Genomic DNA, 57,197 nt, shown 5'->3' with positions numbered 1-57,197 from the left:
GTTTGATGGTTTCCGCGCTAAAAACATATAATTTCCACCTGTTATGACATTCGCCAAAAAGGCAACGCCTGCTGCTAGATTGAGAAATGCAAATGCCGACCATAACCCTTTTCCTGTAATCCGAAATCCTTTTACAATAGCATAAAACAACGCCACCCAAATAATAAGCATATGGGTAATGAAAAATTGAAGGAATCGAAAGTGAGGAAATCCTACAAAAAGATCTGGGGTAAGTAAAGCTTGGATAGCACCTGCTATTCCTAGGAAGTAGACAATTTGAAAAAGAAGTTTCGAATCTGTTGCTAGCAGGCCTAGACAAAGTAGAAGACTTATCGAACATAGCTGCAGTGGCAATGTAAAAGAAATTTCCCATGCCTTTCCACTATACAGCCAAATATGATAAAACAATTCCAATATAAATAAACCGCTGAACATGATTACCTTCATTGGCTTCTCCAATGATTTCAGAGGTTTTCGAAATACATATAATAATACACTTCCAGCAACAAATAAGATGAGCATGACCAGATGCGTAACTGAAAATAATTGAAATGGATAAAGTTCATATTGATGACCGAAAAATTGGGACAAACTTCCACCCCTTCCGCACAAAAAGGTATTTTCATTATAATGGAAATCCCTTCTAATTTAAACAATATTTTAATTCTTCGAAAATGACATAAAAAGAGTACACCCTTACGATAAGAATGTACTCCTTTTCATCAACCGTTCAATAGGTGAAATTCAGTTGTGCTTCCGACTTGCGTTGCTGTAACGATGAGTCTCGCATCAATTCGTTCTCTTAGTTCTGGAACGTGTGAAATGATTCCGACAAGACGGCCACTACTTTGAATATCAATTAGTGCTTCAATGGCTTGATCCAATGATTCTGGATCGAGTGTTCCAAATCCCTCATCAATGAACATCGTTTCGAGCGATACGCCACCTGCATAATTTTGCACGACATCGGCAAGTCCTAACGCAAGAGATAAAGCAGCCTTAAAGCTTTCTCCACCAGACAATGTTTTAACATGTCTCTCTTGGCCCGTATATTGGTCAAAAACGAGCAGCTCAAGACCACTTTGTGCATTCCCTTTTGCCCGATCCTTTTTCCGGTGCATACTGTATCTTCCACTCGTCATCTTCAATAAGCGATCGTTCGCTTCGAGCAGGATATCGTCTAAAAATGCCGCTAGCACATAGCGTTCAAATGTAATCTTCGACGCATTTTGTCCTCGCGCAATATCATACAACTCCCCGACTAGCTTATAACGCTCTTCAAGATTTTTCATCTCATCGTTAATTCGCAAAATCGAATCGCGGATTTCATCATTGTCTCTTTTCTTAATTAAGAGATTTGTATACGTATTGTTCAGCGTCGTGATTTGTTCCTGAACTTTTTGTAAAGCGAGCTTTAGCCCTTCCATATCTGGAACTTGTACATCCTTTAGAGCTGCACTTAATTCTTGATAACGGTCTGATACTGAGCGGAGCTCCTCGCCATAAGCACGAATTTCATTTTCTAACTGCTGAATCTCACCTGCTGATTTTTTCGCTGCATCAAATTGCTTATAATCACTAAAACCTTGTTCCTTCATTTGCGTAACAAAAGCTTCTCTTTCCACATTAAGCTCTTTCTCTTTATCTTCAGCATGCTTTCGTACGGTTAGAAGTCCTGACTCTTCAGAAGCAAAGCGTTCCTTTGTCACTTGGAATTCTCGATTTGCTAGTTCGAATTGCTGCTGAAGCAAATCTTGCTTTCTAACTGCAGCCATTAATTTATCTTCAAACTGGCGGTAATCACGTAATTCTTCTGGAATACGGACTTTTAAGCCTTCAAGCTTGGTTTTATTTTCAGTGAAGGTAATCGATGCTTCGTTCACAGTTTCAGTTAACTTCACAACCATATTTATGATACTTTCTTTTTGTTTCTCAACGTCCTCAAGCTCTTGTGTGATTTTTTCCAGTTTCTGCTTGTTTTCACTCAATCGCACTTGTTCTTGCTTTGTAGTCATTCGTTTATCTAGCAACTGATTCTTGAGAGGTTCGACCATTTCCTTAGAAAAATCATTGCGGACCTTAACGATATCCGAAAGTAATTCCTCGATAGCATCCTGCAAAGCGTTTGTCCGTGACTGGCTATCTAGGAAGGCTGTCTCTGCTGTCGTCTTTTCTCGTTCTAAGGAAACAACCTGCGCCTTTGCTGCCTTTAAATCATCCTCATTTGGAAGTTCAGCTCCACTTCCTGTTGCAGGGTTCGGATGAGCAATAGACCCACAAACCGGACAAGATTCTCCATCATGAAGCTGACTCGCTAAATTTGCCGCTTGTCCATGGAGCCATCTATTTTCTAATTCGGTCACTAATAGCTTGGCATCCTCTAAGCGCGCTTGGGCCTGTCCAAAAATCCCTTTTTTCGTCTCAAGTAAGGATGAATTCTCTTTGTAACGCTCTAGCTGTTGCTCGTACTTCATCAACAACGTCAATTCAGTTTCAAGCTTTTCTAACTTCCGTTCATTTTCTATCAACAGAAGCTCTGTTTTTTCTAATGAACTCTTCTCCTCCTGCAAAATCTTTAGCTTTGCATCAAGTAGTTTCACACGTTCTTCTTCAGAACTCTGCTGTTGTTTCAATTGTTTTAGCTCATTTTCAAGCTTCAAAACTTCCTGCTCAAGAAGCGCGAATGATTTCACTTCCTCCTTTATTTGATTAAGAGAGTGAATGGTTTCCTGCGCTGCTTTTCTTTCCCCTTCTCTATCCTTTTCCTTTAACCACGCCTCTTCTCGTTGCTGCAATAGAACTTTTAACTCAGCGATTCGTGCTTCTCTATTTTCTGCGTCCTTCAATAAGGCTTTCTTTTCATTGTTCAATCGATGGCATAACTCATCCTGCTTCGCGAGTATTGCTGCTTTATTCGCTAACTCAATGACTCTTTCTTTCATTGCAACCTGATCTTTTTGTCCTTCAAGCTCGATTTTCCGGGCAGCAAGCTCATCCCTCGATTGCATCTGCTTTAAAATCGTTTCTGCATCGTAAAGCTTTTGCGATAGTAATTCTTTATCTTTCGTTTTATCATTTACTTCTTTACTGACAACTTCAAGCTGTTCCTTCATTTGATCAATTTCATCTTCTAAAAGTGGAAAAATAAGAACGTCATTTTCGCTACCATTCGCTAAATATTCTTGAAGCTCCTCGTTGTATAGGGCAGTTATTTTACGTATAAGGAGATTTCTGTCCTCCATTTGCTTCTCCACTGATTTCTTTAGAGCAGTTGCTTCTTCCTTTAATTTATCTTCAACCCGCTTATAAATCTCTGTGTGGAACAAACGCTGTAGAATGGCTTCTTTTTCTTTACTATCAGAAGTTAATAGCTTGCGAAATTCACCTTGCGGAATCATAAGGATTTGGCGAAATTGGTTGCTATCAATCAGCATGATTTCTTTAATCTTCTCTTCCACATCTCTTACATTCGCAGCAAGTAGTTGCTGCTCACCATGCTCATCATATTGATATAGCTCAGCAGTTGCCCCAACTATACGGTATCCATCCCCGCGCTCTTTTTTCCGTTCCTGTTGAGGAGAACGTTTTATGAAGTAGCTTTTTCCACGAAGGCTAAATTGGAGAGAGACCTCTGTGTTAAGATCGTCACTGGCAAACTGGCTTCTTAATTCCGGTCCATTTCGATCCTCACCACTTGCTTTTCCGTATATGGCATAGCTTATACCGTCAAAAATCGTTGTCTTCCCTGCACCTGTCTTACCCGAAATGACAAACATTGTTCGATTTCCGAGGGAAGAGAAATCAATTACCTCTGTTCCAGCATAAGGTCCAAATGCTTGCATCTTTAGTTTAATCGGTCTCATTTCTGCCCCTCCTCAACTAAAACCTTCTCAATGACGTCAGCCACAACTGCTTTTTTCTCCTCCGTGAACTCAGCTGTTGTCATCTCTTGATAAAACTGCTCAAACAAATCGATTTCCGATTTCTTTTCCTCTCTCTGAACGGAATAGTTCTGCTTTTTCTCCATATCTGTTAAGAAAATTTTTCGCTCCAGATGGAGAACATTCGGATATACCTGGCGCAACTTATTAATCGGGTCGATGAGAGCCCCTTCATCATGCAATGTAATTTTTAAGTAATCGTCGACCTTCTCTTTTTCATAAAAGCTTGGATCTAATAGCTCTTCTAAATGTCCTCCAAGCTCACGCATATCTTGCTTTGGGGTCAGTGAATGATAGCGAACCTGGAACGTCCCATCATCATTCATTTCAACGATCGAAACAGATTTACGTTGCTTTGCTTCGGAGAAAGAGTATTTTAATAGAGAACCTGAATAAAAGATTTTGTCATGCTTGATCGCATCAGGACTATGAAGATGCCCAAGAGCTGTATAGGAAAATGGTGCAAAAAGGTCGTGGCTTACACAACCAGAACCACCTACTGAAAGAGTTCTTTCTGAATCTGAAGTATTTCCTCCTAATACAAAGGCATGTCCCACAAACACATTTGGTTCATTTGGATTAAGATTCTCCTCAATTTTCCCGATGACTGCTTTCATCGCTTCCTGATGAGAATGAATCGAGTCATCCTTTAAAAGCTGCCGCACCATTCCAGGCTCTGCGTAAGGTACTAAATAGAAATTGACACCATTTAATCGAACTGGCTGAAAATCATTTTGTATCTTTCCAGTTAAATAGAAATGACTGTTGCGATACCAGGAGCTCCCAAAGGAAAGTCTTTCGGCACTATCGTGATTACCTGCTATTGCGACAATCGGCGTTTTTAGTTCAACGTTAATTTTATATAGAATTTCATCTAAAAGTTCAACAGCATCTGTCGGCGGGACAGAACGGTCATATAAATCACCGGCAATGACAACAGCATCCGGTTTTTCTTCTTCTACTAATTTCACAAACTGATTTAGGACCTCTCGTTGGTCCTCTGTCATATAAATCCCATGAACGAGCTTTCCTAAATGCCAATCGGCAGTATGAATAAATTTCATTGCCTTCACCTCAATATTTCATTTCATTCTATTATTATAGCAGTTTGGGATTTCAAAATGGGTTACAAAAATAGGAAACTGATAGATCAAAAAACAGCCCAAACCTTTGGTTTGAGCTGTTCCGTCAATTCGCTATTATAGTTTTACTACGTTAGCCGCTTGTGGCCCACGAGCTCCTTCAACAACTTCGAAGGAAACTTCTTGACCTTCTTCTAATGTTTTGAATCCTTCTGATTGGATTGCTGAGTAATGTACGAATACATCATTTCCATCTTCTGATTCAATAAATCCGAATCCTTTTTCTGCGTTAAACCATTTTACTTTACCGTTTTTCATTAAAACAAATCCTCCTATTTGGCACTAGTGCCTTTGCAAAATTCACCATTGACAACGCATTGCATGTTCTTACATTACCCGAGTCATTTCATAACTGTTTTATAAAAATGACCCTTTCCAAACATTTCGAACAAGTGTCTTGCAGAATTCTAACACGGTTGAACGGCTGATATTAATATAACATTATCAGTCTATTCTGTCAATCAGAAAACTTCCGACAAACGCCTATATATCAATGTTTAAAGCTGTCGAAACATGACATAATCGCTCGAAAAAAGTTATTCTAAGGTGGGTTTTATTCAAATACTTATTCAAGGTAAGCGGAGTTTGTTTACCCTTTTAGTCTTTCAGGTAGACCTTGGATGGATTGTACGACTACGTCTAGTTTTGCTTCGATTCGGTGCAGCAAGTAGAGCGTGACAACAATTGGGAAGCCGACCTCACTGATAAAAGGAATTAGTTGTTCCACTTTTATTCCCTCCCTTCTTAATTATAGAAAAAGGGGCCAGATTCAATTACTTCCGGCCCCTTCCCTCATTAAATCTCGTATTCTGTTACATTTCGATCAATTAATCTCGCACCCTTTACAGCTACAAGCTTTCCTTTTGCACTGTAGAAAGCTTCGGATGCAACGACTTCATCCATAGCAGCTTTAACTGCTACCGGATCAATGGGTTCTTTCGGTGCCTCTAGAGTTATAGTAGTTTGACCAATTTCGGTTACAAACTGCATTTCTAATTGCTTTGCCATACTTTTTCACCTCCTATGCCATTAAATTTTCATTTTGTTAACCAACAATTTCAAAGTTGTCTGCACGCTCTACTCCTACAAGAGGATATTCACATAATCCTCCTAGAGCTCTTGCAGCTTGTGAAAGCTGATCTGCTGTTGAATCCTTGCGAATGTTACTGTACGTCTTAGTCTTGTAAACGGGTTCTCCTTTTTCGTTTAAACCAGTTTCAAATAATAGACGTAGTTTTGAATCCATAATCATCGCTTCTGCCATCTTACTCACCTCCCTTCACCTTTTATATATAAAGATTCAGGGAAAATGGACATGCCGATAAAAACTTTTTTAGTTCGTAGCATACAAGCAGGAGCGCACCTATTAACATAAGATAAACTATCAATCGCAAAGGAGGGATTTAGATGGAGTTGATCAATTTCTTAAATGAAAATTATTATGTGCTAGTCCCTGTACTCTGGGTGATTGGCTATGCATTAAAGCAAACGCCAAAAATCCCCGATTGGACCATTATTTGGTTTCTACTTGGCATTTCACTCGTCATCGGGACAATCGCTTTCGGTTTTTCGATAGATGGCATTTTCAACGGAATTATTGCTGCTGGTGTAGCGGTACTAGGTCATCAAATGTTCAAACAAACTATAGGGGCGCGGAGCAATACAAAGAATGAAGAAAAAACAAAGAAATCAAAGTAGTGACTTTGGTTTAATTTAGGATAAATGTGGGTATTGCTAGTTTTAAGCGATATTATGGATCATCTCCCTCTCCCTGCCGAATTCCCCATTGGCAGGGATTTTTTATGTAGATTCATTTATAATAGTGGAAAAAGGATGTGATTATATGTGCGGAAGATTTACATTAACTGATGAAATTGTGCAATTACAAGCCTATTTTGACTTTGATTATTATGAAGAGACAACACCTAGATACAACATCGCACCTGGGCAAAACATCCTTGCCGTTGTTTCTGATGGTAGGAAGCGAATTGGCCAAGATATGAAATGGGGACTGGTCCCCTATTGGGCAGATGATGAAAAAATCGGCTACAAAATGATTAATGCTAGAGGCGAAACGATTGAATCGAAGCCAAGCTTTAAGCATGGCTTTAAACGAAGAAGATGTCTGATTCTAGCTGATGGTTTTTATGAATGGAAAAAGACCGAGGATGGGAAGAAGCCTTTCCGTTTTGTGATGAAGGACCGGAAACCTTTTGCTTTTGCGGGAATATGGGAAACATGGTCCAAGGGTGAGAAGCCACTTACCACTTGCACAATCATTACGACAGGTCCCAATGAAGTAACGAAAGATGTGCATGATCGTATGCCGGTCATTTTGCCACCTCATACATATGAAACTTGGTTAGATCCTAGGCAACAAAACATCGAAGCACTTAAGGAATTGATTACTCCCTATCCAGCTGATGAAATGGAAAAATACCCTGTTTCAACATTAGTCAACTCTGCTAAAAATGAAACATCCGATCTAATTGCACCGATGAATAGCCTATGAAAAAAAGAAGGGATCACTCCCCTTCTTTTTTTGCTATATAAGTCTTCGGTTCGTCCCCATCTACCATACTTCCTAAAACTTCACGATTTGTGTTGCTCCCCTCTTTCCCTGTGCTAGGGACTATATTCGATTTCGGTAGCTGATCAAACTCTTTTCCGCGTGGCATACTTACACCTCCCGTAGAAAAATTTCCGATAATAATTGTTAGGTTTCTCAGATTTTGTCCATCCTATGAATAGTTATTTTTCTTAAAAGGAGAGTTCTTATGGATATGTTTGAAAATGAATTTTCAACTTTAGAAAAAGCATTAGAACATGCAGGCAAAAATGAGGAAAAAGCGGTAATTACACACGACCATAAGATGTATTATGTCGTCGATTGTAAGTCGGTAAAGGATTATGTTCGTTTAGGCTATGAGCATATTTAGATTGCATAAAATCATTCTATGCAACGAATACTAGACATGAGGGACTTGTAGCTCAACGGCAGAGCAACCAGCAGTAGTGTCATTATAGGCACTTGCTCTGAGTATTTAGCAGGTTCAATTCCTGCCAAGTCCCTCCCTCTTTTTTTCCTCCAACTATATTTCCTCCCTTTAACTTTTCTAATAGTAAATGGTATATTTATAGATAATAGTTCTACTTCGCGAAATTCATCATGAGAATAAAAGAATGATAGATAAGGGGAATTTTATGAAGATAAGAAAATGGATATGGGGAATCGGAATCGTTATAGCTTTAGGGCTTATGGTTGGTTTAGATGGCTATAAAGCGCATAAAGAAGAGCACCCCCCAATTCCGCACGTCACAGTTGGTAGTACTGAAGTGAATGTAACGCTTGGCGAATTCAAATGGAATGGTGAATTGATGAATGATCAAGAACAAACCGAGATAGTAGCAGATGCCAAAGCTACAACGGTCAACCCACTGGAAGATTTTAAAATAGAATTTAACGGGGAACAGCCTACATACGTTCGAGTAATGATGTTAGATCCTCTTTCGAAAGAAGAATTCCCCTTTTTTGAAGGGGCTACAACAAACGATCAAATCATTTATTTACCTAATGAGCCTGGATTTCAAGCTTATAAAATTAAGGCCAACTTTCAAGAGGGAAGAAAAGGAACATATTATGTTGCCTTGGAAAAAGAAAAGGTCGTTTCTTACCAAGAACTATTAAGCGAGGATTCTTTCAGTTACTCTATTCTTTATGTTTCTGAAAATGAATATGCCGATCCTTTTTCAAACTTACCTCTCGGATATGGGGGCGTCCCTATTTCAGGAATGAGAACGTCAGACATTAATTCTGCACAGCAACAATATCCAGACTTGAATATAACTAAATCGCCAAGTTTCTATATATTTGATGATAAAGAGGTTATTTTTCAGTCAAACAATTCTGAAGAGATAATCGAGTACTTCGTCTCAAAATTTGAGCCTTTTGAAATCGAGAACTATGGTCCAGTTATGAAAATTGATCGATTGAATAAGATTATAAATGTTGGTGGGTATGAGTTTTATACAGAAGATATTGAAAATCTTAAGCTAGGTCAAGAAGTCCATATGAAAGTCAAATTTAATCATATGACTGATCCAACACAAACAGAAGTTCAAACATTAACAGTCGAATTAGAGCCACCTGAGGAACTACTAGATGAGCAATGGAGATCGACAAGTCCTGATAAATATTCGGTTCTTGGAATTGGGGATGGGGCTTTCTTAGATCCTTTATCAAATCCCAAATTTACGGACCAATTTCCTGACGTTGAGGTTAAATTTCACACTGGTGATTTATACCCTCTTGGCTATACCTTTGTTGTTTTCACCCAAAAAGAGGCGATCTATGCAACTTATAATTATGATGATTTGGTCAAATATCTCGAGGAACATCCACTAAAATAAGAATAGAAAAGGAGACAGCCTTATTAAACTGTCTCCTTACATTTTTAAAACTTTTTATCAACTTCTGATGTATCAACGTTTGCTCCAAACCAGTCTGTAAGCTTCGCTTTTGCTTTTTGCTTAACCTCATCATCGATATGCATCGCTACTTGAATAAGAGCAACTCCAAGAGCGCCAAGATCATCTGTAAATCCAATACCCACAGCTAAATCAGGAATTAAATCAACTGGAAGAATAAAATAGCCGAGTGCAGCTAGAATTGTTACTCTTGCCTTCTTCGGTAGGTCCGGTTTTTGTAATGTATAGAACAGTAAGAGAGCTGTGTACACCACAGAGTGCCCTGCTTTGACTGCGAACTTCTTCAATTTTGTCCAGAATTTATCCTCAGAATAATGCTTTTCCATGCTATCCATCTATAGACTCCCCTTTCACTATATCTTTATTATATCGCACAGGAGCTAAATTTACTGATGTGCAAAATTCTTAATCGGAAAATACTTTCAATGCTTCATACTTTTTTCCTCGATATTGGTAGTTCTGTTTCTTGTACATTTCTCTCGGTGTATCTTCTCCATCTGCTACTAAGATGACTGTTTTATCGGGAAATTCATTCATAACAAATTGCTGAAGCTGGGTTCCGATCCCCTTTTTCTGATAGGAATCTAGAACAACCAACCCATCGATCTCTGCCGTATTCTTCCCAATTATTATGTCAACAGTTCCAGCTGGCATGTTGTCATAATAAGCAATAAGCTGAAGGAATCGCTCATCAGCCAAATTCCGCTTGTGCATGTCTCTTTTCCCTAGTGCGAATGCTTCACCAAACTTAGAATCCACTTCAAAGTTCAACTGTGCAAAATCCTGCCAATTTTCTTCTGTTACCTTTTGCACATTTATCCTTGAATTAACAGGAGCTACTGGAAATTTGCTCGGCTCAATCCCATACAATTCCAGAAATCCAATATCAAATCCTGAGCTCTTCATCGTATGTAATAATTCTTCGGGAGTCTCTTCATTTTCTGGAAAAAGGAACTTCACATGATTCTGTCCATTTTTCACATGGAATTCTCTTAAATACTCAAATGCTCGAAGCCATTCGTCTATCCGAGGCATTCTCTTAAACTGCAGAAAATTCCCAGAATAGTAAACTAGCAATTCTTCAGTATGATAGTGTCTGATTAACTCATCCTCAAATACTATTCGTCCACGATAGAATATATTCTTAAATGTAATTGTATCCATAATCTAGTTCTCCTTATCTTCGATGTTTTCCAATTATACCATTTATTTAGAATTGTTTATATAAATAACCACTTTTCTGGAAAAAACGGGAATGTTTTTAGCAGGTAAAAGTAAAACATGTCCCCCATTGTTCATGAAGGACACGTTTTCTACAATTCATCTTTCTTTATATCCGATTTTTGTTCAAGCTTAGCTGAAATTTCATTTAATATTTCATTTCGCTCTCTCTGTGCTTTGATTAGACTTAAAGCAAACCAAATCGAAAATCCAATTGCCGCTAGATAAAAAAGCATCATTAACATTGGGAAAAATGAAAATGCCATCATGATTGGTTACTCCTTTCTTTCAAAGAATAAATGTATATGTATGGTATCTCTACCTAATAATACTATTTGTATCTTCAAATTGAACAGTAAAACTTTACGTTGACATGAAACCAATTGGTGTTATATGATGCAAATATAAAACCAAATGGTTTCATTTTAAAAAAGAAAGAAGGAATACAATTGGCAACGGTACAAGATATTAATCAAACAATCCTCATTGAGGCTCCTATCGAAAAAGTATGGGCAAAGGTTTCAACAGCAGACGGAATTGGTACATGGTTCATGCCAAGTGATTTTAGATTAGAGGAAGGTCATGAATTTCATATTCAGTCCCCTTTTGGACCATCTCCTTGTAAGGTTCTAGAGGTAGACGAGCCCCATCTTATTAAATTCGCTTGGGACACAGATGGCTGGGTTGTGTCATTTATTTTAAAAGAAGTAGGTGAACATACTGAATTTACGGTGATACATGGCGGTTGGAAAACGCCAGATGCAGTCGTTCCAAAAGCTGGTGAAGACGCTTCGGTTATTCGCGATCGCATGAATGGTGGTTGGGTTGGAATTGTCAATAAGCTTAAAACGGTTGTGGAAAGCTAAGTGAACGCTGCGAAACATGATGTCTTTCAAGCGATTGCTGACCCAACACGGCGCGATGTTCTGAAATTACTCGCCCATAAGGAATTACCGATTTCTGAAATCAGTTCCCATTTTCCAATTAGTCGTACTGCGGTAGCCAAGCATCTTCATATACTTTCAGAAGCAAAATTGGTGAGTGGTCGAAAGGTTGGAAGAGAAAAAATATATCAACTCCATCCTGAACCACTCAAGGAATTAAAAGATTGGCTAGCATATTACGAGCAGTTCTGGAGCAATAAGCTTTCCATTCTGAAGCATGTGGTGGAGAATGAGGATAATTAAAAACATCGCTTGGGCGTCCAAGCAATGTTTTTTCATTATTTCTTCGCCCAATCAATAAAACGTTCGAAAACGCCATCGATAAAGTTTAATGTTGACTCGTCAATGAGTAATCCATCCTTAAACTTACTTGGTCCAAAATTAACAAGAACTTCATTGCCGGCTGCAGGTAATACATTTGCAGAAAGTCCAGGACTTGCTAGGATTTGCCGTAGATGCAATTGAGCCCTCAATGTTCCAACCTGTCCAGCAGAAACCCCAACAATCATAACTGGTTTCCCTACTAATACTTTATCTACTCGTGAGATCCAATCTAATGCATTTTTCAACACACCTGGAATCGTCCAGTTATATTCAGGAGTTGCAATCAGAACTCCATCGCTATTCGCAATTTCTTCTTTAAACTTCGTTACTACTTCACCTGGATTGTTTTCATCATCTTGATTGTAAAAAGGAAGCTCTGCAATATTTGCTATCGAAATCTTCACTTTTTCTCCATATCGTACTTGTAGAGTATTCACCAAGCTTAAATTCAACGAATCTTTTCTTGTACTACCTACTAGTGCAACGATTTTCATTTGTTCGTACCACCTTTACTAGACTGATAAAATCTCTTCTATTTGTAGAAGTGTATCTTTACTGAGCTTAACACCTGATGCTTTGACATTCTCTTCAAGTTGCTCTGGACGACTTGCTCCGACTAATGCACTCGCTACATTTGCTTGCCTTAAGATCCATGCAATTGCAAGCTGTGATAAAGTTAAACTTTCTTTCTCAGCTACAATCTTCAGATTTTCTACTTTATCCAAATTTTGATCATTCAATACACCAAATAGATTGCTATAGTTTTCTTGAGAAGCGCGACTACCTGCTGGAGCAGCTTCCCCTTTCTTATATTTCCCTGTTAAAACTCCTTGAGCTAAGGGAGAAAATACAACCTGACCAATACCGTGTTTTTCAGATACAGGAATAATTTCCTTTTCTATGTTTCTATGAAGCATACTGTAGTTTGGTTGGTTGACAACAATGTGATCAAGGAGCTTTTTATCTGCCAAATGAACCGCTTCTGTCATTTGCTCAGCCGTCCATTCACTGACACCTACATATAGTACTTTCCCTTGCCGAACCAAATCATCCAATGCACGTAAAGTTTCTTCTAACGGAGTTTCAATGTGATATCGGTGACAATAATAGATATCAATATAATCTGTACCTAGTCTTTTTAAACTAGCATGACATTGCTCAATAATATGCTTTCGAGACAGTCCAGCATCATTAGGACCATCACCCATTTTTCCAAAGACCTTGGTTGCCAATACATAAGAACTTCTCTCATACTGGCTAAGAGCTTTTCCAACCACCTTCTCAGCTTCTCCACGCATATACACATTCGCAGTATCGAAAAAATTAATTCCAAGCTCATATGCTTTATCAATAGAAGCTGTAGCCTTCTGCTCTTCAACATAGCCACCATAGGTTAGCCAGCTACCAAGACTGATTTCACTTACCTTTAAGCCTGTATTACCTAAACGACGATATTCCATCCACATCCAGCTCCTTAATTAGTTGAAAATATCTTATCAATTCTAGCAATCTCAGATTCTGTTAATTTGACTTCACCAGCTTTAATGTTGTTGATGATTTGCTCTGGTGTTTTCGCTCCTGGAATCACTGCATCAATCGCGTCTCTTGTTAAATACCAAGCAAGAACGATATGCCCGACCTCTGAATTCTTTTCTCGAGCAATTTCATGTAAATGATCAATTTTTTCTAAATGGCTAAAATAGACTTCTTCTTTAAATAAAGGATGTTTCTTTTGACTTGCTGTTAGCTGTGTTTCTCTTGTATATTTTCCAGTCAGAAGCCCTTTCGCTAATGGAAAGTATGGAACATAAGAAATTTGTTTTTCTGCAACATATGGGAAAATTTCTTGTTCGGCTGCCCGATTGAACAAATTGTAATGAGATTGAAGCACTTCTACATATCCATCTTGATTCGCTTCTTTTAATTGCTCTAATGAAAAATTAGAAACGCCAATCGCTCTGATTTTCCCCTGTTCCTTTAATCTCTGCAAAGCTCCAATTGCTTCATATTTCGGAGTAGCCTCATCAGGAAAATGAACGTAAAACAAATCAATATAATCAGTTTGCAATCTCTTTAAAGCTTCTTCAACGCTTTGTGTAAGAAAATCAGGATCGTTATTATGAACGACCTTGCCATCTACAAACGTATAAGATGCTTTTGAGGCAATGACAAAATCCTCCCGATTCCCATGTTCCTTCATCACTTCCCCAATTAACTCCTCTGAACGGCCAAGTCCATAGAAGTAAGCTGTATCAATAAAGTTCATCCCATGATCGACAGCAGTATGTATAATCTTTTTGGAAACTTCCTCATCAATATTTTCATAGATATTGTGTCCTCCGATGGCATTTGCACCTAATCCAATCGGATTGACATGTAAGTGCGTTTTTCCAATTCGCGTATTCGGCATAGTGTAAACAGCCTCCCTTCGTCATTTTCAATTTTAAATATAAACCTTTATTTTCAGTTTTGCTAATTAAATGATTTGATTTTTTTGATTGTTTTCTAAATTCCAATTAAAAGAAAGAAAGGAGCCCAGTTTACTGAATCAGGGCTCTCTAATATTTATGGCTCCAATGAATTGATTCGAATTCACTATGGGGATGTAGTTCTGACTTTAGTTTTTTATATTCATTCTCTAATTCGGATAAAGATAATTCATACAGTTCCTTATCCTCTTTCCGTATGACAAAATGTGGATACAGCTTACAAATTAATTCCTTTCGTCGTTTTTCAACGGCATGACGAAGAAGTTTTCCCATTTGCACCTCTCCTTTCCATTTTCAAAAACTAAACAAAAATGGCTCCTAAATGTTTACGTAATCACAACGTAATCATTAAAGGAGCCATTGGTCGACCAAAAGGCAATTTTTCCGAGTTATTTACTTGGGTTTCGGTTCATTTCCTAAAATATAATGGGTTTTCACCAAAATGTCAACCCAATTTAATATAAAGGATTTGATCGTTCTGGTACCCAGTTTTGCAGATAATCAGGGAGTTTGCCGTTATTTGTTAAGGTAGCATGACCGCCCGGAAGCTCATGATAGGTTTTATCCTCACTCGAAACTAGGTCCATAATCTTCATCGTTGTTTCTTTTGGAACAAGTCGATCATAGGTCGAAGCAATTACAAGTAAATTTGCTTCAATGTTAGACAAGTCTGCCCTTTTCCCATCCACAATCATTGTCCCTTCCACTAATTTATTGCCTCTTACGAAATCAGTCAACAATTGATTTAGTACTCCTCCAGGCATAGGGATATGTTCTTTAGTCCATCTACGGAAGGCTCGCCATTTTCCCACATATGGTTCATTATTTGCCTTATTTAACAGGGAGAGAAACGGACTCAAATACATAGGGGATGTAATGATTCGAACCCCCGCCTCCATATGCCGACTTGGAATTAAGCCTACTGTTTCAATTAAACGGTCGAAGCCTAACTCTTCCGCTCTTAACGCTTGAATCCACTCACTGAAAGTTGGCCATACTGAAAAATCAATGGGCGCTACATCTAGTATCAAATTTTTAATCGGCTCTTCTGCTATGCTTGCATACATAGCTGCTAATGTTCCTCCTAAACAAAAACCAATCACGGTTAGTTCATCTTCCCCAGAATGTCTTAACACCCTTTTTGCTCCATTTTGAATATATTTAACAATGTAGTCATCCATCGTTAAATCTTTATCTTCATAGCCTGGTATCCCGAAATCAATTAGATAGACATCAAATCCTTCATTAACTAATGCTTCAATTACACTGCTTCCAGAATATAAGTCTAGTATTGTAGCCTTATTAATTAAACTATAAATAAGATAGATTGGTGTAGCATATCTTTTGTTTACAGCTGGATAATACCAAAGAGTAGCCTTATTAAGTTTCCAAATTGCCACTCGTTCTGTCTCGGCTCCCTTCGGTGGTTCCTCTCGCCATACATTTAAAAACCTTTCCCATCTTTGTTTTTCTTCTACCAATCCCATTCATTCATCACTCCTTACGACCAAAAGGGACTTGACTACCCAACAGATCACTAATACTCAATTGTTGATTACGACTTAATAAATCATCTAAATTTTCCGGACCTAATAAGTCATTGGATGGTTGTAGCATACTTTGTAGGAGTATCCTTCTCTTTTGTTTTTCACTTGCGTCTAAAGTAGGTTTTGTTGCTCGTGACTTTGTTGATTCTTTAACAGTTTTAGCCGCAACTGTTTTTGGTGATTCTTTAACCGTAGAAACATCTTCAAAAACTTTTGGTGCTACTTTAACGGGTTGAGTTTTTTCAGAAGTGACTGGATTTACAGCTGTTACGGGTTGCACATCTTCAGAGAATTTTTCCCTCAAAAATTGATTGAGACTAGAAAGCTGTTCTTCAATCTCATTAAGCTTTTCTTCGTGTTGAATGGCGAGCTTTGCGACATTTGCTACATCATTTTTCGTCGGTAGGTTTAATGGACCGGAAATCAATTCAACAAATTCATTTAAGTCTTGTAGCAGATCTGCGTATACAAATGAAAATTGATTGAGGGATTCAACAATTTCTTTGCGATTTAAGTTATTGTGGATTTGTTCATTTAATTTAAACTCTGTTAAAAAACCAACTTTTCTTAATTTCTCATAAAAACCTTGCCAATCAAATGTGGTTGACCCTTCCATAATCCGATTCAACACCCCTCTTAGCTCTTCTGGAAGTGCAAGTTTCAAGGTTTTATCCAATACCTCTTTCAACTCATTTTGGGCACGTTGTTTGACCATAATTCCTACAAATTCTGTCAATTCCTTCGAGAGATCAAACTCTCTGAGCTTGCCCAGTAATTCAGTTGGTTCAGTCGACGCACCGGACTCCACAAGTTTCGAAAAATTATCGCTTAATACTTTTGGAAATCCTAGTTTTTTTAAAGTATCAAAAAGATCACGCAGTTCCTTTTCCATTTGTCCTATACTCCTTTCAACTTTCATTCATTCATAATGTAATGGTGGCTCTCTGTGATCTCCCTCCCAAACAATCACATGTCCCTAAAATGTATAATCCATAAAAATAAACTTCACTATATAATAGACAAGCTACACAGGAAAAGTGCAAAAAATAGTAGATTTGCCCCTGCCCGTTTATGGAGTAAGCCTTATCGAACAAGCTACGCTTGAATATAATGGAATCTTGTAAACACTATTAATTTAAAGGATGAGTAGATGAATAAAGAACAAATTCAATCAACTTTTGATAGTTGTGGTCTTGGGAAACTAGGAGAAGACCTATCCTTTAAACTATGGATTAAAGGATTAGGAGAAAATTGCGATGAGGACATGCTGGAAAACTTCTTAATTGCCTATGATTTTCGTGATGACAGTTCAATGCTCGCTGATCATTTTCTGTACCATTTTCAGGTATTTAAGACTGTACTGAAAAGTTGGAACGGAAATGTCCCGTTTGGGTTTTGGTAGGCTTTGTTGATTAAAGTCGTTAGAGTTCATGAAAAAGGACACACTTTTTGAAGTGTGCCCTTTTCTATAATTTAGTCTAAAATCGTTACTTTCACTTGTTTACGTCCAAATTGGACAGCATCTGCGTGATTTGGAACAAACACATCGATTTTGTTCCCTTTGATCGCTCCACCAGTATCAGCGGCTGTTGCATAGCCATATCCTTCAACATACACTTTAGAGCCCAATGGAATTACAGTTGGATCAACAGAGATAACTTTAGCATCCGGATTTTCCTTTAGGTTGATGCCGGTACTCGTTATACCTGAACACCCTTCACAACTTGACGTATAGGCAGTAGCCTCAACCGTGATTACTTTTCCTTCAACAGGAGCTGTGCTTGCTTGAGCATTGGTTTGTGTAGTAGCTTGCGCTGGTGCATTTTGTACTGGTGCTGGTGTCTTTGTTCCAGCGCTAGTAGACTGTGCTGTATTGGTTTTCCCTAATTCAATAGTCAAATTCAAACCAGGGTGAATTAAATCGGAAGTGAGATTATTCCATTCTTTTAATTGTTCTACAGTTACTCCGTTGTCTCTAGCAATCTGCCAAAGAGTATCTCCTTTTTTCACAACCACCTTTTTCTCTGGAGAAACGACAAGAACATCCTTCGGGTGGATTAGGTCGCTTGAAAGATTGTTCCATTTTTTAATAGAATCAACAGATACACCATACTCCTTAGAAAAGCCCCAGATTGTGTCTCCCTTATGTACTGTAACTTCTTGTGCCTGTGCAGTAGTTGCCACTGATGTAAAAATCGCTGTTGTTGCCACAAATGTTGCTAATTTTCTTTTCATATTTGCCTCCCATTGGCTTATCTTTATTGTGGACTATCTTAACAAACTTGTCTTACAGAAAAAGTACAGGGAGATATTAAATCTTTTACGAGAATAACAATTTGATAACAATATTACAAAAGATGTGTCTGAACGACTATGGTAACGCTAATAAGTGCCGATAAGATGTAGAAATAGGACGATTGTAGGTGGATACGGACAGCAATAAAAAACCTCCTTTGCAGAAATGGGAATCCCAAATTAGCAAGGAGGAATATGTTCTAATATTTATATAAAAGTATAATCTTAATCAAAAATTTTGGCGGGACCGCCTGGGAATCGAACCCAGCTAACCTGGCACGCAGGTCACAGATGGTTTTGAAGACCACGGAGGACACCAGTACCCCATTCAGCCCCGAAATGAACAATTATCATTATATCGAGAAACTATAGTTCTTACAACCAAATAGGAGAGATTTAAAAGATTTCCCCTTTCCCCTATTCACATTTTCGTAATAATTTTTACCGAATCCTACCTTAGCATATCATAAATCATCAATCCCTTGTCTAATCCTAACTCAAACGTCTATAATAGAAATGGAAAATTACAGTTTTGTAGGTGATCGGATGCTAGAAGGTTGGTTTTTGTGGTTTATCTTAGTTTGGATCGTCATATTCGCTGGATCGATGGCAATTGGCGGATTTTTCATGTTCAGAAAGTTTTTAAAGAGGATGCCGAAGGAAGATGGCAAATCGGATATGGATTGGGAAGAGTATTATGTGAGTAAGACTAAACATCTTTGGGGACAACAAGAAAAGGATTTACTTGAAGACTTAGTAAGCCCTGTACCAGATCTATTCCGAGATGTAGCAAGGCAAAAGATTGCCGGAAAAATCGGCGAGCTTGCAGTGAATGAAAAGCATAATAAAATAACTCAGGATATCGTTATCCGCGGTTACATACTAGCAACTCCGAAACGAGATCATAAATTTCTATTAAAAAAATTGAATGAGAAACAAATAGATGTCGCACCTTATCAGCATCTATTTTAAAAAGCCCGAATCAAAATGATTCAGGCTTTTTCTTTAAACTGTTTTTGTCGGTACATTTTCATATAACTGCTGCTGTAGCTTCTTAAATTTAATAAACATTGCAATCCGCCATGGAACAATCATACCAAAGGCAAGAATCCAGAACATTCCTCCGAGCTGGCCAACATCAATTGTTGAACTCAGAACAAGCTTGGCGATAATCCTAATAACAAGTAAGCCCACTAAAATATAAATAAATGCCTTTGATGGTTTTAAATAGACATCATTATCACGGATTTCAAATTTCGATGTTTTAATAAGTAATGTAGAAAATAGTAATCCAACCGCTACGGCTTCAACAACCTCGATGGGAGTCACACGGAACACTGGAAAAATAAACATGAGAGCACCGGTGCTCATAAAAATAGGTGGAAGGATTATTTTCTTTGCAGATACTGGTTTTTTTGCTGATTTCATCCGAACAACCATTGCAAATATGGCCATGAAAACAGCACCAATGGATGTAATGACGACATAGTTCATAGAAGTCATCCTCTTTTTAGTAAGATTCTCCCCTACATTATATACCATACGCTACAAAATTGAGACAAGGATTATCAGAAATTCCATGAAAACGCGAAAAAACCATTTAAGTAATCTACTTAAATGGCTTTTAAATTCAGTTTAATACTCGATTTACTGCTTCAAGAACGCGACCTTCGTCAAATGGTTTTACAATAAAATCTTTGGCACCTGCTTCAATAGATTCGACAACCATTTTTTGTTGTCCCATTGCAGAGCACATAATGATCTTTGCCTGTGGAAATTCTTTCTTAATTTCCTTCATCGCTTCTAGACCACTCATTTCTGGCATCGTAATATCCATTGTCACCAAATCCGGTGTTAATTTCCGATAAAGCGAAACTGCATCCATTCCCGTTTCAGCTTCTCCGACTATCTCATGGTTTGCCTTCAATAATATGTTAGATAATGTTAATCGCATAAATTTTGCATCGTCTACTATTAATATTCTCGCCATCGGTGCATACCCCCAGAACTACCAAAAAAATAACTAGTAAAATAGTACTATATTTATTCATTATAATGGTATTACTATTTAAATGTAAAGGAATATACTGGTGAATTCAATGAATAGAATCCGACATTTTTCTTATTTTTGTCAAAAAACGTGGCGAAAAATCGACATTTCAGATCCGAAAATTAGACTGTAATTAAAATCCTGTAAATCCTCCAAAAAGACCTGAAAAGATGATAATAATTTTCGTCATCCAATCAAAGAAGAGCACAATCCCCATCACAATCATGATATACCCACCAATTTTCATGATGAGCACATTGTTCTTGCGAATCCACTTCATTTTACCAATAAAGAAAGATAGAACTAAGAATGGAATTGCAAATCCTAAAATATAGGCAATCATATAAACGAGTCCAGAGCCTGGATTCGTTGCTGCCAACGCAATTACCGACATTAAAATTGGTCCTGTACATGGTGTCCAACCAGCTGCAAAAGCAATTCCGATTAACACTGAACCAAAATAGCCGGAAGGTCTGTTTTTAAACTCAAATTTTCGGTCCTTCATTAAAAATTCAGGACTTAAGATCCCGACGATCATCAATCCAAAGAAAACGATGAAGATTGCCCCAAGTTGTCGAATCAAATCATTATATTGCCGAAAGAACTCCCCAATAAAAGTAGTACTAAATCCTAGTGCTAAAAATATTATCGAGAATCCTAATAGGAAAAAGAGCGTATGTAAGAGACTTCTTTTTTGTAGCATTGCATTCTCATTTTTTAGTTCTCCCACCGACATCCCTGTAATATAAGATAGGAATGCAGGATAAAGAGGTAAGCAGCAAGGTGAAATAAAACTTAAGAACCCTGCACCAAGCGCGAGAAATACGTTCACATCTGCCATGTTAACAACTCCTGCTATACTTTTTTATGCATTCATTTTAACAGAGATTTCCTCGAAATGATATTGAAGTGAATGTGAACAAATTGTGTCTTCCACACCACGCTATTTAACCTACCACATCTTCTAACTTGATTGCAGAGCCATTTTGCAATAAATACATCTTGTGATATAAACCTCTTTGAGCAAGAAGTTCTTGATGCGTCCCTCGTTCAACAATCTCCCCATGGTGTAACACAAGTATTAAATTAGCGTCTTGAATCGTAGAGAGTCTGTGAGCAATGGCAATCGTCGTTCTTCCCTCTCGCATTTTTTCCAAAGCAGTCTGAATCGCCTCTTCTGTTTCCGTATCAATATTAGCCGTTGCTTCATCAAGCACTAGAATCTTAGGATTGGCAGCAATCGTTCGAGCGAAGGCCAGTAGCTGACGTTGTCCACTAGAGAAAGTCGCTCCACGCTCTACCACCTGATGCATATACCCATCTTCTAGTTTTTCAATAAACAAATGCGCTTGCACAAATTGTGCCGCTTCCTCTATTTCTTGATCACTCATATCCTTATTATGAAGGCGAATATTGTCCTTAATCGTACCAAAGAATAAGAACGGGTCCTGTAGTACAAGCCCAATTTTTTCTCTTAATTCTTGTTCGGAATACTCTTTAATCGATTTCCCATCGACTAAAATTTGACCTCGGTTAAATTCGTAAAAGCGCATCATTAAATTAATAATCGAGCTTTTACCACTCCCCGTATGACCAACAAGAGCGACCGTTTCCCCCGGACGTGCAGTAAAAGAAATATTCTTTAAGACATCTCGTTTTCCATCATATGAAAAGCTCACATTTCGAAATTCAATTTCACCGTCTTGAATTTGGCTAGCATCACCTTTTTGTTCCGGTGCAAGCTCCTCTTCATCAAGAAGTGTGAATACACGTGTCGCAGCAACAATTGCTTGTTGATATAAAGATAGTCGCTGCATGAAATTGTTCACAGGCTCAAAGAAACGATCTAGATAGTTGATAAAAGCGTAGAGCACTCCTATTTCAACCGGACTATTAAAAGAAGTGATGCCAAAAAAGCTAAGTACAAGAATTAGAGCAGCAATATAGACTAAATCAATTGCTGGTCTTAACAATAGTCCATCCACTTTAATATTTCGCATGCCTGCCTGAAAATGTTTATTGTTTATGTCTTCAAATTCTGCTCTCAATCTTTTTTCCTGACGAAAAACTTGGATGATTCCCATCCCTTGAAGTGACTCACTTAACTTCGCATTAAGCTGGCTTAAGCGTTCTCTCAAATCATGATAGAATTTCGAGCTAAGTCGGCGGTACGTACGAATAATCATATATAATAACGGTAAAATGAATAAACAAAACAGTGCAAGTTTCACATTTAATATGAACATCGCGATAAGAATACCACCCATGAGGAATCCGCTCTGAATGAATGTCACAAGGACTGTCACAAACATTTCCTTTATCGCTTCCGTATCATTTGTGACCCTTGATACGATACTCCCTGCAGGCGTTTTGTCAAAATACATTAAACCAAGTGCCTGAACTTTTGTAAAAACGTCCACTCTCATAGCTTGAATAATTTTTAATGCAATCTCTTGAAATTTCAATAGTTGAATATAGGAAACCACAACATTCATAATATGTATGCCTAAGTAAGCAGCTCCTAGTGCAAATAGTGCGTTGAAGACAAGATTTCCCGGAGTCAAATAATCATCTATGAATATTTTTACAAGGATCGGTCCTAAAATATCGCCAATTGTGGCAATTAACAACAACGAAAATGCAAAGATAATCGTTTTTAAATGTGGCTTCGTATAGTTAAGGAGGCGCATTAAAACTTTATACTGTTCATTGTTAGTACCTGAGTTCATTTTCTCCATATTCTTAACCTCCTTGCTCCACAAGCTCTTCTAACTGTTGACGTAGATACATTTCCTTATACCATCCATCCTGTCCCATCAATTGTTCATGAGTGCCTCGTTCAACAATTTTACCGTCATCCAGTACAAGAATTAAATTAGCGTGCTGAATGGCGCTCAAACGATGAGCTGTAATAATAGTTGTTTTACCGTCACGTTCTTCCTTTAATGCAGTAAGTATAGACTCTTCCGTTTTTGCATCAACAGCCGATAAGGAGTCATCAAGAATTAAAACTTCTGGGTCCATTAATAAAGCACGCGCAATCGAGATCCGTTGCTTTTGACCACCTGATAAGGATACACCTCGTTCTCCTACCACTGTTTCGTAACCATCGGTAAATTCGAGTATATCCTCATGAAGGGAGGCAATCGAAGCAGCTTGATGTACCTTTCCAACTTCAATTGTTGGCATCGCAAAAGCGATATTTTCTTTAATTGTGGCTGAAAAAAGGAAGTGGTCTTGTGGCACATAACCAATCGCTTCCCGAAGTCTTTTGATTCGGTAGTCATCAATTTTCTTCCCACCAAAGACGATCGTGCCCTTTTCCGCATAAAATTCACGAATCAACAATTTCAAAAGAGATGTCTTCCCTGCTCCTGTTTTCCCGACAATTCCTAGTGTTTCTCCTTGCTTCATTCGGAATTGAATATTCTGGAGAATCGGTTCTTTTTCCTCAGGATAGATAAATTCATCAATTTTAAATTCAATGTCTCCAGACGGGATAAAATCTACTGCATCTTCTCGGTCGATTATTTCAGTCCGTTCAGACAATAATTGTGAGACACGGTCATAGGATGCACGACCTCTTTCGACAATATTAAAGAGCCATCCGAATGCAAGCATAGGCCATATCAAAAGACCTAAGTAGGTTGTAAACGAAATTAATTCACCAATCGATATTTCCTCCATTAGAACATATCTTGCCCCAAAGGCAATCGATAGGAAAAAGGAAATCCCGACTATCAACGAAATCGTTGGGTCAAATAAGGAATCAACTTTAGCAACGGAGATATTTTTCTGTACAACATCGTCCGATAGCTCACGAAAATCCTCGATATCCTCTTTCTCCTGTCCAAATGTTTTGATAACTTTAATTCCACTAATACTTTCCTGCGTTTTATCATTTAAGGATGAAAAAGCTTCTTGAGCTTTATGAAAGCGCTGATGCAATAAAGTTCCATACCAGCTCGTTAAAATCGCCATTAGAGGCATAGGAATCAAGCAAATCAAGGTCAGCTTCCAGCTTATCGTTGCAGCCATTGCAACAATAACAAAGCCTCCTGTTGCGAGCGAGTCAACAAGTGTTAACACACCTGAACCTGCTGTTTGTTGAATAGCTGAAAGATCATTTGTTGCATGTGCCATTAAGTCCCCTATCCGTTTTCTTTGGTAAAAGGATTGGGACATATTTGTGAAATGCTCGTATAGTTGATTACGGATCTGTCTAGCTAGTTTGACGGATGAGCCAAAAATCATAATTCGCCAATAATAACGCAATACATACATAAGTAATCCTGCTCCAACCAATGCACCAATCCATTTTAATAAATCAGTAGCCTGAAAGCTGCCTCGGTTAATTTCGTCGACAACAATTCCAATAACTTTCGGTGGAACTAGCTGCAACAAAGCGACAAACAGTAAGATTAATGTTCCAGATATGTATGCTTTTCTTTCTTGCTTAAAAAACCAAGATAATTGCAAAAACACTTTCATATTGGGTCCTCCCCTTGACGTTATAACCAAAATAGTTTACCAAATATTTTCAAAATAAGAAAGGTTTTCATTCTTCTAAATATAAAATAGCATAAAAAATAACCACCCTATTTTTAAATAAGATGGTTATTGATTATGCTTTATTTACCTTGCTGCTTGTTCATAGCAGACATCATTTGATTGATTTTCTTCTGGGATGGTTTCATACCCATTTGCATCATCATCATTTTTAGCATTTGTTCATTAATTGGTGGGTTCTTCTTTAAATAGGTCATCATGTATTTACGAGCGATGAAAAACCCTAGTGCTACACCAGCTAGCAAAGCGATTACACCTACTAGAATATAAGGCCACATATAAAATTTCCTCCTTCATGTTGTCTATCATACAGTGTACTAGACCAAAGGTTATTATACAATATTTGCACCAAATTTTCCTGCCTTTTCAACGCTCTTTTCACAAATTTCATGAGAAAGAGTATTCTTTAGACAAATTTCCGCTCTTTTATCGGTTTTAACCAGCCATAATGATTGTTATTTAAGTCGATCGCAAGGATGGAACGCTCATTTTTTCTAAGCACCTCAAAGAAACTAGTTTCTGCTTCATAGCTTCCCTTTGATTCAAGTAAGAAACACCTATCAAGGATTTCCAACCTCGCCGAGCTACCTCTTCCTTGGTCAATTATGTATAATCCATGCTCCATACTAAATCCATTGTGATTTTGCAGCTGTTGTTGAATGGATTGATGGAAACGTATGATGGGAATGGATTTTGTTATGTATTGGATTTGTTTTCTTATGATAGATTGAAGTTCCCCGTAGGCTTCTTCATATTCTTTAAACAAGCGAAAAAACATGTGTTCTCTTCCGAAATAATGGGAGGCAAATTCATCATCGATAATATATAGTTGATAGGTTCGCAAACCTTATCCCTCCTTCATTCACTCCTTTCTTTCTATTATATAGGAAAATTCTGAAAATGTTTGTCTTAAATAGTTGAAAACTTTCACATATTTTGTCGAATTCACATAAATTATCTGAACAAAAGCGCAAGCGCATTACTCAGCCCCGACAAGCGCTGGAAGAACAGGTGATGAAGTTTGTTCTTCAACTTCATCACCTGTTCTGAAGCGACCAATGAAAAATTGAATTTTATTTTTCAAAAGAGGGGCTAGGCGCTGGAGCTAAACGTAGATACACTTTATAACATAGTTATCCACAACAGCGAAATCTATAATTTCTTAAACAATAAAAAAAGGCACTAGCTATAAGCTAGCACCTCATTTTTATTATTTTGCCAATAAAGCTTTCACACGTGCAACAACATTCTGCGTCGTGAAGCCATATTCTTCTAAAATCTTTGCTTCTGGTGCTGATGCTCCGAATTGGTCGATTGCAAGGACATCGCCTTCATCACCTGTATAACGGTGCCAACCTAGAGATGCACCCATTTCAATTCCTAAACGCTTCTTCACACTCTTCGGAATAACACTATCTTTGTATTCCTGTGACTGCTGCTCGAAACGGTGCCAAGAAGGCATACTTACAACAGAAGCATGAATGCCATCACTTTCAAGTGCCTTTTGTGCTTCAACCGCAAGAGGTACTTCTGAACCAGCAGCAAGTAATAATATATCTGGTGTCTCAGTATGAGCCGGTGAAACAACATATGCACCTTTAGATACGCCTTCATAAGCGTTCTTATCAGTATCTCTTAATGTCGGTAAATTTTGACGTGTTAACACTAGTGCAGTTGGACGATCAGTTGATTCTACAGCTAATTTCCAAGCTGCTGCAGTTTCATTACCATCAGCAGGACGAATTACGTCTAAATTAGGCATTGCTCTTAGACCTGCTAATTGTTCAACTGGCTCATGTGTTGGACCATCTTCACCAACCGCGATACTGTCATGTGTGAATACATATGTAACAGGAAGCTTCATTAAAGCAGCTAAACGAATCGCTGGTTTTAGGTAATCAGAGAATACGAAGAATGTACCTCCAAATACTTTCAATCCGCTATGTAGAGCCATTCCGTTCATCGCAGCTCCCATTGCAAATTCACGAACACCAAACCAGATATTTCTACCTTCAAATGTTTCAGGTGTGAAATCACCAACACCTTTGATAGTTGTTTTATTAGAGCCGGCTAAGTCAGCTGAGCCTCCAATAAAGTATGGAAGATTTTTAGCAATTCCGTTTAACACTTCACCAGATGAAGCACGGCTTGCTAAGCTCTTTCCTTCTTCATAGACAGGAATATCCTTATCCCAGCCTTCAACTAATGCACCCTTCATTGCTGCCTCTAATTGCGCACCTAATTCTGGGTATTCATTCTTATAAGCTTGGAATTGATCATTCCATTCTTTTTCCTTCTTCTCGCCATTTTCAGCAATGGTTTTCTTAAATTGCTCATACACTTCAGTTGGTACATGGAAGTCCTCTTCGAATGACCACTGATATGCTTCTTTAGTTAACTTTAATTCATCTGCTCCAAGTGGTGCACCGTGTACGTCTGACTTACCAGATTTATTCGGAGAACCGAAACCAATGACTGTTCTAACTTCAATCATTGTTGGGCGTGATTCATCACTTTTCGCTTCTTCAAGCGCTTTCGCGATTTCTTCAAGGTTATTGCCATCTTCAACACGAATATATTGCCATCCGTAAGATTTGAAACGCTCTGCAATACTTTCAGAGAAAGAACGATCTAAATCCCCATCAAGAGAAATGTCATTGGAATCGTATAATACAACTAGTTTACCTAGCTTTAAATGACCAGCTAATGAAGCTGCCTCTGCAGAAACACCTTCCATTAAATCTCCATCACCACAAATACTGTATGTAAAATGGTTAACTAAATCATACTTATCCTTATTGTATGAAGCGGCTAAATGACGTTCAGCCATTGCCATCCCTACAGCCATTGCAATACCTTGACCTAATGGTCCAGTAGTTGCATCTACTCCAGGTGTATGCCCAAACTCTGGGTGTCCAGGAGTTCTACTGCCCCACTGACGGAATTGTTTTAAATCCTCAATTGTAACGTCATAACCAGATAAATGTAACAAGCTATATAAAAGCATGGAACCATGTCCGGCAGATAAAACAAAACGATCACGATTAAACCACTCTGGATTTTTTGGGTTATGGTTCATGTGTCTTGTCCAAAGAGTGTACGCCATTGGCGCAGCTCCCATTGGCATCCCAGGGTGACCTGAATTCGCTTTCTCAATTGCATCAATTGACAAGGTTCTTATTGCATTAATAGATAATGTATCAACTTGTCCAAACATTGTATCTATCCCTCCTATGTATTCCTTTTCGTAAGTGAAACTTTCAGGCATTTAGTAAAAGAAAAAGGCGAAGTTGAATATACTGGCATAACTTTTTTCAATGCTAAAGTGACAAGAATGAAATTCACTCTACCTATTAAATATATATGCCTGTTAATTTTTTCACAACCTATAAAGTAAATATTTAAAGAAAAAATCAATTTTGTTCCTATTTTCCCACTATTTTTTGTCTCTATGTGTAATATATATATCCTTTCAAAGGAATTAAAAAAAGGAATAACGTATATATACGCATTCCTTTATAACTTTTAATTTAATTTATTTTTATTTTGGTACTGCTTCAATTTATCTGGAGTAACATCATTACCATCAGGATCCATGATGGTTACACCTTTTAATGTTGTAAGCATAGATGAGCGAAAAGTCTCCAAATATTCTTTGCGAAGTAAAGTTTGTTCTTTCGCTTCCTCATCAGTAAGACGCGTTTGCTTCGCTTTATTTGCTAGCTCATTAATTCTTGCCATTTTTTCTTTTGAAAGCATGATTAAGCTCCTTTTTCTTTACCTTGAGTAACATAAATATTACTATGAATCAGCTCTTTTTACAAGGAATGAGCTTATGCTTCCTGGCTTCCTTTTTCTTCTATGTATTCCTGATATCTTCTATGGACTGTTGCTTTTGAAACTGGATATCCAAATCCTCTTAAGGTTGCTGCAATCTCTGCAAAGGTAAGGTCATTTTGTCGGAGTCGCACAATTTCCTTAATCGGTATTTCTACCCGTTCTCTTCCACTACTTTCTCCTAGATTTTTAAGATTGTTTTGCGGCTTATATCCTTCCTTAATTGCCTTATTCATGCCTCTTTTAATTTTGATATTATGTATTTTCCGTTGATATTCCTCTACCATCCCTACTATTTGCAATACCATTGAATCAGCCTCAGATACTTGGAGCTGCCCATTATGCGCGACCGTGTATAGAGTCACATTTTCCTTCATAATACAATGCAACAAGGCAATTTTCGCATTGCCTCTTCCTAATCTTGTTTCATCTTGAATTAAAACGACTTGAATGTTCCTATCCTTAATTAAAGATATTAACTCAATAACGCCTTCTCTTTCCAAATCATAGCCACTGGCTTGTTCTTTTATGACCTTCACCACTTCAAATTGATAGTTAGCCGCTAAATCTAAAAGTTCTTCCTCCTGCCTTATTAAAGAGGATTCTTGAGTATCCTTTTTCGTACTAACTCGACAATATACAACTGCATTCATTGAACAATACTTCCTTACTATTCGTTTTCCCCGCTACTAGCTAAAAATAAATTATCAGCCTTCACAGGAATGATAAGTGAATCACCTACATTAATAGTATCATCAATTTCATTTGTCTTCTTGACCCAGTTGATAAATTGTTTAGAAGAAAGTTGATGCTCGTCCGCATAAGCTTGCGATAATTCCCATAAAGAATCACCTTCCTCAACAGTGATAGAGATGAATTCTTCATTTATAGTAGATTCAGATTTCTGTGCAAAAACAAATGCCAAAGAAAAACTCAATAAGATTAGTATAATAGCATAAGAATATCGATTCCAAATTTTTTTCATTAAAAACACCTCATTTAAGAATGTATGTTCGTTTATTTGAATTTATTATAATACGAACATTTGTTTTGTGTCAACAAAAATTCGAACTTATGTTTGTATCAATTGGTAATACATGCTATAATTGAAACAAGAAATAAGATTCGAGGTGTGAAAGTATGGTTAAGCTATCAAAAAGACAACAAGATATTCTTGAATTTATAAAAGACGAAGTTAAGCTTAAAGGATACCCACCATCCGTTAGAGAAATCGGTGAGGCTGTTGGACTTGCTTCAAGTTCTACCGTTCACGGCCACTTAGCAAGACTTGAAAGTAAAGGACTTATCCGTCGTGACCCTACCAAGCCACGCGCGATTGAGATTTTAGAAATCGACGAGGCTTCTAATATTCCAAAGAGCAAGGTCATTAATGTACCGGTTGTCGGAAAGGTAACAGCAGGCTTACCTATAACAGCCATCGAAAACGTGGAGGAATATTTCCCATTACCAGAGCGACTTGCTGCTGATGATGAGAATGTTTTCATGTTAGAGATTATGGGAGAAAGCATGATTGAAGCGGGAATTTTAGATGGTGACTATGTTATCGTTAGACAGCAACAATCAGCTAATAACGGAGATATTGTTGTAGCTATGACAGACGAAGACGAAGCAACGGTTAAGCGTTTCTTCAAAGAAAAAGATTACATCCGCCTTCAACCAGAAAACTCTACTATGGAACCTATTATTTTGAGAAATGTCTCTATTCTTGGTAAAGTAATTGGTGTTTATCGCCATATTCATTAAGTATAAGATATGACTAAAAAGCAAGCTGTCGCTTGCTTTTTTCTATTTATACATTCATGATTAATTCATATTTTGATGAAACTTACCCTTCAAAAATCCTGAAAAATTTTCTTTTACATATTGAAAACCATATAACTGTAATGCAAGGATGACGAACACTCCTAATAATTGAATCTTTTTCATACGAACCAATGAGGCGATCCCAAATTTGGTTAACCAATGATCTACTAATATAAAAGTAAAAAATGCGTCAACGATTAAGTTTATTAACATGTATTTAAAAAACTTTCCATAGGTTAGCTTTAGAATCCACATTGAACCGATAAAAAACGGTCCAACTATTAAAGGTATTGACCCCGAGAGTTCTGGATGGAGTTTTGTATACCACCACCACCATTTTCGTTTTTTCGCAATGAAGTTAACCAATCGAACCATTAAGGAAATAAATAGACCAGCCGATAAAAATCTTTTAAATGCAGCTTTCCCTAGCAAAGGAATCGATAGCCAAGGTAGAATCATCATTAGTATTAGCAATGGTTTCGTGTATTTCATAATCTTCATCAGACTAGCCTCCTACTCCACATATCTGGAATAATTTCCCCTTCAATAAGGATAAATATGCAAATAGGAATGTTGATTCAAAATTTGCGCCACACTAGATAAAAAGGACGAAAGGATTGAATCTATGGGGCATTTTTTCACACACTTCCTTACTAGTTTTATCACTTCGGCAATTACTATGAAATATAACTTAACTTGGCACCGAAAGATTATACTTATCTTTATCCCTCTCTTCGCACTCTTTACCCTAGCCCAGACAACTTACTTTATTAAGATGGTTGAACGAATTCAAGCACAAAAAACCCCTTAACCACAGGAATGGTTAAGGGGTTTTTGCATTTATTAATACATGGACATGTATTGTTCTCTTTCCCAAGGATGAACTTGAGTGCGGAACATATCCCATTCGATCTCTTTTGCTTCGATGAAGTGCTCAAGAATGTGATCTCCAAGAGCAGAAGTCATAACTTCATCAGATTTTAATTGATCAAGAGCTTGAGCTAAAGTAGCTGGTAAATCAATGATTCCCTCTTCAATGCGCTCTTCTCTTGTCATTACATAGATGTTACGATCTACTGGAGCTGGAGGAGTTAAGTTATTCTTAATTCCGTCAAGACCAGCACTTAAAAGAACAGCCATTGCTAAATATGGGTTAGCAGCTGGGTCTACGCTTCTTACTTCAACACGAGTACTTAAACCGCGAGAAGCAGGAATACGAATTAATGGCGAACGGTTTCTAGCAGACCATGCAACATAGCAAGGTGCTTCATAACCAGGAACTAGACGCTTGTAAGAGTTCACTGTTGGGTTCGTTACAGCAGTGAAGTTTGGAGCATGCTTAATGATACCAGCAATGAATTGACGAGCTGTATCGCTTAGTTCTAAGTTTCCAGTTGGATCGTAGAACGCATTTTCTCCGTTTTTGAATAATGAAACGTTGCTGTGCATTCCAGAACCGTTTACACCGAATAATGGTTTTGGCATGAATGTCGCATGAAGACCATGCTTACGAGCAATCGTTTTTACAACTAATTTAAAGGTTTGAATTTGGTCACATGCTGTAATTGCATCAGCATATTTGAAGTCAATTTCGTGCTGACCAGGAGCAACCTCATGGTGAGATGCTTCAATTTCAAAACCCATTTCTTCTAATTCTAAAACGATATCACGGCGGCAGTTTTCACCAAGGTCTGTTGGAGCAAGGTCAAAGTAACCACCAGCATCATTTAGTTCAAGAGTTGGGTCGCCTTTTTCATCAAGCTTGAATAAGAAGAATTCTGGTTCAGGTCCTAAGTTGAAATCAGTGAATCCTAACTCTTCCATCTCTTTCAAAATACGACGGAGGTTGTTACGTGGGTCACCTAAGAATGGTGTACCATCTGGATTGTAAATATCACAAATCAAGCGTGCTACTTTACCTTTTTCAGCTGTCCACGGGAAAACTACCCATGTATCTAGATCTGGATATAGGTACATATCAGATTCTTCAATACGAACGAATCCTTCGATAGAAGAACCATCAAACATCATTTTGTTGTCTAATGCTTTTTCAAGCTGACTGATAGGAATCTCCACATTCTTAATTGTTCCTAAGATGTCTGTGAATTGTAGACGGATAAACTTTACGTTCTCCTCACTTGCCAATCTTTTGATATCATCTTTTGTAAACTTCGCCATGCTTCTTCCTCCCCATTCTTACTTCTTTTTATGACTTAAAAAAGCGAGACATATCTCCTTGACGCAACGAGGAACGATTAAATCTTCCAGCCTGCGTTAATTCAGACCGAAGAATTTTCCTCAATTCATCATCAGACAATTCGCGTCTTACTTTTTTAGCTTCCTTCTGCATTTCTTCTGTCACTACTTGCTTTTCCTTAGAGGAAAAAAGTTGTTTAATTCCAGCGAGATTGACACCTTGATCAATTAAATCCTTAATTTCAAGGAGAAGGTCAATATCATTAAGAGAAAACATTCTCCGATTCCCTTCTGTTCTTGCTGGAGATATCAATTGGTGTTCCTCGTAGTAGCGGATTTGACGTGCAGTTAAATCAGTTAATTGCATCACAATTCCTATTGGAAATAGTGGCATCGTACGACGAATTTCACTTCCGCTCATGCGATTGTCTCTCCACCTTTCTATCATGTTTTTATTATATGAAATGTTAGTTTTTCTGTCAACACCATGTTAGGTTTTGTAACATAAAAAAATTAAATATTTTTTTCTAGTAATCTAAAGTTTTAATCAATCTGTAAAAGACCCTTTTCTAATAAGTGATTCAATGCGATACAAATCGCCATTTTTACATGTGAATAGGTTAATCCTCCTTGTACATAGGCAACGTATGGAGGGCGAGTCGGGCCGTCTGCAGTTAATTCGATGCTTGCTCCTTGGATGAATGTCCCTGCAGCCATAATCACATCATCCTCATAACCAGGCATATAGCTTGGATACGGAGTGACATGCGAATTAATAGGTGAAGCAAATTGAATTGCTTGGCAAAAGGCAACCATTTTCTCCTTATCATCAAATTGTACAGACTGGATTAAATCAGTACGGGATGCATTCCACTTTGGATTTGTATTCATTCCTAGCTTCTCTAATGTAGCGGCCGTTAGGATCGCACCTTTTAATGCTTGTCCAACAACATGAGGCGCTAAGAAAAATCCTTGGTACATTTCCTGCAGGCTATACAGGGATGCTCCTGCCTCGCGTCCGATACCAGGCGATGTCAAACGATAAGAACAAGCTTCAATCCATTCCTGTTTTCCAACGAGATATCCGCCAGTCTTCGCCAGCCCCCCACCTGGATTTTTAATGAGCGAACCCGCCATTAGATCAGCCCCAACATGGCATGGCTCCAAGTCTTCTACAAATTCTCCATAACAGTTGTCGACAAACACAACGGTATCTGACTTAATCTCTTTTACAAAATCAATCATTTCTTTAATTTGAGCGATGGTAAAGGAAGGTCGGTTGGCATAGCCTTTGGAACGCTGAATTCCAATCATTTTCGTATTCGGCTTCATCGCTTCTTTAATCGCTTGATAATCAATTTGACCATCTTCCGTTAAGGCAACACTATTATAAGAAATTCCGTATTCCTTTAAGGAACCGACTCCATTCCCTCGAATCCCGACAATTTCTTCTAACGTGTCATACGGCTTCCCAGTAATATAGAGAAGTTCATCCCCTGGTCGAAGTACGCCAAATAGCGCAATAGAAATCGCGTGTGTTCCAGAAATAATCTGTGGTCTCACAAGTCCCGCTTCCCCACCAAACACTTCAGCATATATTTCTTCTAGTGTGTCTCGGCCAATATCATCATAGCCATAGCCGGTTGATGGTATGAAATGTGAGTCACTCACGCGCTTGTTTTGAAAACTCGATAAAACACGAAATTGATTTCGGTCGATTCTCTCATCGATTTCTTTATGTAATGGGTCAATTTTCACCTCTACTTCCTTTATGATTTTTTCTAGCTTGACCCCATACTTTAATTGTTGAAACATGTTGCTCTCCTTCTAAACTGTATATTTTTTCAACTGTCCATAAATTTGATGGTCTGTGAGTGCATATCCTTTACAAACATAGGCTTGTTTTTCTTCATGAAAATTTAATTCTCTTAAAATCGTTTCATTCTTCAACTGGGAAAGCAGCTTCCCTTCTGAAGATGGAACTTCTACATGATAATATTCCATTGATTGAATGGCTAGCTTTTCAATCTTCTGCTTCAAACGAATTCGATCGTCCTTATCAAAAGCACTGATGCTAATCGTCGCTGTCTTTGCGGTTGGAACAAAATCTATATGCTGTAAATCCCGCTTATTGTAGACGGTTAGCTGTGGAATTTGATGAACCTCTAAATCCTCTAATAGTTTATGTACCGTTTCCTCATGCTGAAAATAATCCTCATTCGACATGTCGACTACATGAAGGATTAAGTCAGCCTCACTTACCTCTTCTAATGTAGAACGAAAAGACGCAATCAATGTTGTCGGAAGGTCTTGAATAAATCCAACCGTATCTGTTATGAGTGCACCAAAGCCACTAGGTAAGATGACTTTTCGCGTCATTGGATCAAGGGTTGCGAATAATTGATTCTCTTCAAAAGAATCCGCTTCCGTTAATCGGTTAAAAAGCGTTGATTTTCCTGCATTTGTATAACCGACAATTGCAATCTGGAATGTCTTATTTTTCTTTCTTCTTTCCCGGTAGCGGTCTCGATGCTGGACAATGACAGATAATTGATTCTTAATATCATCAATCCTTCTACGAATATGACGACGGTCAGATTCTAGCTTCGTTTCCCCAGGACCTCTAGTTCCAATCCCTGCACCAAGTCTTGAGAGTTGAGTACCTTGTCCACCAAGTCTAGGTAAAAGATAATGGAGCTGAGCAAGCTCAACTTGCAATTTTCCTTCTTTCGATCGAGCACGCGTTGCAAAGATATCCAGAATTAATTGGGTTCGATCAATAATTCTTGCATCAATGTTTGCGGAAAGATTTCTGACCTGACTCGGAGATAATTCATCATTAAAGATAATTAAATCTGCTTCAAGTTCTTCCTCAAGCGCTCTTAATTCTTCAACTTTACCTTTTCCTATGTATGTAGAGGGATGAACACGGTCACGCTTTTGAATTAATTTTGCAACGACCTTTCCTTTTGCTGTTTCTGTTAAGGACTCAAGCTCATCCATCGAATATTCATATCGAAGTTCATCCTCCGTTGTTTGACAGCCAACGATGATGACTTTTTCATAGCTAGTTTCTTGATTCACTAAATTGCCTCCTTACTACAAGTTGCCTCCCATTTGGGACAACAAATAACACTTTGCTTTCATCATATCAAATATTGTTCCACAAAACGAATTTTTCATTGGAGAATAGAGCCTTCCATGATAAAATCAAATTGTTTGTTTGCAAAAATTTACTGAAGAGCTTATTCGAATCAAATAATTTGAAAAGCTTGCATCTGAGATTTGTAGATTAGAGGAGAAAAATAGCATGACTTGGGAAGTATTAAGTATGATTGGCACAGTTGCCTTCGCCATGAGCGGTGCCATTATTGCCATGGAAGAGGATTTTGATATTTTAGGAGTATACATATTAGGAATTGTTACCGCATTTGGTGGTGGAGCAATACGAAACCTTTTAATCGGAGTGCCTGTCTCCGCATTATGGGAGCAAGGTGTATTTTTTCAAATCGCCCTACTATCTATTACAATCGTATTCTTATTTCTTAACAATCTCCTAAAGCTTTGGCAAAGATGGGGAAACTTTTTTGACGCCATTGGATTATCCGCCTTCGCCATTCAAGGGGCAATGTATGCTGTTAAAATGAATTTATCATTAAGTGCTGTCATTGTTGCTGCTGTTCTAACCGGTAGTGGCGGTGGGATGATTCGAGATTTACTCGCTGGAAGAAAACCACTTATTTTACAAGCAGAAATATACGGGGTATGGGCAATCGTGTGTGGCCTAGCCATCGGGCTTAAACTAGCTGTAAGCTCGATGGAGTTGTACATTCTTTTTGTTCTTGTCACATTATTGCGTGTACTATCTTATACATACAACTGGAGGCTTCCGAAAAGATTATCCTTCGAAAAAAAAGGTGCGTTTTATAAAATGTAAAAGGATCCAGTCCGCGCTGGATCCTTTTTCTAATAATCATCCAATATCAAGTCATTACTCCGTAACGTCATCAAATCATGTCGGTCATAATGGTTTTGTAAAAGCAATCTCATTGATTGAGAACGAATCGATTTTTCAATAATATTTCGCATATATCTTCCGTTCGAGAAACTTGTTAAACTTAAGGATGTCTTCACCCAGTATAAATGTTCACGGAGTTTCTTTTCCGCTTCATGGCTCAATGTATATTCTTTTTCCTTCAGCATTTTCCCACCAATTTCCATCAGCTGATCAATCGTATAGTCAGGAAAATCAATGACAAGCGGAAAGCGTGAATATAACCCTGGGTTTAAAGTTAAAAATTGATCCATTTCTCGCGAGTAGCCAGCTAATATGAGGATAAAATCATGTTGCTTATCCTCCATATGCTTGACCATCGTATCGATTGCTTCTTTACCAAAATCTTTTTCTCCCCCGCGCCCTAAACTATAAGCCTCATCAACAAACAAAATTCCACCCATTGCCTTTTTAATTAAGTCTCTTGTTTTCTGTGCAGTATGGCCAATATACTCTCCGACTAAATCTGCCCTTTCTGCTTCAATAAGATGCCCTTTCGATAGAACATTCATCCGATGAAACAACTTACCAATTAATCTTGCAACTGTTGTTTTTCCTGTTCCAGGATTTCCTTTAAACATCATATGAAGAGCTTGCTTTCCCGCTTTTAAACCTACTTCTTCTCGCTTTTTATTGACATATATCCAAGCATAAATTTCTTTTATTGTTTTTTTCATTTCATCCATTCCAACAAGTGCACCGAGTTCTTCTTCAATTTCCTTTAACGCGGCATGCTCTTGTTGCATTTCCTTTGGAACAACTTTTAAATCTGGAAGTTCTTTTTCTAATGTTTTTCTCTGTTGTGAATTAAGGACAATACTAATTTGTCCGTTATTTTTCATGCGAAAAGGTTGGTCCAAAGCTTTCACCTCTCATTTCTTTCAAGGCAATTTCGTCTTTTTTTAGAAAGCCTTCCTTAAAAACAATATACTCAAAGAATGCTATTGTTGTGACAAATGCCTATTTAGGACTCGCTCTTGTGATATTCAACTTCAAAAAAAGGTAACTAATCTATATGTATTCAATTCAGTCCTATTTCATTAGGATTTTTTCTCAAACTAAAAGACCCACCTCATTGTGTATGAAGTGAGCCTTAGAAATATTTATGACGTATTAGTTTTTCCTTCGAACCAATTTTCAAGCAATTTTCCTATATGAAGAAATCGCTATTAATTATGATTGTTGTGGACCTTCTAAATCAATTTGAACATTCCTTTGAGGCGCAAAGGTTGAAATCGCATGCTTGTATACAAGCTGCTGCTTACCTTCTGATTCAAACAAAACAGTAAAATTATCAAAGCCCTTGATCTGGCCTCTTAATTGGAAACCATTTAATAAAAATACTGTAACGCTGATACCGTCCTTACGCAACTGATTCAAAAACTGGTCTTGAATGTTAATGGATTGTTTCATCATGGGATCCTCCTCTTTTATCTCTATTAATATGTATTCGATTTTATTTCTAGCTTTCCTTCAATATACGAAGAAATTTCCGTAATTTTTTTATGTAAAGTTTCGATTGTCGTCACATCTGACATATCGAACCACTCCACATCCATTTTATTACGAAACCAAGTTAATTGGCGTTTCGCATACCGACGTGAATTTTGTTTCAGCTGTTCAACGGCTTCCACAATAGATATTTTACCATATAAATATTCATAAATCTCTTTGTAGCCGATCGCTTGAATGGATTGACAATCTTTCAATCCTGTTTGAAAAAGCTGCTCCACTTCCTCTAACAATCCTTGTTCCATCATGATATCTACTCGTTTGTTAATGCGCTCATATAATTTTTCTCTGTCCATCGTCAACCCAATGATCGCTGTATCATACATCAAATCTGGAGTCTGACTTTCTTGATATTGAGACATTGTCTTTCCAGTGCAGTGAACAATTTCTAGCGCTCGAACAACTCTTCGTAGATTATTCGGATGAATCGACTCCGCTCCTACTGGATCGACCTTCAGTAATTCCTGATAGATCGCTTCATTGCCTTCCACTTCCGCCCTTTTTTCAAGAGTACGTCGGAATTCTTCGTCCGATGGGGCATCCGAAAACTGATAATCATAAATGACGGATTGTATGTATAAGCCCGTACCTCCAACAATCATCGGGAGCTTTCCCCGTAGTGTAATCTCGGTTATTTTTTTGCGAACCCGCTCCTGAAATTCTGCAACGGAAAAGGATTCATTAGGCTCTTTAATGTTAATTAAATGATGGGGAATTCCTTCCATCTCTTCATCGGTAATCTTGGCGGTTCCAATATCCATCCCTTTATAAATTTGCATCGAATCGCCACTAATGATTTCTCCGTTGAAAGCTTTTGCTAACTCAATGCTTAGTTTTGTTTTCCCTACAGCTGTAGGTCCAATTAAAACCACTACTTTTTCACGTTTCACCAATACCGCCACTGCCTTTTCATTCCATTTGTGTTTTATAAAGAACTTTTGCTAATACATCGTAACACATTTAAAGGCAATTATTAAAGGATTCACCATTTTACTCAACATTTATCAATTATGCCCAATCCTTTTTACCCCTATTCAAAGTCCTAGGTTATTTCCGATTTTTTCTTGTTTCATTACAATTCCTTAACGATTAGATAACAACCCCCAATTTCGACATATCTCGTGCTAATTTATATAAAGTAAAAACAACAAGGAATTGGTGGGAACAAAATGCTTTCAGCAAATGAAATTGGAATTGATTTAGGAACAGCAAATATATTAGTTTATAGTAAAAATAAAGGAATCGTACTCAACGAACCTTCCATTGTAGCAATTGATATTAACACACAAAAGGTCATTGCTTTTGGCCGTGATGCCAAAGAAATGGTCGGAAAGACGCCTGCAAATATTCGTGTTATTCGTCCTTTAAAAAATGGAGTAATTGCAGATTATGACATTACGACTGAACTATTGAAAATTATTATGAGAAAAGCTGCTCAACTAACAGGATTAACGGTTAGAAAACCGAATGTAGTTATTTGCACCCCTTCAGCAGCAACTAGTGTTGATAAAAGAGCGATTCAAGATGCCGCGCGCAACGCTGGTGCAAAGCAAGTCATTTTAATTGATGAGCCAGTAGCGGCAGCCATCGGATCAGGTCTTCCGATCGATGAGCCTGTCGCAAACATGATTGTCGACATCGGTGGCGGTTCAACCGAAGTTGCCATTATTTCATTCGGCGGTGTCGTAGCATGTCAATCGATCACTGTTGGTGGCGACAGATTGGATGAGGAAATTATCCAGTACATTCGTAAACAGTACAATGTTCTTGTCGGTGAGAGAACGGCCGAGCAAGTAAAAATGGAGATTGGCTATGCTCTTGTTGATCATCGTGAACTTGAAATGGATGTAAGAGGTAGAGATTTAGTAACAGGATTACCAAAAACAATTACCCTATCTTCCTACGAAATTCGTGATACTTTAAAGGAATCACTTCTTCATATTCTTGAAGCAATTCGTGCTACACTCGAAGAATGCCCAGCAGAACTAAGTGGTGATATCGTTGACCGCGGTGTTATTTTAACTGGTGGAGGATCATTGCTTAACGGAATGGAAGAATGGCTTAGTAAGGAAATTTTTGTTCCAGTGCAGCTTGCAGAGAATCCTCTTGAATCAGTTGCATTAGGTACTGGCGATTCTTTACGTTTAATGAAAAGACTCCAACAATCAATCAAATGAAATGGAAGGACACCTACAATGCAGGTGTCCTTTACTATATTATCTAGAGCGTCTGTGATGCCCTCCATTATGCTGATGTCCATTGTGATTGTTGTGCCCGCCATGGTTATTTCCGCCATGATTGTGCCCATTGTGATGTCCTTGGTAGCCACCATAATGTCCTCCTTGACCTAAAAGACTCCCGCCTAATAAGCCTGCTCCTAATCCGAGTAATCCAGCGTAAATATTGCCACTCGGATATCCGTATCCATAACCACTGTATCCTGGTCCATAACCCGGGCCGTACCCATAACCGTATCCTGTTCCCGGATAACCATATCCACCTGGTCCTCCGTAGCCATAGTATCTTTTGTCATTTTGAAGCGAGTTCATTTAGTTGCCTCCCCTCTGTTCTCAGTTAGTCCATTATATGTAGACAACTTATAGTTCGGAATGGGTAGACAAGCTAAATGGGCAATTCTCCTAGTCTAAATAGATGAACAAGATTCCTTTTATCATGTTTCGATAATCTTTTTTCTCAATCTATTAAAATAGATGAAGATCGGAAGTGGAATCACAATAAAGCCTAGACTCTTAATAATTTGATTAACAGCGTTATTTTTCTGTCTCTGTTCTTCATCTTCAATGAGTTGATCATATTGGGTTCTTAACTCATCCTCACTTAAGGTATTTTTATCATCCTGAGATATTTTTTCACTTTCCTTCATCATTTTAAAATCAGAGTAGCTTTGATAATAGGCAGGTGGACTCACTAAATCAGCAGTGGCCATAAAAATGGAGATCCCTCCTCCTATCACCATCATTAATGTCGCAAAAAGAACTAAATAAGTGTATAAATGGCGAATCATCTTCTCTCCTCCTTCCTTATTTTTTACTGCAGCAATAATGATAAAAGCAATCAAAATTAACCCGATAAAAAAAGGCAAAACAGCTAATAGAACCAATTGATCACCCCTAAGAATGGCCTACTACTATATTTATGACAGACGAATCTTTTTTCTACCTTGATGATTAACTTTATTATATCTTGTTTTCCACATATTAGAAATAGACGATCCCATAAGACAAAAAATCGCCAAACTCGTTTCCTGAGCTTGGCGATTTACTTACATTACACGCTTAAACATCTTTTCCATATCATACGAGGAATAATGAATGATAATCGGTCGTCCATGAGGGCAAGTAAACGGATCCGATGACCTTCTTAGTTCATCAAGTAGTGCTTGAATTTCACTTGTCTGCAGATAATGATTTGCTTTAATGGAACCTTTGCAACTCATCATAATGGCAGCTTCTTCTCTTAATTTCTTAATATCTACTTTTTTCATCGTTAGGATCTGTTCAATCATTTCTTCGATTGTTTCTTTCTCTTCCCCTTTAGGAAACCATTGCGGATGGGAACGTACGATAAAACTATTAATCCCAAATGGCTCAAGGAAAACTCCAACTTCCTCTAGCTTATCCTTGTGCTCCATAATTTTAATCGTCTCATCAGACGAATATTCAAAAGTTAGAGGAACCAGCATCTCTTGTAACTCTTTTTCAACTTGTCCAACCTTTTCTCTGAAATATTCGTATTTGATTCGTTCCTGAGCAGCATGTTGGTCAATGATATAGAGACCCTTCTCGTTTTGCGCAAAAATATAAGTTCCATGCATCTGTCCAATTGGATATAGAGGTGGAACACGTGATTCTATCGGTGCTGGTGTTTCTTCAACTTCTTCTACCACCGTCTCTGAGAAACTCGGTACAATCGGATCTTCCTGTCTCTTTTCCACAATCCTTTCCATTTTCTGAACAAACGGAATCTGTACAGGCGGCGAATATGGTTCGATTTCTGGAAGCTCATATTCGATTGGAGGCTGTTCCTCTTTCGCAATTGGGAGATGATCTAAATCAAAAGAAGGCTGCTCAGTCCGAATCATTTCTTTTGGCTCACGTTGCATCCCCGTTGGAATGAGCTCTTTCGTATGAAATGCTTCTTTAATGGTCTGGGCCACCAACTGGTTCAATTCGGCCTCTTTACTAAAACGAACCTCCATTTTAGAAGGATGTACATTCACATCTACTAGAATTGGATCCATCTCAATGTTAATCATGACGATTGGAAAACGTCCAATGGGAAGAAGGGTATGGTACCCCTCTTGAATCGCTTTGACTAACGGATAATTTTTGATGAAACGTCCGTTTACCATCGTTGTAATGTAGTTTCGAGAAGCACGCGTAATTTCCGGATAAGCAAGCCATCCACTAATTGTAAAATCAAGTGATGATGCTTGGATTGGAATCATTTTTTTCACAATGTTCAATCCGTAAATGGATGCTAGAACTTGTCGCACGTCACCATTTCCGTTCGTGTGAAGAAGCTTTCGGTCATTGTGCACTAAGCGAAAAGACACTTCTGGATGAGATAAAGCCAGACGATTGACAATGTCGGTAATATTCCCTAACTCGGTATGAACGGTCTTCATGTACTTTAATCGAGCAGGCGTATTGTAAAATAGATCAGTAATCTGGATATCTGTTCCTTTTCTCGCAGATGCTTTTTCATGTACTTCTAAATGTCCGCCTGCAAGTACGAGCCTAGTCCCCTCTTCACCTGTAGAGGTTTTCAACTCTAAGCGCGAGACAGAGGCAATACTCGGTAGTGCCTCACCGCGGAAACCGAGAGTTCTAATGCGAAAAAGGTCCTTTTCATTTTTAATCTTGCTGGTTGCATGTCTTCTAAAAGCCATCAACACATCTGATTCTTCAATCCCGTCACCATTATCAATAATTCGAATCTTCGAAAGTCCAGCTTCCTCTACTTCAATTTCAATAATCGTGCTATTTGCGTCAATCGCATTTTCCACTAATTCCTTTACAACAGAAGCGGGCCGTTCGACTACTTCACCAGCAGCAATCTTATTGGAAAGTAAATCATCGAGCTGAATAATTTTTCCCATCTGTCACACTCCTTTTTCGAATTAGTGTTTCAACTTCTTGTGAAGCTCATAAAGTGTATTCATCGCCTGCATTGGCGTTAATTCTAATATATCAATTTCTTTTATTTGATCTAATGCACGCTTTTCTTTACTAGAAAGTGTCGCTTTTTCTTTCACAACAGGATTCTCATCGAAGAAAGATAACTGCGCGTCAGCGGATGCTTTTGTTGTTTCTGCTATTTTTACAGTTTCTACTGTTGGTGCTTGTCCACTGCTTGGTGCGTCTTGACTTTCAAAAGCATGAAGTATTTCTTTCGCACGACCAATCAGACTAGCAGGCAGGTTCGCAAGCTGGGCAACATGTATTCCATAACTCTTATCTGCTGCACCTTCCTTGATTTTATGAAGGAAAACAACCTTGCCATTTTGTTCAATGGCGCTAACATGAATGTTCTTCAGTTGCTTTAATTCTTCTTCCAGTACAGTCAGCTCATGGTAATGAGTTGAAAACAATGTCTTTGCACCAATTCGATTATGAATGTACTCAATAATCGCTTGTGCGAGCGCCATACCATCATAGGTCGAAGTTCCGCGACCAATTTCATCAAATAGAATTAAGCTATTTTCCGTTGCATTCTCAATCGCATTATTAGCCTCTAGCATTTCGACCATGAACGTACTCTGACCCGAAATTAAGTCATCCGCCGCTCCGATTCTCGTAAAGACCTGATCGAAAATTGGTAGAGTTGCCTCATTCGCTGGAACAAAACAGCCGATTTGCGCTAAAATCGCTGTTAATGCAATTTGTCTCATATACGTACTTTTACCAGACATGTTCGGTCCTGTAATCAAAAGGACTTCTCGATCTTTATCCATATAGCAATCATTTGGCACATACTCTTGTGCCTTCATGACTTTTTCTACAACTGGATGACGTCCATCCTTTAATAGGATGATTCGTTCATCAGAAAAGCTTGGTTTCACATAATGTCTTTCTTCACTAATCGAAGCAAAGCATTGTAGAACATCGATTTCACTAACGGTTTTCGCTAATTGCTGTAATCTAGGGATATATCCTTTTACAAATTCACGAATCTCTGTAAAAAGCTCATATTCTAGCTCTACACTTTTTTCCTCTGCTTGTAAAATCAGTGCCTCTTTTTCTTTCAAGTCTGGAGTGATAAAGCGTTCAGCGTTTGTTAATGTCTGTTTACGATCATATTGGCCATCCTTCAGCAAGTGAAGGTTCGCTTTCGTGACTTCAATATAGTAACCAAAAACACGGTTATAGCCGACTTTTAACGTTTTAATACCGGTTTTCTCACGCTCTTCACGCTCTAATTGGGCAATCCAAGTCTTACCGTTTCTACTTGCATCTCGGTAGCGATCAAGCGCTTCATGGTATCCATCTTGAATTATATTTCCCTCCTTAATGGATAATGGAGGATTTTCCATAATTGCTCTCTCTAAAATATCGACCACTTCTTCACAAGGATCAAGCTGCTCCGCTAAAAGTTTCGCTGCTTCATTGTTCAGGTCATGAATGATAGCCTTTAGAGCTGGAATTTGCATTAACGAACGCTTCAATTGGATTAAATCACGGGCGTTGACATTTCCAAACGCAACTCGTCCAGCTAACCGCTCTAAATCATATACTTCTGTTAATTTTTCACGAATATCCTGACGTTCGAAGTAATGACTCATGAACGTTTCTACTAAAGACTGGCGACGTAAAATTTCTACTTTTTGAATAAGAGGTCTGTCAATCCAATGTTTAAGAAGTCTTCCTCCCATTGCCGTCTTTGTTTCATCTAGTAACCATAAAAGGGAACCCTTTTTCCCTTTCGAACGAATCGTCTCGGTAAGCTCGAGATTACGTTTCGAATAATAATCGATTTTCATAAATTGCTGGATTTCATATCGTGTAACTGGCTGCAAATGATCAAGACTTCTCTTTTGCGTACGATAGAGATAGTTAAATAGTCTAGAGATCGTCTTCGTCAGTTTCGTATCCTCTAATCCATTCAACAACACAGAAAAACTCTCATTTAGGTTTTCATTATCCTCAATTGATAGAGTTGCTCCAAAGCGCTCCTTCATTTTTCCTTTTAGCGCTTCATCTAGGCTTGCCGGGATGACTACTTCCTTTGCTCCAGAGAGAGCTAATTCATTCAGGACAAGTTCAAATTCACCTTCTAGTATGGTTACTTGGTTTTCCCCAGTTGATAAATCACTATATCCAAATCCATAGCTATTTTCGTCAAAAATGCTTAGTGTGGCAATATAGTTATTTTCTTTTTCATTTAGGCCACGGCCTTCCATCATTGTTCCAGGAGTAATCAATTGTACGACTTCTCGTTTTACAATCCCCTTTACCTGTCTCGGGTCCTCTGTCTGTTCACAGATCGCCACCTTAAAGCCTTTTTCTACAAGTCTTTCAATATATTGAGGAGCCGAATGATAAGGAACACCACACATCGGGATTCGATCCTCAGTGCCTCCTTCACGACTCGTTAACGTAATTTCTAATTCTTGTGATGCTTTTATGGCATCATCAAAAAACATTTCGTAAAAATCACCTAGACGAAAAAATAAAAAGGCATCTTGGTAGTCTGCCTTCACCTGTAAATATTGTTGTATCATCGGCGTATATGTAGCAGCCATATAAATCCTCCAAAACTCTCATTTGTGTTGAGTTAATATGTTTTTAATTCATTCATTTCACATTTAATAGAAACAGCAATCTGTTTCGTAGTCTCATTCTTTTATTATAGCATAGGGCAAGAATTGGTTGTATTGTTTCAATCGTTTTCCAATTTTCGAGAAAAGAAAAAACTAGGAAGCATGACCTTCCTAGCTTTGTTTTACTCCTCTTCAGAGCCGACTAAGAAATCTGGATCTAAATCTTCGAATTCTTCGTCGTCTACATCGAAGCAATCATCATCATCGTCTTTACACTTATCAGCGTGGACTTCGACACAAATTTTTGTTTCGCCGACTACTTCTACAAGAAACTCCCTCTCAACGTGGACAATGATTTTGTTTCCGTTCGGGGAAATCACAGCCTCTATGCAGTTTGGTTGCTGTAATACTTTAGCAATTACATCGAGTTCGTCGAGACAATCTGGGTCGCGGTATTTTAGTTTAATAACGTCTGTATAGTCTACTCGTTCTGTGACGACTTCGGTTTGTGTATTATCATTAAAGGAGTACCAAACATTGATATCATAGTAGCCGCAAACTTCAACTGTTTTTCCAACCTTTTTCGCCTCATACGTATGGTTAATAATCCAGCAACCTAGAATGCTCGTTGGATAGTGCTTCGGGCTAATCGTATGATTGGATTGAGTGAATTTTCGTCCTTTCGCTACGACCGCTTTTGTGATAATCTCTCTGTATTCTCCCATTGCGAGCGAACCTCCTCATTCAGTTTCATTTCATCCTATGCGGGATATTAGACTAGTGTGCTTATCTTTTTATTGGGCTCTTTTCTCATACATTCTTGCTATTGGAACAAAAGATCAATAAATAAATCTGTGTTTTCAATAATAATTAGTCTTAAATCAATGAGAAAAGAGCTTGCAAACGTGTTACGATGCACCAACTGACTATTTCTACGTTAAAATCGGCCGCTGGCCAACGGCATTAGGATTTTAACAACCATTTTAACGAAAACAGCCTTTTATTAATGTCGAATGCCTAATACGCACCCAATTAAGCCTTGTTCTAATCCATTTTTTCGCGTTCAATTGTTAATTCGAATATAGAACATCCTATGCATATACCTAGAAATGGGTGAATCTCTGTGATGAGAATTTGTGTTCATTTATATGTTGCGAAAGGCTCCGAACAAAAAAATCCCCTATACCAAGATTTCGGTATAGAGGAATTTTTACGCTATCTTAATGGTGGTGAGAGCATTCCTTGTTCTTCATTTCTGCTCCTGTTTCTCCGCTCAATAGGTCTCCACCTGTTGAAGTGATGATTTCATCCGTCACTTTATTAGAGATAGTGGAAGCTACAAGTTGAAGAAGGTCATTGACATCACCTTGGGATTGCTTAAATTCTTGAACAACTGGAATCGCATCAAGTTCAGCTTCAATTTTAGCAATCTTATCTTCCGTTCTTTTTAAAGCTTCTGGTTTACCGTAATGATGTAAATTCACTGCTTGCTTCTGCAAACCTTTAATCTCATCAATTAGCTTACGTACTCTTTCATTCTCATGAATTTGCGCCTCAGCTTTTTTGAAAAAATCTACTTCTTCTGTTTCTGCGATCATTGCAGCCAATTCACGCGCACGTGCGACGATATCATCTTTGTTAAACTTCGCCATATTACTTCACCTCTACCCGTTCTACTTGCTCAAGCATTTCTCCGTTTAATGACCATGTTTTTGCGTCCGTTATTTTCACCTTAACTACTTTACCAATAGCTGTTTTTGGACCAACAAAGTTAACAAGCTTGTTTCTACGAGTATATCCAGCTAAAACATCTGGGTTATTCTTACTTTCACCCTCAACTAGAACCTCAACAACTTGATCCTTGTACTTTTTCATCGCTTCAGCTGAAAGTTCGTTCACAAGACTGTTTAGACGTTGAAGGCGTTCCTTTTTAACTGCCATCGGAACATTGTCTTGCATTTTAGCAGCCGGTGTACCCTCTCTAGGAGAATAAATGAATGTATAAGCATGCTCGTATCCAACTTCACGATATAGAGATAAAGTTTCTTCAAACTGTTCATCTGTTTCGTTTGGATAACCAACGATTATATCAGTAGACAATGCTACATTTGGAATCGCAGCTTTAATTTTACGAACAAGCTCAAGGTATTGTTCTCTCGTATATTTACGAGCCATGATTTTTAACACATCTGTTGATCCAGATTGTACTGGAAGGTGAATGTGCTCAACAAGGTTTCCACCTTTTGCAAGCACTTCGATTAAATGGTCATCGAAGTCGCGAGGATGGCTTGTTGTAAAACGAATGCGCGGAATATCAATCTTGCGGATTTCATCCATTAAGTCACCAAGACCATATTTCATATCCTCAAAATCTTTCCCATACGCATTTACGTTTTGACCAAGCAGCGTAATCTCTTGATATCCTTGGGCCGCAAGCTGACGAACCTCTTGAATAATTTCCTCTGGACGGCGGCTACGTTCTTTTCCGCGCGTATAAGGAACGATACAATATGTACAGAATTTATCACATCCGTACATAATGTTTACCCATGCCTTAATATTGCCACGACGAACCTTTGGAAGATTCTCGATGACATCGCCTTCTTTTGACCAAACTTCAACAACCATCTCTTTAGACATATAAGCTTCGTGAAGAATGTTTGGTAGACGGTGGATATTATGCGTACCAAATATCATATCTACTTGTGTATACGTTTTTAGAATCTTATTGACAACAGATTCTTCCTGCGACATACAGCCACATACACCGATGAGCAAATCAGGATTTTCTGTTTTTAGATGCTTTAAGTGCCCTAGTTCACCAAACACTTTATTTTCAGCATTTTCACGAATTGCGCAAGTGTTTAATAGGATGACGTTCGCATCATCTACTGTATCAGTAGGTTCATATCCTAAAGCTAGAAAAATTCCAGCCATAACTTCCGTGTCATGCTCATTCATTTGGCATCCATAAGTACGGATATAGAATTTACGACCTTGGCCAAGTCCTCTAAATTCTTCAGAAATAGCGAAGTCGTTATGGTATTTAACCTCTTCTTTACCTCTCTTTTTCGCTTCCTTTAATGAAGGTGCTACATAAACGGTTTCAAAATACTTGCTGTAATCCTTTTCGGATTTTTTGTCCGAAGAATTAGCCGCTTTCACTTGTTGACCTTCTAAACGTTGATTTTCGTTCATGAAGAATCTCCTTTCTTACTAGGATTTACTCCAAATTTCATTTGCGAATTTACTAATACACACATTATAAAAGTATAAACCCTACACGGACCGAATACAATAGCAACCTACTGTTCATGAGGTTTTCACTATCTGTATGTAAAAAACAAAAAATCTTCGAACTGTATATAGTCTCTAACTCAAAATGTTGATCTCCTCTACGGAAGACACTATTTGTAAGTTCATATAGACTAATGTCTCTATGAATCTTTCATGCGGACTCTATTTGCATAATCACTTCGATTAGTGTCTTCATGAACCTTTCATGCGGACTCTATTTACCAACTCGCTTCGATCAGTGTCTTCATGAACCTTTCATGCGGACTCTATTTGCCAACTCGCTTCGATTAGTGTCTTCATGAACCTTTCATGCGGACTCTATTTGCATAATCACTTCGATTAGTGTCTTTATGAGCCTTTCATGCGGACTCTATTTGCATAATCACTTCGATTAGTGTCTTCATGAACCTTTCATGTGGACTCTATTTACCAACTCGCTTCGATTAGTGTCTTCATTTGCCCTTCATGGGGACTCTATTTACCAAATCACTTCTATTAGTGTTTCCATGAACCATTCTTTCACAGTCCAAGCTTATTAAAATGACAAAACAACCCCAAAGGATCTTGAGGTTGTTTTAATAGGCTTATAAGAATGGGATCTTACATAAATTCCGCAACGAGCTTTTCAAAATGCGCTTCATCTAATTGTAAATCTGAAGTTGCAAGTGGTGTTTCAGAATAACCATTTAGAAGCTCTTGGTAAGAAGGACGCTCTGTATTTTGATAGATAAGCCCTGTTACTAAACCATTGTGCTTCATTAATGTTTGCATCGCTTGTTCACGGTTAGAAGAATCATAGTCTTCAATATCTGCTAGCTTCGTAAGATTTTCCTTGAACCAATCGTACGTATTCACCTTGTTGTAAGTTACACAAGGACTAAATACATTGATTAAGGAGAACCCTTTATGCTTAATACCTGCTTCAATCAACGCCGTTAAGTCTTTTAAATCTGTAGAAAAACTTTGTGCAACAAATGTTGCTCCAGCTGTTAAGGCCATTTCCATAGGTGAAATTGGCTGCTCTACAGAACCTCCCGGAGTTGATTTTGTTTTAAAACCAGTTGCTGATCTTGGTGATGTCTGACCTTTTGTTAAACCATAAATTTGGTTATCCATAACGATATAAGTGATATCCACATTACGACGAATCGCATGAATCGTATGACCCATCCCAATCGCGAATCCATCCCCATCACCACCAGAAGCGATAACAGTTAAATCACGATTAGCCATTTTTACCCCTTGTGCAATTGGAAGGGAGCGTCCGTGAATCCCATGGAAACCATATGAATTAATGTAACCAGAAATACGTCCAGAACAACCGATTCCAGAAACCACGGCTAATTGTTCTGGCTCTAAACCGACATTTGCTGCCGCTCTCTGAATTGCCGCTTGTACAGAGAAGTCTCCGCAACCTGGACACCAGTTCGGCTTTACATTATTTCTAAAGTCTTTAAAAGTTGCCATTTTTAGAACAGCTCCTTGCATTTTGTATAAATTTCATGTGGCAAGAATGGATTTCCGTCGTATTTCAATTGCTTTGTTACTTTTTCAGCATGTCCGACGTTCATCTTTAGAATATTCGCCAATTGTCCAGTAGCATTATTTTCTACTACCAGTACTTTTTTAGCTGACTTCACTAATGGAAGTAATTCATCTGTTGGGAACGGATGGATTAAACGAATATGAGCATGGTTGATTTTTAAACCATCCTTCTCAAGGCGAGTAATTGCCTCTTCTATTGCCCCACGAGTTGAGTTAAATCCTACAATCAGAATATCCGCTTCTTCATGAGGAGCATTTTTATAAACTGGTGTATTAAATTTAATATTCTCTATCTTACGGAAACGTTTATCCATTTGTGCATTACGGTTCACAGCTGATTCAGATGGCTTACCAGTTTCATCATGCTCTACCCCAGTAACATGGTGGATACCATTTTTCATACCAGGAATTACACGAGGAGAAACTCCATCTTCTGTCACTTCATAACGTTTGAAATAACCTTTATTTTCAATCTCTGGAAGTTCTTCTTGTTGAAGCTTTCCACGACGAATTTCCACTTTACTATAATCAAGAGGTTCAACAGTTTGTTTCCCTAATGATAATTGTAAGTCTGATAGAACAATGACAGGACATTGATATTCTTCAGCTAGATTAAAAGCTTCAGCAGTATCATAGAATGCTTCTTGTACAGTACTTGGTGCCATAACGATTTTTGGAATTTCACCGTGTGTACCATAAATCATCGCCATTAAGTCTGATTGTTCTTGTTTCGTTGGCAATCCTGTAGATGGACCACCACGTTGAGTATCTACGATTACAAGCGGTTGTTCTGTAATCCCAGAAAGACCGATTGCTTCCATTTTTAATGATAGACCAGGACCTGCAGATGCCGTTAAAGCACGAACCCCTGCATAGTTTGCTCCGATCGCCATTGTAGCTGCTGCAATCTCGTCTTCTGTCTGAATAACAGCACCACCAAGTGCTGGTAGCTTTTGAATTAAATACTCCATAATCTCTGAAGCAGGAGTGATTGGATAAGCAGCCATAAAGCGGCATCCCCCAGCAAGCGCACCAAGAGCGATCGCATCGTTCCCAATCATAAATAGACGTTTTTTACCGTCTGCTTTTTCTAACTGCATAACTGTGTCATCAGAAATTTGACTCTTCATATAATCAAAGCCAGCTTTTACTGCTTCCATGTTCTTGTCAACGACTTGTTGACCCTTTTTACCGAAAATCTCTTGTACTACTTCTCTGAAGCTATTAATATCTAAATCTAATACAGCACATGTAGCACCAACTGCGACCATGTTTTTCATTAGAGATGTTCCAAGTTCTGTTGCAAGATCTGTAAATGGCACCGCATATAATGCAGCATTCGTATCTTCTGGTTGCTTCGGGTCAAATTTCGCGTCTGCGATAATAACCCCTTTGTCATGAAGTTCTTTGTAGTTCAGATCTACTGTTTCTTGGTCAAACGCAACCAAAATGTCTAAATCATCGGAGATAGACCGCACCTGTGTTGTGCTTACGCGGATTTTGTTGTTCGTATGTCCGCCTTTGATTCGTGATGAAAAGTGACGGTAACCATACAAGTAGTAGCCCATACGATTCAGAGCAATTGAAAAAATTTCCCCAGTACTTTCAATACCTTCCCCTTGTTGTCCGCCAACTTTCCAAGAAAGTTGATTGATCATGTCTTACACCCCTTCGGATACATTAAGAAATATGTAAAAATGATTATTTAATCTATGCGAGTTCATTTCATAATGCATTATTAAAGTTAAAAAAACGAATATGATATTGATAAAAAATTCTATCTATTTTATAAAATTCGTATTAATAACCATAATCCAACATTTAGAAATTTCCTCATGAGTAGTACAATTCCTGATCTCAAACCTTTGAAAAAGAAGGGTACTAAACGCTTTCAATTCTAGACCTATGTAGTAAAAAATGCAAGTCTTTCCGAGCAAATATTGACGAAATTATGAATATTTTTTCATTTCAAATACATTAATAATAGTTAATTATTTTTTGTTTTTAGAAAGAAAAAACCTGCTTGCATAGCAAACAGGGTCATCACTTTTGCTGTTATCTAGGTTCGACAATAAGCTTAATTGCTGTTCGTTCCTCTCCATCAATCAGGATGTCTGTAAAGGCCGGGATGCAGATTAAATCTACGCCGCTAGGTGCCACGAATCCTCTTGCGATTGCTACTGCCTTCACGGCTTGATTCAATGCACCCGCCCCGATCGCCTGGATTTCTGCAGCACCTCTTTCGCGCAGAACTCCGGCAAGCGCACCAGCTACAGAATTAGGATTAGATTTTGCTGAAACTTTTAATATTTCCATTCCTAGCTCCTCCTCATTAACCCCTCCTGATGCCCTCGTATTGGACAGTCAGGTATATATGATTCCATTGCTACTATATTCCAAGCAGAAAAAACATATTCCAGCTTGGACGAAATAATGGAAAAAATGGGGCAAATAATTTCACAAGGAAAAGCGATTTTCACCTAGTTCTTTTACAAAATTCAACTAGGAAAAGAATGGGTGATCTTCATTTATTAAAATTCGTTCGATTTTTTTCGCTAAACCTGTTTTATCATCTAATTGAATTAAGACCGCACTTAATTGAGTACGTCCAGCTGTAGGAACTTCAAAACGAACTGGAAGATTGGTTAAGAAACGCTTTAATACAATCTCACGGTCCATTCCTAATATCCCATCATACGGTCCTGTCATGCCAACATCTGATATATAAGCTGTTCCTTGTGGCAAGACGCGGTTATCAGCAGTTTGAACATGAGTGTGAGTCCCAACCACAGCAGAAACTCTACCATCCAAATACCATCCCATAGCCTGCTTTTCACTTGTTGCTTCTCCATGAAAATCAACAAAAATGAACGGCGTTCTCTCCTTTGCTTCTGCAATGAGTTCATCAGCCTTCAAAAACGGATCGTCACTTGGAGGCAAAAACGTACGGCCTTGTAAATTGATGACTGCAACTTCAATCTGGTTCATTTTTATGTAAACAATCCCCTTACCAGGATTATTTTCAGGAAAATTAGCTGGCCTTACAAGATACTTGGCCTTATCAATAAACTCAAATATTTCACGGTTGTCCCAAGTATGATTTCCCATAGTTACTGCTTGTGCACCAACCTCTAAGAAGCTACGATAAATTTTTTCTGTGATTCCTTTTCCGCCAGCAGCATTTTCACCATTAATGATTGTAATATGTGGACGGTATTTTTCTTTTAGCTTCGGAACATATTCTGTGATCATATCACGGCCCGGAGACCCTACTACATCACCAACAAACAAAATATCCATATGTTAATCCCTTTCTACTTCTCATTCTAGTAGTCCATTATAGCACAGAATGCTTATATTTTATAAAACGTGAGATGGCTTTAAAGAAAATAGTTAACTATCCCAAAATCCGCCTATCAAAAAAATAAAACGATGCAATATGCACCGTTTTATTTTGCGTATTCAACTGCTCTTGTTTCACGTATTACTGTTACCTTAATATGACCTGGGTAGTCGAGTTCCGCTTCGATTTTCTTACGGATATCTCTTGCAAGTCGATGAGACTCTAAATCGTCAATTTGGTCTGGTTTTACGATAATTCGTACTTCACGACCAGCTTGAATAGCAAATGATTTCTCAACGCCTTCATAAGACTCAGAAATCTCTTCAAGCTTCTCTAAGCGACGAATGTAATTCTCTAGCGTCTCTCTTCTTGCACCTGGTCTAGCAGCACTCAAGGCATCAGCCGCTGCTACTAAGACAGCAATGACAGACGTTGGTTCGCTATCGCCATGATGTGAAGCAATGCTATTGATGACAACTGGGTGCTCTTTATACTTCGTTGCAAGCTCAACACCAATTTCAACATGACTTCCTTCTACTTCATGGTCAATTGCTTTACCGATATCATGAAGCAATCCTGCACGGCGTGCCAATGTCTCATCCTCACCAAGTTCTGCAGCAAGTAAGCCAGAAAGTTGAGCAACCTCAATGGAATGCTTAAGAACATTTTGACCATAGCTTGTACGGAACTTTAAGCGGCCCAAAATTTTAATTAAGTCTGGATGGAGACCATGAACCCCAACTTCAAAGGTCGTTTGTTCACCAATTTCACGAATGTGTTCATCCACTTCACGACGAGCTTTATCCACCATTTCTTCAATACGTGCTGGGTGAATACGACCATCTTGAACTAGCTTCTCTAAAGCTAACCTAGCCGTTTCTCTTCTAATTGGATCAAATCCCGAAAGAATAACAGCTTCTGGTGTATCGTCGATAATAAGGTCGATACCTGTAAGAGTTTCAAGCGTACGAATATTACGGCCCTCACGACCAATGATGCGACCTTTCATTTCATCATTTGGCAAGCTTACAACAGATACAGTGGTTTCTGCCACGTGGTCTGCTGCACATCGCTGAATCGCTAGTGACAAGATTTCTTTTGCCTTCTTGTCCGCTTCTTCTTTTGCTTTATTTTCACTCTCTTTAATCATTAGAGCGACTTCATGTGATAATTCCTTATCCATTCGCTCTAAAATGATGGATCTTGCCTCATCACGAGTTAAGCCTGAGATGCGTTCTAGCTCAGTTTGTTGCCTTTTTAAGATCTCGTCCACTTTGCTTTCCATCTCTTCAATATGCTGTTGTTTTTTGTTAAGAGAATCGTCCCTCTTTTCTAATTGCGATTCACGTTTATCCAACGATTCATCTTTTCGATCCAGGTTTTCCTCTTTTTGCATCAAACGATTTTCTTGTTTTTGCAACTCATTTCTTCGATCACGAACTTCACGTTCAGCTTCTGTTCGAAGCTTGTGAATTTCATCCTTTGCTTCTAGCAGAGCTTCTTTTTTAATAGAGTCTGCATCACGCTTCGCATCCTCTAAAATTTGCTCCGCCGCATCTTTAGCGCCTACAAGCTTTGCTTTAGCAACGGATTTACGAACAAAATAGCCAACAACTGCACCGACGAACAGGCCAAGCAAAATGGAGATGATTACAGGTACTAAATCCATCATTTCACCTCCTCTTGCTATGAACTTTTGTTTTTTACGTTTCTAAACTGTCGGCATGTACATTGTTCTTCATCAACATACAGCACAAAGGCTTTTTCACGTTTTAATCATCATTAAAAATTGTAAAATATACATATTAATTGTAAAGGTGTGAAATTTTATTGTCAAGTATCTGAATTGACGGGTTTTTCCAACTAAAAGGATACTATAAAGCTTTAAAAAACAGCAAAGCGATTTCGCTTTGCTGCCACTTAGCTTATTCCATTAATTCCAATTCTTCTTGACCATCATCTTCAGGTAATACTTGAACCCCATCAAGACCATAATGATCACGGATTTTTTGTTGAATCTCAAGGCGTAGCTCTGGATTTTCCTTCAAGAATAACTTAGCATTCTCGCGTCCTTGTCCAATACGCTCACCGTTATAAGAATACCAAGCTCCACTCTTTTGAACAATTTCTAAATCAGAACCGATATCTATAATCTCTCCTTCTTTAGAAATACCTTCACCGTACATGATATCTACTTCGGCAGTACGGAATGGAGGAGCTACTTTATTCTTCACAATTTTGATCTTAGTCTTATTACCAACCATTTCATTACCTTGCTTCAATGTCTCCGAACGACGGACTTCTACACGTACAGAGCTATAAAACTTTAATGCTCTTCCACCAGGTGTAGTCTCAGGGTTTCCGAACATAACACCAATCTTTTCACGAACTTGGTTAATAAAAATGGCAATTGTCTTTGATTTATTAATAGCACCTGAAAGCTTACGAAGAGCTTGAGACATTAAACGGGCCTGTAACCCCATGTGTGAGTCTCCCATTTCTCCTTCGATCTCGGCTTTCGGAACAAGTGCAGCTACTGAGTCAATTACTAGAATATCTACAGCACCACTACGTACTAAAGCTTCTGCGATTTCAAGCGCTTGTTCCCCAGTATCTGGCTGTGATAAAAGCAATTCATCAATATTAACACCTAATTTTGAAGCATAAACAGGATCCAAAGCATGCTCGGCATCAATAAATGCAGCCTGTCCTCCAGTTGCTTGTACCTCCGCAATCGCGTGTAAAGCTACTGTTGTTTTACCTGAACTTTCAGGTCCATAGATTTCAATAATACGT

General features: G+C 38.2%; 61 protein-coding genes and 2 tRNA genes (2 of these 63 running past the window's edge). 12 read left to right on the top strand and 51 right to left on the bottom strand.

Annotation, left to right across the window (positions count from 1 at the left end; all coding sequences use genetic code 11):
• The 7 genes from FA727_RS04300 to FA727_RS04270 all read right to left on the bottom strand — a co-directional run.
• Window positions 1-591, bottom strand: the 5' portion of a protein-coding gene (locus FA727_RS04300) for a YwaF family protein (protein WP_136829478.1). Its footprint begins 114 nt before the window's first position; 591 of the gene's 705 nt are visible here — the first part of the coding sequence; its start codon is at window positions 589-591; its stop codon lies beyond the left edge, outside the window.
• Between the two features lie 131 nt (window positions 592-722).
• A complete protein-coding gene (locus FA727_RS04295) occupies window positions 723-3,863 on the bottom strand; it encodes an AAA family ATPase (protein WP_136829477.1) in 3,141 nt (1,046 codons plus the stop codon).
• A complete protein-coding gene (locus tag FA727_RS04290; RefSeq protein WP_136829476.1) occupies window positions 3,860-5,005 on the bottom strand; it encodes an exonuclease SbcCD subunit D in 1,146 nt (381 codons plus the stop codon). Before FA727_RS04290 ends, FA727_RS04295 begins: the two co-directional genes overlap by 4 nt.
• A gap of 135 nt (window positions 5,006-5,140) precedes the next feature.
• Window positions 5,141-5,341 carry a cold-shock protein gene (locus FA727_RS04285; protein WP_019152604.1) on the bottom strand — a complete coding sequence of 67 codons (201 nt, stop codon included), beginning with the start codon at window positions 5,339-5,341 and terminating at the stop codon, window positions 5,141-5,143.
• Between the two features lie 331 nt (window positions 5,342-5,672).
• Window positions 5,673-5,810, bottom strand: coding sequence for a YvrJ family protein (locus FA727_RS04280; RefSeq protein ID WP_136829475.1), 138 nt, complete (start codon window positions 5,808-5,810; stop codon window positions 5,673-5,675).
• Between the two features lie 68 nt (window positions 5,811-5,878).
• Window positions 5,879-6,091, bottom strand: coding sequence for a DUF2922 domain-containing protein (locus FA727_RS04275; RefSeq protein ID WP_136829474.1), 213 nt, complete (start codon window positions 6,089-6,091; stop codon window positions 5,879-5,881).
• Window positions 6,092-6,128: 37 nt separating this feature from the next.
• Window positions 6,129-6,347, bottom strand: a complete 219-nt coding sequence (locus tag FA727_RS04270) for a DUF1659 domain-containing protein (protein WP_136829473.1) — start codon at window positions 6,345-6,347, stop codon at window positions 6,129-6,131.
• 143 nt (window positions 6,348-6,490) lie between these two features.
• Here FA727_RS04270 and FA727_RS04265 point away from each other — a divergent pair, with 143 nt between their 5' ends.
• Both FA727_RS04265 and FA727_RS04260 read left to right on the top strand, forming a co-directional pair.
• Window positions 6,491-6,781 (top strand): phage holin family protein, encoded by a 291-nt coding sequence (locus FA727_RS04265; RefSeq protein WP_136829472.1) that lies wholly within the window; start codon window positions 6,491-6,493, stop codon window positions 6,779-6,781.
• A gap of 145 nt (window positions 6,782-6,926) precedes the next feature.
• Window positions 6,927-7,595, top strand: a complete 669-nt coding sequence (locus FA727_RS04260) for an SOS response-associated peptidase (protein ID WP_136829471.1) — start codon at window positions 6,927-6,929, stop codon at window positions 7,593-7,595.
• Window positions 7,596-7,608: 13 nt separating this feature from the next.
• Here the strand turns inward: FA727_RS04260 and FA727_RS24330 are convergent, their stop codons facing one another.
• Window positions 7,609-7,761: a hypothetical protein gene (locus FA727_RS24330; RefSeq protein ID WP_170209234.1), complete on the bottom strand. Its 153-nt coding sequence runs from the start codon at window positions 7,759-7,761 to the stop codon at window positions 7,609-7,611.
• A gap of 99 nt (window positions 7,762-7,860) precedes the next feature.
• On the opposite strand from FA727_RS24330, the gene FA727_RS23960 reads away from it, so the two are divergent.
• From FA727_RS23960 to FA727_RS04255, 3 genes are all read left to right on the top strand, one after another.
• Window positions 7,861-8,022: a hypothetical protein gene (locus FA727_RS23960; RefSeq protein WP_158318783.1), complete on the top strand. Its 162-nt coding sequence runs from the start codon at window positions 7,861-7,863 to the stop codon at window positions 8,020-8,022.
• Window positions 8,023-8,063: 41 nt separating this feature from the next.
• A tRNA-OTHER gene (locus FA727_RS23955) sits at window positions 8,064-8,155 on the top strand.
• 132 nt (window positions 8,156-8,287) lie between these two features.
• Window positions 8,288-9,493: a hypothetical protein gene (locus FA727_RS04255; RefSeq protein WP_136829470.1), complete on the top strand. Its 1,206-nt coding sequence runs from the start codon at window positions 8,288-8,290 to the stop codon at window positions 9,491-9,493.
• Window positions 9,494-9,537: 44 nt separating this feature from the next.
• On the opposite strand, the gene FA727_RS04250 is transcribed toward FA727_RS04255, so the two are convergent.
• The 3 genes from FA727_RS04250 to FA727_RS04240 all read right to left on the bottom strand — a co-directional run bounded on the left by FA727_RS04250 (window position 9,538) and on the right by FA727_RS04240 (window position 11,061).
• Window positions 9,538-9,906: a YkvA family protein gene (locus tag FA727_RS04250; protein WP_246041681.1), complete on the bottom strand. Its 369-nt coding sequence runs from the start codon at window positions 9,904-9,906 to the stop codon at window positions 9,538-9,540.
• Window positions 9,907-9,976: 70 nt separating this feature from the next.
• Window positions 9,977-10,735: a GNAT family N-acetyltransferase gene (locus tag FA727_RS04245; RefSeq protein ID WP_136829469.1), complete on the bottom strand. Its 759-nt coding sequence runs from the start codon at window positions 10,733-10,735 to the stop codon at window positions 9,977-9,979.
• Between the two features lie 149 nt (window positions 10,736-10,884).
• Window positions 10,885-11,061, bottom strand: coding sequence for a hypothetical protein (locus tag FA727_RS04240; RefSeq protein ID WP_246041680.1), 177 nt, complete (start codon window positions 11,059-11,061; stop codon window positions 10,885-10,887).
• A 174-nt stretch (window positions 11,062-11,235) separates the two neighbouring features.
• On the opposite strand from FA727_RS04240, the gene FA727_RS04235 reads away from it, so the two are divergent.
• Together FA727_RS04235 and FA727_RS04230 are read left to right on the top strand one after the other, a co-directional pair.
• Window positions 11,236-11,658 carry an SRPBCC family protein gene (locus FA727_RS04235; RefSeq protein WP_438646621.1) on the top strand — a complete coding sequence of 141 codons (423 nt, stop codon included), beginning with the start codon at window positions 11,236-11,238 and terminating at the stop codon, window positions 11,656-11,658.
• Window positions 11,659-11,979 (top strand): ArsR/SmtB family transcription factor, encoded by a 321-nt coding sequence (locus tag FA727_RS04230; protein WP_136829466.1) that lies wholly within the window; start codon window positions 11,659-11,661, stop codon window positions 11,977-11,979.
• A gap of 35 nt (window positions 11,980-12,014) precedes the next feature.
• Here the strand turns inward: FA727_RS04230 and FA727_RS04225 are convergent, their stop codons facing one another.
• From FA727_RS04225 to FA727_RS04200, 6 genes are all read right to left on the bottom strand, one after another.
• Window positions 12,015-12,554: an NADPH-dependent FMN reductase gene (locus tag FA727_RS04225; RefSeq protein WP_136829465.1), complete on the bottom strand. Its 540-nt coding sequence runs from the start codon at window positions 12,552-12,554 to the stop codon at window positions 12,015-12,017.
• An 18-nt stretch (window positions 12,555-12,572) separates the two neighbouring features.
• Window positions 12,573-13,520, bottom strand: coding sequence for an aldo/keto reductase family protein (locus FA727_RS04220; RefSeq protein WP_136829464.1), 948 nt, complete (start codon window positions 13,518-13,520; stop codon window positions 12,573-12,575).
• Window positions 13,521-13,534: 14 nt separating this feature from the next.
• Window positions 13,535-14,470, bottom strand: a complete 936-nt coding sequence (locus FA727_RS04215; protein WP_136829463.1) for an aldo/keto reductase — start codon at window positions 14,468-14,470, stop codon at window positions 13,535-13,537.
• A gap of 148 nt (window positions 14,471-14,618) precedes the next feature.
• The gene (gene fbpA, locus FA727_RS04210) at window positions 14,619-14,822 is read right to left on the bottom strand and encodes a Fur-regulated basic protein FbpA (RefSeq protein ID WP_136829462.1); all 204 of its coding nucleotides are present in this window, start codon (window positions 14,820-14,822) and stop codon (window positions 14,619-14,621) included.
• A gap of 182 nt (window positions 14,823-15,004) precedes the next feature.
• Window positions 15,005-16,036 carry an alpha/beta fold hydrolase gene (locus FA727_RS04205; protein WP_136829461.1) on the bottom strand — a complete coding sequence of 344 codons (1,032 nt, stop codon included), beginning with the start codon at window positions 16,034-16,036 and terminating at the stop codon, window positions 15,005-15,007.
• A 7-nt stretch (window positions 16,037-16,043) separates the two neighbouring features.
• Entirely contained in the window at window positions 16,044-16,988 is a 945-nt protein-coding gene (locus FA727_RS04200) for a hypothetical protein (protein WP_136829460.1), read from the bottom strand.
• A 258-nt stretch (window positions 16,989-17,246) separates the two neighbouring features.
• On the opposite strand from FA727_RS04200, the gene FA727_RS04195 reads away from it, so the two are divergent.
• Window positions 17,247-17,498: a hypothetical protein gene (locus FA727_RS04195; protein WP_136829459.1), complete on the top strand. Its 252-nt coding sequence runs from the start codon at window positions 17,247-17,249 to the stop codon at window positions 17,496-17,498.
• A 71-nt stretch (window positions 17,499-17,569) separates the two neighbouring features.
• Here the strand turns inward: FA727_RS04195 and FA727_RS04190 are convergent, their stop codons facing one another.
• Together FA727_RS04190 and FA727_RS23950 are read right to left on the bottom strand one after the other, a co-directional pair.
• On the bottom strand, window positions 17,570-18,331 hold the full coding sequence (locus FA727_RS04190) for a LysM peptidoglycan-binding and 3D domain-containing protein (RefSeq protein WP_136829458.1): 762 nt from the start codon (window positions 18,329-18,331) through the stop codon (window positions 17,570-17,572).
• Between the two features lie 299 nt (window positions 18,332-18,630).
• A tRNA-Sec gene (locus FA727_RS23950) sits at window positions 18,631-18,727 on the bottom strand.
• Between the two features lie 210 nt (window positions 18,728-18,937).
• Here FA727_RS23950 and FA727_RS04185 point away from each other — a divergent pair.
• Window positions 18,938-19,363 (top strand): DUF2621 domain-containing protein, encoded by a 426-nt coding sequence (locus FA727_RS04185; RefSeq protein WP_136829457.1) that lies wholly within the window; start codon window positions 18,938-18,940, stop codon window positions 19,361-19,363.
• Between the two features lie 33 nt (window positions 19,364-19,396).
• Here FA727_RS04185 and FA727_RS04180 read toward each other — a convergent pair whose 3' ends face one another.
• The 11 genes from FA727_RS04180 to yneA form a co-directional block, all read right to left on the bottom strand.
• Window positions 19,397-19,885 (bottom strand): CcdC family protein, encoded by a 489-nt coding sequence (locus FA727_RS04180; RefSeq protein ID WP_136829456.1) that lies wholly within the window; start codon window positions 19,883-19,885, stop codon window positions 19,397-19,399.
• 136 nt (window positions 19,886-20,021) lie between these two features.
• Window positions 20,022-20,381: a response regulator gene (locus FA727_RS04175; protein ID WP_136829455.1), complete on the bottom strand. Its 360-nt coding sequence runs from the start codon at window positions 20,379-20,381 to the stop codon at window positions 20,022-20,024.
• Between the two features lie 193 nt (window positions 20,382-20,574).
• Complete coding sequence (locus tag FA727_RS04170) at window positions 20,575-21,282, bottom strand: cytochrome c biogenesis CcdA family protein (protein ID WP_136829454.1); 708 nt, start codon at window positions 21,280-21,282, stop codon at window positions 20,575-20,577.
• Between the two features lie 106 nt (window positions 21,283-21,388).
• The gene (locus FA727_RS04165; protein WP_136829453.1) at window positions 21,389-23,179 is read right to left on the bottom strand and encodes an ABC transporter ATP-binding protein; all 1,791 of its coding nucleotides are present in this window, start codon (window positions 23,177-23,179) and stop codon (window positions 21,389-21,391) included.
• A 4-nt stretch (window positions 23,180-23,183) separates the two neighbouring features.
• Entirely contained in the window at window positions 23,184-24,932 is a 1,749-nt protein-coding gene (locus FA727_RS04160; RefSeq protein WP_136829452.1) for an ABC transporter transmembrane domain-containing protein, read from the bottom strand.
• A gap of 140 nt (window positions 24,933-25,072) precedes the next feature.
• Entirely contained in the window at window positions 25,073-25,288 is a 216-nt protein-coding gene (locus tag FA727_RS04155) for a YneF family protein (RefSeq protein ID WP_136829451.1), read from the bottom strand.
• Between the two features lie 128 nt (window positions 25,289-25,416).
• Window positions 25,417-25,854, bottom strand: a complete 438-nt coding sequence (gene sirA / locus FA727_RS04150; RefSeq protein ID WP_136829450.1) for a sporulation inhibitor of replication protein SirA — start codon at window positions 25,852-25,854, stop codon at window positions 25,417-25,419.
• Window positions 25,855-26,220: 366 nt separating this feature from the next.
• Entirely contained in the window at window positions 26,221-28,227 is a 2,007-nt protein-coding gene (gene tkt / locus FA727_RS04145) for a transketolase (protein ID WP_306461649.1), read from the bottom strand.
• Between the two features lie 308 nt (window positions 28,228-28,535).
• Window positions 28,536-28,769: a DUF896 domain-containing protein gene (locus FA727_RS04140; protein WP_136829448.1), complete on the bottom strand. Its 234-nt coding sequence runs from the start codon at window positions 28,767-28,769 to the stop codon at window positions 28,536-28,538.
• Window positions 28,770-28,843: 74 nt separating this feature from the next.
• Window positions 28,844-29,500 carry a YneB family resolvase-like protein gene (locus FA727_RS04135; RefSeq protein WP_136829447.1) on the bottom strand — a complete coding sequence of 219 codons (657 nt, stop codon included), beginning with the start codon at window positions 29,498-29,500 and terminating at the stop codon, window positions 28,844-28,846.
• A 17-nt stretch (window positions 29,501-29,517) separates the two neighbouring features.
• Window positions 29,518-29,832 carry a cell division suppressor protein YneA gene (yneA, locus tag FA727_RS04130; protein WP_136829446.1) on the bottom strand — a complete coding sequence of 105 codons (315 nt, stop codon included), beginning with the start codon at window positions 29,830-29,832 and terminating at the stop codon, window positions 29,518-29,520.
• A gap of 155 nt (window positions 29,833-29,987) precedes the next feature.
• On the opposite strand from yneA, the gene lexA reads away from it, so the two are divergent.
• A complete protein-coding gene (lexA, locus tag FA727_RS04125) occupies window positions 29,988-30,611 on the top strand; it encodes a transcriptional repressor LexA (protein WP_126406182.1) in 624 nt (207 codons plus the stop codon).
• A 60-nt stretch (window positions 30,612-30,671) separates the two neighbouring features.
• Here lexA and FA727_RS04120 read toward each other — a convergent pair whose 3' ends face one another.
• The 5 genes from FA727_RS04120 to hflX form a co-directional block, all read right to left on the bottom strand.
• Complete coding sequence (locus tag FA727_RS04120; protein ID WP_136829445.1) at window positions 30,672-31,172, bottom strand: hypothetical protein; 501 nt, start codon at window positions 31,170-31,172, stop codon at window positions 30,672-30,674.
• Window positions 31,173-31,514: 342 nt separating this feature from the next.
• A complete protein-coding gene (glnA, locus tag FA727_RS04115) occupies window positions 31,515-32,849 on the bottom strand; it encodes a type I glutamate--ammonia ligase (RefSeq protein WP_136829444.1) in 1,335 nt (444 codons plus the stop codon).
• Between the two features lie 28 nt (window positions 32,850-32,877).
• Window positions 32,878-33,288, bottom strand: a complete 411-nt coding sequence (locus FA727_RS04110) for a MerR family transcriptional regulator (RefSeq protein WP_136829443.1) — start codon at window positions 33,286-33,288, stop codon at window positions 32,878-32,880.
• 122 nt (window positions 33,289-33,410) lie between these two features.
• The gene (locus tag FA727_RS04105) at window positions 33,411-34,682 is read right to left on the bottom strand and encodes a methionine gamma-lyase family protein (protein WP_136829442.1); all 1,272 of its coding nucleotides are present in this window, start codon (window positions 34,680-34,682) and stop codon (window positions 33,411-33,413) included.
• A 12-nt stretch (window positions 34,683-34,694) separates the two neighbouring features.
• Complete coding sequence (gene hflX / locus FA727_RS04100; protein ID WP_136829441.1) at window positions 34,695-35,951, bottom strand: GTPase HflX; 1,257 nt, start codon at window positions 35,949-35,951, stop codon at window positions 34,695-34,697.
• 226 nt (window positions 35,952-36,177) lie between these two features.
• On the opposite strand from hflX, the gene FA727_RS04095 reads away from it, so the two are divergent.
• Entirely contained in the window at window positions 36,178-36,804 is a 627-nt protein-coding gene (locus tag FA727_RS04095) for a trimeric intracellular cation channel family protein (RefSeq protein WP_136829440.1), read from the top strand.
• Between the two features lie 29 nt (window positions 36,805-36,833).
• On the opposite strand, the gene spoVK is transcribed toward FA727_RS04095, so the two are convergent.
• The 3 genes from spoVK to miaA all read right to left on the bottom strand — a co-directional run bounded on the left by spoVK (window position 36,834) and on the right by miaA (window position 39,326).
• Complete coding sequence (gene spoVK, locus FA727_RS04090) at window positions 36,834-37,781, bottom strand: stage V sporulation protein K (RefSeq protein WP_136829439.1); 948 nt, start codon at window positions 37,779-37,781, stop codon at window positions 36,834-36,836.
• A gap of 313 nt (window positions 37,782-38,094) precedes the next feature.
• Window positions 38,095-38,334, bottom strand: a complete 240-nt coding sequence (gene hfq, locus FA727_RS04085) for an RNA chaperone Hfq (RefSeq protein WP_136829438.1) — start codon at window positions 38,332-38,334, stop codon at window positions 38,095-38,097.
• A 26-nt stretch (window positions 38,335-38,360) separates the two neighbouring features.
• Window positions 38,361-39,326 carry a tRNA (adenosine(37)-N6)-dimethylallyltransferase MiaA gene (miaA, locus tag FA727_RS04080; RefSeq protein ID WP_136831009.1) on the bottom strand — a complete coding sequence of 322 codons (966 nt, stop codon included), beginning with the start codon at window positions 39,324-39,326 and terminating at the stop codon, window positions 38,361-38,363.
• Between the two features lie 276 nt (window positions 39,327-39,602).
• Between miaA and mreBH the strand changes: the two genes are divergently transcribed.
• Entirely contained in the window at window positions 39,603-40,610 is a 1,008-nt protein-coding gene (gene mreBH, locus FA727_RS04075) for a rod-share determining protein MreBH (protein ID WP_136829437.1), read from the top strand.
• A gap of 39 nt (window positions 40,611-40,649) precedes the next feature.
• Here mreBH and FA727_RS04070 read toward each other — a convergent pair whose 3' ends face one another.
• The 13 genes from FA727_RS04070 to recA all read right to left on the bottom strand — a co-directional run.
• Entirely contained in the window at window positions 40,650-40,982 is a 333-nt protein-coding gene (locus FA727_RS04070; protein ID WP_136829436.1) for a spore coat protein, read from the bottom strand.
• 122 nt (window positions 40,983-41,104) lie between these two features.
• Window positions 41,105-41,554 carry a hypothetical protein gene (locus tag FA727_RS04065; protein ID WP_136829435.1) on the bottom strand — a complete coding sequence of 150 codons (450 nt, stop codon included), beginning with the start codon at window positions 41,552-41,554 and terminating at the stop codon, window positions 41,105-41,107.
• A gap of 162 nt (window positions 41,555-41,716) precedes the next feature.
• The gene (gene mutL / locus FA727_RS04060; RefSeq protein WP_136829434.1) at window positions 41,717-43,555 is read right to left on the bottom strand and encodes a DNA mismatch repair endonuclease MutL; all 1,839 of its coding nucleotides are present in this window, start codon (window positions 43,553-43,555) and stop codon (window positions 41,717-41,719) included.
• A gap of 21 nt (window positions 43,556-43,576) precedes the next feature.
• The gene (gene mutS, locus FA727_RS04055; RefSeq protein WP_136829433.1) at window positions 43,577-46,198 is read right to left on the bottom strand and encodes a DNA mismatch repair protein MutS; all 2,622 of its coding nucleotides are present in this window, start codon (window positions 46,196-46,198) and stop codon (window positions 43,577-43,579) included.
• 200 nt (window positions 46,199-46,398) lie between these two features.
• Window positions 46,399-46,941, bottom strand: a complete 543-nt coding sequence (locus FA727_RS04050) for an outer spore coat protein CotE (RefSeq protein WP_136829432.1) — start codon at window positions 46,939-46,941, stop codon at window positions 46,399-46,401.
• 495 nt (window positions 46,942-47,436) lie between these two features.
• A complete protein-coding gene (locus FA727_RS04045; protein ID WP_136829431.1) occupies window positions 47,437-47,868 on the bottom strand; it encodes a YlbF/YmcA family competence regulator in 432 nt (143 codons plus the stop codon).
• Between the two features lies 1 nt (window position 47,869).
• A complete protein-coding gene (gene miaB, locus FA727_RS04040; protein WP_136829430.1) occupies window positions 47,870-49,414 on the bottom strand; it encodes a tRNA (N6-isopentenyl adenosine(37)-C2)-methylthiotransferase MiaB in 1,545 nt (514 codons plus the stop codon).
• Between the two features lie 699 nt (window positions 49,415-50,113).
• Entirely contained in the window at window positions 50,114-50,980 is an 867-nt protein-coding gene (locus tag FA727_RS04035; RefSeq protein ID WP_136829429.1) for a 2-oxoacid:ferredoxin oxidoreductase subunit beta, read from the bottom strand.
• Between the two features lie 2 nt (window positions 50,981-50,982).
• Window positions 50,983-52,716 (bottom strand): 2-oxoacid:acceptor oxidoreductase subunit alpha, encoded by a 1,734-nt coding sequence (locus tag FA727_RS04030; protein WP_136829428.1) that lies wholly within the window; start codon window positions 52,714-52,716, stop codon window positions 50,983-50,985.
• A gap of 397 nt (window positions 52,717-53,113) precedes the next feature.
• On the bottom strand, window positions 53,114-53,374 hold the full coding sequence (gene spoVS, locus FA727_RS04025) for a stage V sporulation protein SpoVS (protein WP_003211281.1): 261 nt from the start codon (window positions 53,372-53,374) through the stop codon (window positions 53,114-53,116).
• Window positions 53,375-53,560: 186 nt separating this feature from the next.
• On the bottom strand, window positions 53,561-54,358 hold the full coding sequence (gene ymdB / locus FA727_RS04020; RefSeq protein ID WP_136829427.1) for a 2',3'-cyclic-nucleotide 2'-phosphodiesterase: 798 nt from the start codon (window positions 54,356-54,358) through the stop codon (window positions 53,561-53,563).
• 149 nt (window positions 54,359-54,507) lie between these two features.
• Window positions 54,508-56,070, bottom strand: coding sequence for a ribonuclease Y (gene rny, locus FA727_RS04015; protein ID WP_136829426.1), 1,563 nt, complete (start codon window positions 56,068-56,070; stop codon window positions 54,508-54,510).
• 256 nt (window positions 56,071-56,326) lie between these two features.
• Window positions 56,327-57,197, bottom strand: the 3' portion of a protein-coding gene (gene recA, locus FA727_RS04010) for a recombinase RecA (protein WP_136829425.1). It continues 170 nt past the right edge of the window; the window shows 871 of its 1,041 coding nt (coding positions 171-1,041); the start codon falls outside the window, past its right edge — the gene reads right to left on this strand; its stop codon occupies window positions 56,327-56,329.

The organism is Robertmurraya kyonggiensis, assembly GCF_005116465.1.
Taxonomy (GTDB): domain Bacteria; phylum Bacillota; class Bacilli; order Bacillales; family Cytobacillaceae; genus Robertmurraya; species Robertmurraya kyonggiensis.
Note: the sequence above shows the minus strand (reverse complement) of the source record. Positions and strands in the feature narration are given on the sequence as shown.

Excerpts from the sequence above, each read along its gene's own strand:
- FA727_RS04255 (WP_136829470.1), top strand. The coding sequence starts at position 8,288 with ATGAAGATAAGAAAATGGATATGGGGAATCGGAATCGTTATAGCTTTA.
- FA727_RS04105 (WP_136829442.1), bottom strand. The coding sequence starts at position 34,682 with ATGTTTCAACAATTAAAGTATGGGGTCAAGCTAGAAAAAATCATAAAG.
- FA727_RS04160 (WP_136829452.1), bottom strand. The coding sequence starts at position 24,932 with ATGAAAGTGTTTTTGCAATTATCTTGGTTTTTTAAGCAAGAAAGAAAA.
- mutL (WP_136829434.1), bottom strand. The coding sequence starts at position 43,555 with ATGGGAAAAATTATTCAGCTCGATGATTTACTTTCCAATAAGATTGCT.
- FA727_RS04140 (WP_136829448.1), bottom strand. The coding sequence starts at position 28,769 with ATGCTTTCAAAAGAAAAAATGGCAAGAATTAATGAGCTAGCAAATAAA.
- FA727_RS04260 (WP_136829471.1), top strand. The coding sequence starts at position 6,927 with ATGTGCGGAAGATTTACATTAACTGATGAAATTGTGCAATTACAAGCC.
- rny (WP_136829426.1), bottom strand. The coding sequence starts at position 56,070 with ATGGATTTAGTACCTGTAATCATCTCCATTTTGCTTGGCCTGTTCGTC.
- FA727_RS04290 (WP_136829476.1), bottom strand. The coding sequence starts at position 5,005 with ATGAAATTTATTCATACTGCCGATTGGCATTTAGGAAAGCTCGTTCAT.
- mreBH (WP_136829437.1), top strand. The coding sequence starts at position 39,603 with ATGCTTTCAGCAAATGAAATTGGAATTGATTTAGGAACAGCAAATATA.
- glnA (WP_136829444.1), bottom strand. The coding sequence starts at position 32,849 with ATGGCGAAGTTTACAAAAGATGATATCAAAAGATTGGCAAGTGAGGAG.
- FA727_RS04135 (WP_136829447.1), bottom strand. The coding sequence starts at position 29,500 with ATGAATGCAGTTGTATATTGTCGAGTTAGTACGAAAAAGGATACTCAA.
- FA727_RS04035 (WP_136829429.1), bottom strand. The coding sequence starts at position 50,980 with ATGGCAACTTTTAAAGACTTTAGAAATAATGTAAAGCCGAACTGGTGT.
- FA727_RS04225 (WP_136829465.1), bottom strand. The coding sequence starts at position 12,554 with ATGAAAATCGTTGCACTAGTAGGTAGTACAAGAAAAGATTCGTTGAAT.
- ymdB (WP_136829427.1), bottom strand. The coding sequence starts at position 54,358 with ATGGATATTTTGTTTGTTGGTGATGTAGTAGGGTCTCCGGGCCGTGAT.
- FA727_RS04070 (WP_136829436.1), bottom strand. The coding sequence starts at position 40,982 with ATGAACTCGCTTCAAAATGACAAAAGATACTATGGCTACGGAGGACCA.
- FA727_RS04200 (WP_136829460.1), bottom strand. The coding sequence starts at position 16,988 with ATGGAAAAGGAACTGCGTGATCTTTTTGATACTTTAAAAAAACTAGGA.
- FA727_RS04120 (WP_136829445.1), bottom strand. The coding sequence starts at position 31,172 with ATGAAGATTATGAAATACACGAAACCATTGCTAATACTAATGATGATT.
- spoVS (WP_003211281.1), bottom strand. The coding sequence starts at position 53,374 with ATGGAAATATTAAAAGTTTCAGCAAAATCTAATCCTAATTCTGTAGCT.
- FA727_RS24330 (WP_170209234.1), bottom strand. The coding sequence starts at position 7,761 with ATGCCACGCGGAAAAGAGTTTGATCAGCTACCGAAATCGAATATAGTC.
- FA727_RS04295 (WP_136829477.1), bottom strand. The coding sequence starts at position 3,863 with ATGAGACCGATTAAACTAAAGATGCAAGCATTTGGACCTTATGCTGGA.
- yneA (WP_136829446.1), bottom strand. The coding sequence starts at position 29,832 with ATGAAAAAAATTTGGAATCGATATTCTTATGCTATTATACTAATCTTA.
- tkt (WP_306461649.1), bottom strand. The coding sequence starts at position 28,227 with ATGTTTGGACAAGTTGATACATTATCTATTAATGCAATAAGAACCTTG.
- FA727_RS04030 (WP_136829428.1), bottom strand. The coding sequence starts at position 52,716 with ATGATCAATCAACTTTCTTGGAAAGTTGGCGGACAACAAGGGGAAGGT.
- lexA (WP_126406182.1), top strand. The coding sequence starts at position 29,988 with ATGGTTAAGCTATCAAAAAGACAACAAGATATTCTTGAATTTATAAAA.
- FA727_RS23960 (WP_158318783.1), top strand. The coding sequence starts at position 7,861 with ATGGATATGTTTGAAAATGAATTTTCAACTTTAGAAAAAGCATTAGAA.
- fbpA (WP_136829462.1), bottom strand. The coding sequence starts at position 14,822 with ATGGGAAAACTTCTTCGTCATGCCGTTGAAAAACGACGAAAGGAATTA.
- FA727_RS04050 (WP_136829432.1), bottom strand. The coding sequence starts at position 46,941 with ATGGGAGAATACAGAGAGATTATCACAAAAGCGGTCGTAGCGAAAGGA.
- FA727_RS04275 (WP_136829474.1), bottom strand. The coding sequence starts at position 6,091 with ATGGCAAAGCAATTAGAAATGCAGTTTGTAACCGAAATTGGTCAAACT.
- miaB (WP_136829430.1), bottom strand. The coding sequence starts at position 49,414 with ATGAACGAAAATCAACGTTTAGAAGGTCAACAAGTGAAAGCGGCTAAT.
- FA727_RS04170 (WP_136829454.1), bottom strand. The coding sequence starts at position 21,282 with ATGGCAGATGTGAACGTATTTCTCGCGCTTGGTGCAGGGTTCTTAAGT.
- FA727_RS04045 (WP_136829431.1), bottom strand. The coding sequence starts at position 47,868 with ATGGCGAAGTTTAACAAAGATGATATCGTCGCACGTGCGCGTGAATTG.
- FA727_RS04265 (WP_136829472.1), top strand. The coding sequence starts at position 6,491 with ATGGAGTTGATCAATTTCTTAAATGAAAATTATTATGTGCTAGTCCCT.
- FA727_RS04110 (WP_136829443.1), bottom strand. The coding sequence starts at position 33,288 with ATGAGCGGAAGTGAAATTCGTCGTACGATGCCACTATTTCCAATAGGA.
- FA727_RS04155 (WP_136829451.1), bottom strand. The coding sequence starts at position 25,288 with ATGTGGCCTTATATTCTAGTAGGTGTAATCGCTTTGCTAGCTGGTGTA.
- hfq (WP_136829438.1), bottom strand. The coding sequence starts at position 38,334 with ATGAAACAATCCATTAACATTCAAGACCAGTTTTTGAATCAGTTGCGT.
- FA727_RS04215 (WP_136829463.1), bottom strand. The coding sequence starts at position 14,470 with ATGCCGAATACGCGAATTGGAAAAACGCACTTACATGTCAATCCGATT.
- FA727_RS04250 (WP_246041681.1), bottom strand. The coding sequence starts at position 9,906 with ATGGATAGCATGGAAAAGCATTATTCTGAGGATAAATTCTGGACAAAA.
- FA727_RS04285 (WP_019152604.1), bottom strand. The coding sequence starts at position 5,341 with ATGAAAAACGGTAAAGTAAAATGGTTTAACGCAGAAAAAGGATTCGGA.
- FA727_RS04180 (WP_136829456.1), bottom strand. The coding sequence starts at position 19,885 with ATGAACTATGTCGTCATTACATCCATTGGTGCTGTTTTCATGGCCATA.
- FA727_RS04195 (WP_136829459.1), top strand. The coding sequence starts at position 17,247 with ATGAATAAAGAACAAATTCAATCAACTTTTGATAGTTGTGGTCTTGGG.
- FA727_RS04220 (WP_136829464.1), bottom strand. The coding sequence starts at position 13,520 with ATGGAATATCGTCGTTTAGGTAATACAGGCTTAAAGGTAAGTGAAATC.
- FA727_RS04165 (WP_136829453.1), bottom strand. The coding sequence starts at position 23,179 with ATGGAGAAAATGAACTCAGGTACTAACAATGAACAGTATAAAGTTTTA.
- FA727_RS04095 (WP_136829440.1), top strand. The coding sequence starts at position 36,178 with ATGACTTGGGAAGTATTAAGTATGATTGGCACAGTTGCCTTCGCCATG.
- mutS (WP_136829433.1), bottom strand. The coding sequence starts at position 46,198 with ATGGCTGCTACATATACGCCGATGATACAACAATATTTACAGGTGAAG.
- FA727_RS04190 (WP_136829458.1), bottom strand. The coding sequence starts at position 18,331 with ATGAAAAGAAAATTAGCAACATTTGTGGCAACAACAGCGATTTTTACA.
- FA727_RS04205 (WP_136829461.1), bottom strand. The coding sequence starts at position 16,036 with ATGGGATTGGTAGAAGAAAAACAAAGATGGGAAAGGTTTTTAAATGTA.
- FA727_RS04240 (WP_246041680.1), bottom strand. The coding sequence starts at position 11,061 with ATGATGGCATTTTCATTTTTCCCAATGTTAATGATGCTTTTTTATCTA.
- FA727_RS04185 (WP_136829457.1), top strand. The coding sequence starts at position 18,938 with ATGCTAGAAGGTTGGTTTTTGTGGTTTATCTTAGTTTGGATCGTCATA.
- FA727_RS04270 (WP_136829473.1), bottom strand. The coding sequence starts at position 6,347 with ATGGCAGAAGCGATGATTATGGATTCAAAACTACGTCTATTATTTGAA.
- FA727_RS04245 (WP_136829469.1), bottom strand. The coding sequence starts at position 10,735 with ATGGATACAATTACATTTAAGAATATATTCTATCGTGGACGAATAGTA.
- FA727_RS04175 (WP_136829455.1), bottom strand. The coding sequence starts at position 20,381 with ATGGCGAGAATATTAATAGTAGACGATGCAAAATTTATGCGATTAACA.